Source organism: Alteromonas sp. G4i13, assembly GCF_054960505.1.
Genome location: NZ_JBHNYX010000031.1, coordinates 1 through 57671, shown reverse-complemented (window position 1 = coordinate 57671; position 57671 = coordinate 1). Strand labels below are relative to the sequence as shown.

Sequence of the window (57671 nt, the reverse complement as noted above, 5' to 3'; positions counted from 1 at the left end):
ACTGCACGCTGTGTATCGCGCTCGTCTCTTGCCTTGATATCGGTTAAAAGGCGCGCAATATTAACATCCATGCCCTTTGCTTTCAACTGGCTATAGCGGCGTTCTGCACGGGCTTCTGCGCTTGCTGTAAGGAAAATCTTTACAGGCGCTTCGGGAAATACCACTGTACCCATGTCGCGACCGTCGGCAACAAGACCAGGATCTTGTTGGAAAGCACGCTGTCTGCGAAGTAGTGCTTCGCGAACCCGGGGTAATGCTGCAACTTTTGATGCCACAGCGCCAACTTCTTCAGTGCGAATATCGTCAGTAACGTCTTCGCCTTCTAAGATAATGCGAGTGGTATCGCCATTCGTCTCGAAACTAACATCAAGACCGGTTGCTAGAGGAACAACACATTCTTCATCATCACACGGAAGGTCGTGGTGAAGTGCAGCAACTGCTAATACGCGGTAAATTGCACCGCTATCTAGAAAGTGCCACCCTAATTTTTTTGCCAGCAAGCTACTTAACGTACCTTTGCCTGCACCACTAGGACCGTCAACCGTGACTACGGGTGTGGAATGCATACCTGCTCCATCGTTTAAATTACTAAAAATCGAGCGCAATTATACGCTTTAGTGAGAGATAAGCAATGCCGCCTCTTAGTGACGGCATTGTACATTAGGATAAATCTGATTCAGATCAACGAAGCAACTAAAGAGTTAACCTACGTAGCCCTTCATTAACCTGTGACTTATTTATACAAGGCTTTTACGCGCTATATAAAGTTTTAAAGCGGGTAAAATAGTCGGGGAAGGTTTTACGTGTACAACCCGGGTCGTTAATTGTTACCGGGGTATCGCTTAATGCAACTAGAGAAAAGCACATTGCAATACGGTGGTCGTTATACGTGTCTATCTCAGCATGTTTTAGCGAGTCAGTCGGCCATACTTTAATATAGTCATACCCTTCTTCCACTTTCGCGCCCAACTTTTGAAGCTCGGTGGCCATAGCCGCAAGACGGTCTGTTTCCTTAACACGCCAGTTATAAATATTAGTCATGGTAGTTGGACCTTCAGCAAACAATGCCGTAGTCGCGATGGTCATGGCCGCATCTGGAATATGGTTCATATCCATGTTCACGCCTTTAAGCGGCGCACCCGTTATTTCAACATACTCATCGTTCCAAACCACCGTTGCACCCATGGCCTCAAGCACATCAGCAAAACGAATGTCACCTTGAATGCTGTTTTGGCCAATTCCGGTTACGCGTACCGTTCCACCTTTAATGGCACCGGCTGCAAGGAAGTAAGATGCTGACGATGCATCGCCTTCAACCATAAATTTACCCGGCGCAATGTACATGGCGTCACCAGAAACCGTAAATGTTTGGTAGTTGTCGTTTTCAACAGTAACGCCAAACTTTTCCATGGTATCTAGCGTGATATCAATATAAGGCTTAGAGACCAACTCACCTTTTATACGAATAGTCACATCACCTGAAAATAATGGTGCAGCCATTAAAAGCGCAGTCAAGAATTGGCTAGATACACTGCCGTCCACCGACATTTCACCGCCGTTTAAAGTCTTACCTTTAATTTGTAGCGGTGGGTAACCTTCATTTTTAAGGTAAGTTACTTCAGCATCGGCTTCGCGTAGCGCATCGACTAAGTCGCCAATTGGACGCTCTTCCATGCGCGGTTCACCGGTAAGTACCGTATCAACGTTACTTGCAGCAAGTGCAGCGCACAAAGGACGCATTGCTGTACCCGCATTACCCAAGAAAAGCTCAAGTGGCTCTGCTACGTTGAATGCGCCTCCGTTACCTTGTACAACGCATTGCGTTTTGTCTTCGCTCAAGCGATAGTTAATGCCTAACTTAGTAAGTGCATTGAGCATATGCTCAATATCTTCGCTATCAAGCAAGTTAGTTAATTCAGTTTCACCTTCAGCTAACGCGGCTAGCAGTAGTGCGCGGTTAGACAGACTTTTTGAGCCAGGTACATTGACCTCTCCCGATACTTTTGCAATCGGGTCTAATGTTAACTGCTCCATTTTATCCATTCACTCTTTCAAATTCGCGCATAAATTCAACTAGCGCAACAATGCCCTCTACTGGCATTGCATTATAAATACTGGCACGCATGCCCCCTACTGAACGATGCCCTTTAAGAGCAAGTAACCCTGCTTCTTGTGACTGTTTAAGGAACAATCCGTCAAGTTCAGCATTGGCTAAATGAAACGGCACGTTCATTTTTGAACGGTTGTCAGGGTGAACTTTACTTGAATAGAAGTCAGAGCTGTCGATAGCTGAATACAATAACGCCGCTTTTTCAGCATTGCGTTTAGCCATAGCGTCAACGCCGCCCATATCTTTAAGCCATTCAAATACAAGCCCCGCTAAGTACCAAGAGAACGTTGGCGGTGTGTTGTACATAGAGTCAGACTTTGCCGCTAATGCATAATCGAAGATAGACGGCGTTTCTTTACGTGCTTTGCCAACCAGGTCTTCGCGAACAATAACAACTGATAAGCCGCTTGGGCCGATATTCTTTTGTGCCCCAGCGTATATAACGCCATGCTTTGCTACATCTAACGGCTGTGACAATATAGTCGAAGACATATCAGAAACCAGCGGAACCTTGCCCGACTCTGGTAGCCAATCAAAAGCGATTCCGTCAACGGTTTCATTTGGACAGAAATGGTAATACGCGGCAGATTGATCAATATCGCTCAACTGAGGCTGCGCAACGTAGTGACAGCCGTCTTTTTCAGACACTTCACCCACCACTTTGGCGTGGTTGTATTTGTTTGCTTCGTCAACGGCACCTTTAGACCAAGAACCGCTGACTAAGTGAAGACTGGTATCGTTAGCGTTTGATAAGTTGAGCGGTACAGCGGCAAATTGCCCACGCCCACCACCGTGCGTGAACAGCACATGATAGTTGGAAGGAATGGACAATAAATCTCGCAAATCTTGCTCAGCTTTTGCCGCTATTTCAATGAAGTCTTTACCACGATGGCTTACTTCCATTACAGAGCAGCCTAAATCGCGCCAATTTGTAAATTCTGATTGTGCTTTTTCCATAACTTCTTTTGGAAGCATGGCCGGGCCAGCACTAAAATTAAAAACCTCTTTCATCGCGTTTTTCAACACCTGTAGATAATTACCGTTTAACTCGCTTTGTTTTGAACGTTTTGCGGGTTTATTAGGTAAACAAGCGGCTTAAGCCGCTTGTTTGAAAGAACACTGATAATGCGCAAGTATGAATACCTGCGCCCTATCCCTACTCTTCTGTCGTTGAGCCGTCACCGTCTTCTGCGGTGTTCTCTTGCTCTTGAACAGCAGTTTCTGCTTGTTCTGGCGCATCGTCTGAAATGATTAGGTTACCGTCTTCGTCGAATTCTTGTAACTCTTCCACTTCTTCAATGCGTTGTAACCCTACAACGTGCTCACCTTCTACGGTGCGTATTAAGCGAACGCCTTGTGTGTTACGGCCTACTACTGACACTTCGCCTACACGGGTACGAACCAGTGTGCCTTGGTCACTAATAAGCATAATTTCATTGGTTTCGTCTACTTGAACCGCGCCAACCACTTTACCATTACGCTCAGACACCTTAATTGATACAACACCTTGTGTCGCACGGCTCTTCGCAGGGTAATCTTCAAGCGGAGTACGCTTACCGAAACCATTCTCTGTTGCTGTCAGGATTGGGCCGTCGCCTTTAGGAACAATAAGTGATACCACTTTTTGACCATCTTGCAGACGAATACCGCGAACACCTGTGGCTGTTCTTCCCATAGGACGAAGTGCCAGAAGCTCTTCCCCCGTCTCTGGGTCACGCTTAACTTCACCGGTTTCGCTGTCGCGAAGCTTCTCGTTGAAGCGAACCACTTTACCTGCATCAGAGAACAACATTATGTCGTCATCACCGTGAGTGATATCAACACCAATCAGCTCATCACCTTCGTTCAGGTTAACGGCGATAATACCGCTTGAACGTGGGCGAGAATATAGGCTCAGGTCAGTCTTTTTAACCGTACCGTTTGCCGTCGCCATCAGTACAAACTTGCCTTCTTCAAACTCTTTAATAGGAAGAATAGCAGTAATACGTTCGTTCTCTTCAAGCGGTAGGATGTTAACAATTGGGCGTCCGCGCGCGTTACGGCTAGCAAACGGCAACTGATATACTTTCAACCAGTACAAGCGACCACGGGTTGAGAAGCAAAGTATGTGATCGTGGGTATTAGCTACCAATAATCTTTCGATGAAATCTTCCTCTTTCATCTTGGTTGCTGATTTACCACGGCCACCACGACGCTGTGCTTCGTAGTCTGTAAGTTTTTGATATTTCACATAACCTTCGCGAGAAAGCGTTACTACAACATCTTCTTGCTCTATAAGATCTTCAATATCAATATCGTGACTTGCTGCCGTAATTTCAGTACGACGCTCATCACCAAATTCATCACGTACTTTTTCAAGTTCTTCTTGAATCACTTCCATCAGACGCTCTGGGCTGTTTAGGATGTGAAGAAGTTCTGCGATGATCTCTAGAAGTTGCTTATACTCTTCTAGAATTTTCTCGTGCTCAAGACCTGTTAGCTTGTGTAAGCGAAGGTCAAGAATAGCTTGCGCTTGCTGTTCTGTCAGGTAGTACTTGCCGTCGCGAATACCAAATTCTGGCATTAGCCAATCAGGGCGTGCAGCGTCATCGCCTGCGCGCTCAAGCATTTGCGCTACATCACCTAAGTCCCAACCTTGTGCTACAAGCGATTTCTTGGCGTCTGCTGGGCTTTGTGACGCTTTAATCAACTCGATAATTGGGTCGATATTCGCAAGCGCGATTGCCAAACCTTCAAGAATGTGAGCGCGGTCACGGGCTTTACGTAATTCAAAAACAGTACGACGTGTTACTACTTCGCGGCGGTGAAGAATAAAGCATTCTAGCGTTTCTTTAAGGTTGAATACCTTAGGCTGACCGTTATCAAGCGCAACCATGTTAATACCGAATACCGTTTGAAGCTGGGTATTCGCATATAAATGATTAAGTAGGACTTCGGCAGATTCGTTGCGTTTAACTTCGATAACAATGCGCATACCGTCTTTATCAGACTCGTCTCGCAATGCAGAAACGCCTTCGATGCGCTTTTCTTTTACCAGTTCAGCAATCTTTTCAATAAGACGCGCTTTGTTAACCTGGTAAGGGATCTCGTTAACAACAATGGTTTCTTTACCGTTGCTGTCAGTTTCAATTTCCGCCTTAGCACGAAGATAAATTTTACCGCGACCTGTGCGATACGCATCTTCAATTCCCTTGCGTCCGCTGATCATCGCAGCCGTTGGGAAATCTGGACCTGGGATGTGTGTCATCAAGTCGTCGATGGTAATAGACGGGTCTTGGATTAATGCTACGCAGCCGTTGATTACTTCGGTGAGGTTATGTGGCGGAATATTCGTCGCCATACCAACCGCAATACCCGATGAGCCGTTAACAAGAAGGTTAGGCACCTTCGTTGGTAATACTTCAGGAATATGCTCTGTACCATCGTAGTTAGGTACGAAATCTACGGTCTCTTTATCTAAATCGGCAAGTAACTCGTGCGCAATTTTAGCCATGCGAACTTCGGTATAACGCATCGCAGCAGCAGAGTCGCCGTCTACCGATCCGAAGTTACCTTGACCGTCTACTAGCATATAGCGAAGTGAGAACGGTTGGGCCATACGAACAATAGTGTCGTAAACTGCAGAGTCACCGTGAGGGTGATATTTACCAATTACGTCACCTACCACACGGGCAGATTTTTTGTATGGCTTGTTAAAGTCGTTTTTCAGTTCGTTCATTGCGAACAGCACACGACGGTGCACTGGCTTCAAGCCATCTCTTACGTCAGGCAAGGCTCGCCCGACAATAACGCTCATCGCGTAATCAAGGTAAGAGTTCTTTAACTCTTCCTCAATATTAACGGGGAGGATTTCTTTAGCGTTATCAGACATAAACTGCTTAATCCCTTTATCTTGGTTTGTTCTGCGTTATCCAGCACTTCGCTTCACATCATTGTGAAAACAAGGCGTGGGAGCGCACTGTTATTATTATGTGGGTCATAATCGTGCTTCGAGTGTACCACTTGATGACAGAATTATGTAGCGCTTAATTACGCTTATTAATCAACTAAAAGGCAAGCGATTATTTTTCGTTCGACCCTTCTTATAATTTGTCTATTTCTGTTTAAAAACAGTGAAACACAACCGTAATTTACGATATCTTAAAAAGAGATAGATTAAGGATTGTTTTACTCATGACGAACGTCGATCAACAAGAAATCAATAAGTTCTCTGAACTCGCTTCACGCTGGTGGGATCCAGAAGGCGAATTTAAGCCATTGCACCTTATTAACCCACTTCGCTTAGACTTCATTAATCAACACAGTGAAGGCCTGTTTGACAAAAAAGTCGTCGATATTGGCTGTGGTGGCGGTATTTTAGCAGAATCTATGGCGCGTGCAGGCGCGACGGTAACAGGTTTAGATATGGCAGAAGCCTCGTTAGAAGTAGCGAAGCTGCACGGTTTAGAATCAGGTGTAAAAGTTGACTACGTATGTTCAACTGCCGAAGCATTCGCAGAAGCAAATGCAGGACAGTTCGACGTGGTAACCTGTATGGAAATGTTAGAGCATGTACCCGACCCTGCTTCTGTTGTACTGGCCTGTGCTAAGTTGGTTAAGCCTGGTGGCCATGTTTTCTTTTCTACGCTTAACCGAAACCTAAAGTCGTATCTGATGGGGATCGTAGGAGCGGAATATATCCTTAAACTGGTTCCAAAAGGCACCCACGATCACAGTAAGTTCATCAAACCATCTGAACTTATGGCGATGACCGATCATGCTGGTTTGCTGCCTCGAGATATGACAGGTCTACACATGGACCCAATTTCTCAAGGCTTTTATCTCTCTGCGAATAATGTCGACGTTAACTACTTACTATATACAGTAGCGCAAAATTAATTTAACACTATATATTGGGTTGCGGCGATATTTTAAACACCATATATCGTGTTTATATAAAAACTATTTTCTAAGAATAAATTAATTTTTATGTCGAAGAAATAATTAAAAATGCTTGCAATCCAGATATTTTACGCTTGTAGAACGCTAAAAAGTTAGTTGTTACTAACATAAATTTCATGCCAGATTGAGTGCTTGAAATACCACCAGATATTGGGTTGCATTAAGACTAAAACCTCACTATCTTGTGTTTAATTCAGCACGTGATCCCAATGCAGATTTTCTGGGATCGCACAGATCGCTAACGAGATTATGGTAATGCCATATGAAGTGTGTGACATCAACCTCGCTGAAAATATAAATGCAGTGAAAAAATTAAATGAGCAGTCTCTACTTTGTACTTTCAGTATTGGTTTAGGCCGCTTTCGTGTATGTTGTTATCTGGCGTGAGCCAATGGTGATAATGTCACTCACACTCAATAAATTAAAAATGAAAATGGGCATTACATAGCCCACGCATCAAGCGCTAACAGACAAACGGCCAGTAACATGAACAACAACTTATTAGTCACCAAACGCAACGGTGAAAAAGAGTCCATCGACTTAGAGAAAATCCACAAAGTCGTGACATGGGCAGCCAAAGGACTTAAAAACGTTTCAGTTTCACAAGTTGAAATCAAGGCACAAATTCAGTTTTATGACGGTATCAATACTAGCGAGATCCATGAAACCCTGATCAAATCAGCGGCAGATCTTATTTCTACCGATGCGCCAGATTATCAATACCTGGCTGCGCGCTTGGCCATTTTCCACCTTCGCAAAAAAGCCTATGGTCAATTTGAGCCGCCTGCCCTACTTGAGCATGTGGGTAAGATGGTTGATATGGGCAAATACGATAAGCACTTGCTCGAAGACTACACGCCTGAAGAATTTGCTGAAATGGACTCGTATATCGACCATTGGCGAGACATGAATTTCAGCTACGCTGCAGTTAAACAGCTTGAAGGTAAGTATCTGGTTCAAAACCGTGTTACTGGTGAAATTTACGAAAGTGCACAGTTCCTTTATATCTTAGTGGCTGCATGCCTTTTCGCAAATTACGATAAAGCGACGCGTATGGACTACATCCGCCGCTTCTATGATGCCGCTTCAACATTCAAGCTGTCATTGCCTACACCTATCATGGCTGGCGTACGTACGCCTACTCGCCAGTTTAGCTCATGTGTACTTATCGAAACCGGCGATAGCTTAGACTCAATCAATGCAACGGCAAGTGCCATTGTTAAATACGTAAGCCAGCGCGCTGGTATCGGTGTAAATGCAGGCCGTATACGCGCACTAGGTAGCCCTATTCGCGGCGGTGAAGCATTCCATACGGGTTGTATTCCGTTCTACAAATACTTCCAAACAGCCGTTAAAAGCTGTTCACAAGGTGGTGTTCGTGGTGGCGCTGCTACGCTGTTCTACCCTATCTGGCATATGGAAGTTGAATCACTGTTAGTGCTTAAGAACAACCGTGGTGTTGAAGAAAACCGTGTACGTCACCTAGATTACGGCGTTCAGTTCAACAAACTAATGTACCAGCGCATGATGAAAGACGGCTATATCTCTCTATTTAGCCCGTCTGACGTTCCAGGTCTTTACGATGCCTTCTTCGCTGACCAAGAGAAGTTTGAAGAGCTATACGTTAAATACGAAAACGACGACAGCATCCGTAAGAAGCAAATTAAAGCGATGGAGCTATTCAGCTTGTTCATGCAAGAGCGTGCAAGCACAGGTCGTATTTACCTACAAAACGTTGACCACTGTAATACGCACAGCCCGTTTAACCCAGAAGTCGCGCCAGTTCGTCAGAGCAACCTGTGCCTTGAAATTGCGCTACCTACTAAGCCGCTTCAGCACGTTAATGATGAGAATGGTGAAATTGCACTATGTACGCTTTCAGCGTTTAACTTAGGTGCGATTAAGTCACTGGACGAGTTTGAAGAGCTGTCTGACCTTGCAGTACGTGCGCTAGATAACCTGCTTGACTACCAGGACTACCCAGTTCCTGCTGCATATAACGCAACGATGGGACGTCGTACGCTGGGTGTTGGTGTTATCAACTTTGCATACTACCTTGCTAAAAATGGCGTTAAATATTCTGATCACAGCGCGAACGGTCTAGTTCACCGCACGTTCGAAGCAATGCAGTATTACCTATTAAAAGCGTCGAACAATCTTGCTAAAGAAAAAGGTGCGTGTCCTAAGTTTAACGAAACCACCTATTCTCAAGGCATCATGCCAATTGATAGCTACAAGAAAGATCTTGATAGCGTATGTAATGAACCACTTCATTACGACTGGGATGCACTTCGTGAAGAAATCAAAACTCACGGTTTGCGTAACTCTACGCTGTCAGCATTAATGCCGTCAGAGACGTCTTCTCAGATTTCAAACGCGACAAACGGCATTGAGCCACCGCGTGGTTTTATCAGCATTAAGTCGAGCAAAGATGGTGTTCTTAAGCAAGTTGTACCTGAGTACGAAACGCTAAGAGACCAATACGAGCTACTTTGGGATATTCCTTCAAACGATGGTTACCTACAACTTGTTGGTATCATGCAGAAGTTTATCGACCAAACTATTTCAGCGAATACCAACTACGATCCAAGCCGTTACGAAGGTAACAAGGTACCAATGAAGCTTCTTCTTAAGGACCTTCTTACTACGTATAAACTGGGTGTTAAAACACTTTACTATCATAACACTCGCGACGGCGCGTCAGACACATCTGCTCTCGATGCTAAAGCGAGCGAGCCTATGCCACGTCAAGAAGAAGTGGTTGTAGAGGAAGATGATGATTGTGCAGGTGGTGCGTGTAAGATTTAGAACACGCCCCCTGTTTAAATGGCAAATGCATAAAAGGAGTTAACTGCATTTGCCATTAACGTTTCGCAGCAAGAACACAAACAATAATACGCGTTAATCATTAAGTTTTTAGTTAGGCCATCATGAAATACACTACGTTTAATCAGCAAAGTACTAATCCATTGATCGAGCCGATGTTTTTCGGTAACCCCGTAAACGTTGCACGCTACGACCAGCAAAAGCATGCCATATTCGAAAAGCTTATTGAGAAGCAAATTAGCTTTTTTTGGCGCCCTGAAGAAGTTGACGTTTCTCGCGACCGTGTTGATTTCCAAAAATTGACCGACCCAGAAAAGCACATCTTTATTTCAAACCTTAAGTACCAAACCCTGTTAGATTCGGTGCAAGGCCGTAGCCCGAACATCGCGTTCTTGCCTATTATTTCATTACCAGAGTTAGAAACTTGGGTTGAAACATGGTCTTTCTTCGAGACTATTCACTCACGTTCGTATACTCATATTTTGAGAAACTTGTTCTCAGACCCAAGCGAAATATTCGAAGATATCGTAGTGAATGACGAAATTAAGCGACGTGCTGCTGATATTTCTAAATATTACGATGATCTCATTTTCGCCACTCAGCTTTGGCAGACACAGGGTGAAGGCGTACATACAGTGAATGGTGTTGCACACACTATCAACATGTATGAGCTTAAGAAGAAGCTTTACCTATGCATGAACTCGGTGAACGCACTGGAAGCAATCCGTTTCTACGTGTCTTTTGCCTGCACATTCGCTTTCGCTGAGCGGAAGCTGATGGAAGGTAATTCTAAGATTATTCGTTTGATTGCCCGTGACGAGAATCTGCACTTATCTTCAACACAGCATATCCTTAATTTGTGGGCTAAGGGTAAAGATGACCCTGAAATGGCGCAAATTGCAGAAGAGTGTAAAGAAGAAGCGCGCGCTATCTTCATGAACGCTGTTGAGCAAGAAAAGCAGTGGGCTGACTACTTGTTCCAAAACGGCTCAATGATTGGTTTGAATAAAGAAATTCTTTGCCAGTACGTTGAGTACATTGCGAATCAACGTATGTCTGCTATTGGTCTAGACACCCCGTTCGAGATAAGCAGTAATCCACTTCCATGGATGAATAACTATTTGAATTCAGACAACGTGCAAGTGGCACCTCAAGAGTCTGAAATCAGCTCTTATCTTGTTGGTCAAATCGACTCTGCCGTGAGCGAAGACGACTTTGCTGATTTTGAGCTGTAAAACTACAGCTTAATGAGCAGCAACGATAAATCACTCCGCATCGACGTTGTCGATGTGGGGGCGATTATTTCCCCTTCTGATTCCACTATCTTAAACGCCCTTGAAGCAGCGGACGTTCATATTCACTACCATTGTCGTGAAGGCTTTTGTGGTGCATGCCGCACAAAGCTAATTGAAGGCGAAGTTGAGTACACCACAGATCCCCTCGCCTTCATTGACGACGATGAAATTCTTCCTTGTTGTTGCGTGGCTAAATGCCCGCTAAAAATAAAAGTACCGCTGTAAAATCTTCATTCATCGTTCTCACTATCACTCTCACAGTGTTTCTGCGCGTTAGAGTAATCCACTTCAATAGTTTTACGTAGCAACTTAACACTAATCAAACGTAAGGATAATGTTATGAGTGAAGTTTCTGGAAAAGTTGTCATCATTACAGGTGCAAGTAGCGGGCTTGGAGAAGCAACGGCGAAAATGCTTGCGGATAAAGGTGCTAAATTAGTGTTGGGCGCCCGCCGTGAAGACCGTCTTAAAAAACTTGTAGATGAAATTGAATCTTCAGGTGGCCAAGCTACTTATCAAACGGTAGATGTCACGAAAAAGGATGAAGTCAAGGCGCTTGCGAAAGCGGCCATAGATGCCTATGGGCGTATTGACGTGCTCGTCAACAATGCTGGTCTTATGCCACTCGCTCCGCTTGACGAGATGAAAGTTGACGAGTGGGATCAGATGATAGATGTAAACATAAAAGGCGTTATGTATGGAGTAGCAGCTGTATTAGGACAAATGCGAGAGCAAAAAAGCGGGCATATTATCAATCTTTCCTCTGTGGCAGGTCATGTTGTGTTCCCTGGAGCAACGGTTTATTGCGCAACTAAATTCGCTGTTAAAGCAATAAGTGAAGGCATTCGCAGGGAGTCAAATGGTGAAATTCGCTCTACCAACATCTCACCTGGTGCAGTGGCGACAGAACTTACTGACCACATTTCTCACAAAGACTCAAAGCAAATGGCAGATGATATGTATGACGATGCTATCGATGCAGATGCTATTGCACGTGCAGTAACGTTTGCCATAGAGCAGCCTGGCGACGTAGACATAAACGAAATGATCATCAGACCTACCCGTCAGGAACTCTAATACAGCTCGTTTCTAACGTAATGGTATTGATTGGCCATCTAATGATTAAGCCTGCAAATGCAGGCTTAATTTATTTCTGAATTTAAAGTACTTTTTCGATGGCATACAATTCTTCATCAATGACCTGTAAGCGAGATGCAACAACGGCTCTCGCGTCGTTTACGCCTTTATTATAAAACGATGCGCCCATTTCTTTACTAATGAAGTCCAGAAGAAATTCTCCGTCAAATTGACCAAGTTCCACGCTTAATTCATCATCAAAATATCGTTGCAGTTTAGAGACTAGCGCGTCTTTTTCCTCACGGGTAAATGCAATATCACTCATTGTCATCCTTCATTTGTCACTTATAAAATGTCACGTTCTTTGTGTTAGACTCAACTATCGTTTTTCTTGCTCGTTAGCAATTATAAACGTTTTAACGTTAACACGCCGCACGCCTAATTTTAGATTTTTTTAGCATGTAGACTCGGCCTGGTATGATTTTCGTATACACCTTGTAGGCTTCTCTATTTTTAATTGCTGATTGTCTAAAAACAGTTATTTTAATGCAGAGTCTACGTGCCCTTTTGTTCAAAGCACTAGCGCAATAGTTTGCGTAGATAATTACATCAAAATGGGGCATCGCTTTCACGTAATTTGCGAGGTTAACAATGAAAGTTCTACCTATTATCGGAATAACAACCGTACTAGCAGCAAATAGTTTACCTGCTTGCGCCAACCCTAACCCTCATAAAGATAAATCACTCCCTCCGGGTATAGAGAAGAAGTATGAACGAACAGGTGAATTACCGCCGGGTTGGGAAAAAAAGCTAGCCGTTGGAAATCGTTTAGATCGTGATATTTACAGCCATGCCCGCATCATTGTGCCTTTGGGAGAAGACGGGTTAGTAACAGTTCGCATTGAAAACAAAGTGGTACGCCTTATTCAAGCCACAAGGGAAATTGTAGAGATTTTAGATTAAGCCTGCTCATATCTGAAAGAGAGCTTCTGATATGGAGCTCTTAGCTCACTTTTACTTATGGCTTACTATCAACATTTGAAAATTGACTTGCCCTCACTCGACAGTAGTATCTGGAATCAACCATAGTTTTTTAGTTGGGTAGCCATCATGTTATCCCTGCAACACATCACGCAGGATATACTAGAGCCAGTTATTCTTTGTTGTACATCAAGACTCAACAATCCCCAACTTAATGACTTGTTTAACACTTCTATAATAATGGCGGCGTTTCATTTTCTATGATGAAAGTACAAACGCCCCCAATTGCAATAAAGAAATCAGGAACAAAAAATGGCAGCTAACGCACTGTTTAAACCTTACTCAAAGGGCAACTTATCGTTAACCAACCGAATTGTTATGGCCCCCATGACTCGTCAATTTTCGCCTAACGGCGTACCTACCAACGATGTAGCTGGTTACTATAAACGCCGAGCTCAAGGTGGCACAGGTTTGATTATCACCGAGGGCACTACAGTAAACGATAAAGTAGCTACGATGGATGCAAATATCCCTCAATTCCATGGCGATGAAGCGCTAGCCGGTTGGAAAAATGTGGTAGATGAAGTTCACAGTGTCGGTGGGAAAATTATGCCTCAACTATGGCACGTGGGTATGGCGAGGGTAGCGGAAAAAGCGCCTTATCCTGAACTTCCAAGTGCAGGGCCTTCAGGTTTATTCAAACCAGGAAAACAGGGCGCTGAACCTATGACCGTTGAACACATTGAATCCGTGATTACTGCCTTTGCACAAGCAGCAGCAGATGCCAAAACTATTGGTATGGATGGAATTGAGATTCACGGTGCTCATGGTTATCTAATCGACCAGTTCTTCTGGGAAGGCACAAACCAGCGAACTGACAGTTGGGGCGGTAACATGGAAAATCGTGGACGATTTGCGGTTGAAATAATTAAAGCCATACGTGATGCAACCGGTCCCGATTTTCCGATCGTACTGCGCTATTCGCAGTGGAAACAACAAGATTACACCGCTCGTTTAGCGCACACGCCCCAAGAACTAGAACAGTTTCTTCTGCCGCTAAGTGAAGCTGGAGTAGATGTTTTTCATTGTTCTCAGCGCCGCTATTGGGAAAACGAATTTGAAGGCAGTGATTTAAACCTTGCAGGCTGGACGAAAAAATTAACTGGCAAGCCCACCATAACGGTAGGGTCAGTTGGGCTCAATGACGACTTCTTCGGCGCATTCAAAGGGCAAGATTCCAGCACTCGCTCAGTCGATGATTTACTTGAACGTTTAGACGCTGGCGAATTTGATCTGGTTGCTGTAGGAAGAGCGCTACTACAAGATCCGAACTGGGCAAACAAAATAAAAGAAAACCGCACCAACGAACTAGAGCAATACTCTGGTAAAGCGTTAGCAACGCTGTCTTAAGCCCTATTAAATTAAGCACTAGCGCGGCAAAGTTGCGCTAGTGCCTCTCCCAAAAGGACTCAAAGTCTGATTTGCTGAGCGGTTTTGCAATGAAATAACCCTGCGCATAATCACAGCCCATGCTTTTTAGAATATCGTATTGTTCTTGTGTCTCGACACCTTCCGCTACTACCTTTATTCCGAGTTTATTCGCCATCACAATAATGGCTTCGCACAGCACCTTATCATTGCTAACGTCAGTCATCGACTTCACAAAGCTCCTGTCAATCTTGATAAAGTCTGTAGGAAAGCGCTTTAAATAAGAAATAGAGCTGTAACCTGTACCAAAATCATCCAACGCGATATCAACGCCTGCTTGCCTAAACTGGAAAAGCTTCTTGGACACCATCTCATTGGCTTCCATTAATAAGTTTTCCGTGACTTCAAGAAGTATAGAACGCGCAGAGATCTTCTGGTCTAAAAGCAGGTTTAACCATTGGGTTATATTAGATTCTAAATTGAAGTAGTGGCTAGGTGAAGTATTAATACTCACCTGCAGCTCTTGACGGTTTTGGGCTTTCCATTGTTTGATATTGGCACAGACTTCATTAAATACCCAATTACTGATATCAATGATGAGTCCAGATTCTTCAGCAAGTGGAATAAATTCATCAGGTGTAATTCTCCCCTTCGTGGGATGCTGCCATCGAAGTAACGCTTCAGCTTTCATCACTTTCTGGCTACTGAAACATGCAATTGGCTGGTACTCAATAAACAGTTCTCTGTTCTTAACTGCATAACGCAAATCATTCAACAAGGTCATTCTCTTGATTGCTGCAGTTTGCATGTCGTGGGTATAATACTGATAGTTGTTTTTACCGAGATCTTTAGCACCGTACATCGCTTGGTCGGCATTCTTTAACAGGCCTTTGACATCTTTTGCGTCGTCCGGGTATAAGGTGACACCTAGGCTCGCGCTCGTATGCACACGTTCCAGCTCTAAACTATAAGGTTTTACGATCTCGCCAAGTAGCTTTTGTACGACCAGTTCTATAGAACTTAGGCCTTTAATGCCGTTTAGGATAATGACAAATTCGTCACCGCCTAATCGGGAAACGGTGTCATCTGAACGCAAACACTGCTTTATTCTTCTGGCGCACTCAATTAAAAGCTTATCACCTATATCGTGACCAAGCGTGTCATTAATATCTTTGAAATTATCAAGGTCCAAGAATATCACCGCTACCTTATCGCTCTCTCTATCGGCAGCCTTAATGGCTAACTGTAAGTGATCCAACATAAGGTTTCGGTTAGGAAGTCCTGTCAAAGAATCAAAGTTGGCTTGCTTCCATATAAGTTGATTCGCCAGCTCTCTTTCAATAGCGATGCTAGCGATATGCGCGAACTGTTCGATTAAGCGCATTTCGTCCGCTGTCGGTACTGCTCTTTCTCTATGATAAATTGCAAAAGTACCAATAGCGTCACCATTAGCTCCTTGTATTGGCTGTGACCAACAAGAGCATACACCAGCGCGCAATGCTAAATCTTTCCAATCGGTCCAAAACGGGTGCGTACTGATATCTTCAACAATGGTCGGTAAGTTCGTCGCGGCTGTATTTCCACATGATCCCCTGCCTACACCAAACTCAACGCCATCGATAGCGTCGTTATAAAAGTCGGGTAAAGAAGGCGCAGCACCCTTTTTCAGCTTGCCATCTTCTAATAGCAGGATACTGCAAATTTGATCTGTGTATTCGGCCTCTATAGCATTCACAATGTCGTGGAGCACGGTATGCAATGACTCTGCATTTACCACTTTCTCTAAAATAGCGCTCCTCACACGGGTGATTTTTTGTGTTTGAGCTAGCTTAAATTGGTACTCTTCCAACTGAGTTGAGAGATCATTGAATTCTTGTCGCTGTAGTTCCGACTCTACAAGCTTTGCAAGCTGCTCTAATTGCTGTATTTGAACGCAATTGAATATTTTTGGATTATTATCCGACACACATAGCGTTCCCACCGCAAACCCCTCTATCATCAGCCTAACACCCGCGTAAAAACGAATGTGAGGATGACCAACCACAAAAGGATTGCTTTTGAAGCGAGGGTCCTCTTGAGTATCTGGAACGACTAAGGTTTTGTCCTGCGCTATAGCATGGGCACAAAAGGCGACATCCCTTTCTGTTTCAGTCATATCGAGATTAATAGCCGACTTAAACCACTGCCTACTGTCATCGACAAATGTGACCGATGCGAATCTACAATCAAAAATGCTACTTGCTAGTCGAGTAATACGGTCAAAGCGCTCTTCTGGTGGGGTATCGAGCACTCTCAGTTTGTTGAGTGCGGCTAGCCTCTCATGTTCATTTACAATAGTCGGGGGTGTGCGCACAACTCACTCCTAAATCCAACACGGTCGAATTGCGCACATTGTGCAACACGCTTTCAATAGCGTGGTTAAGCCAGTTGGACATTATTTCTGCCGCTCTCTTTGGCTTTATATAATGCGTCATCGGCTTCCGATAGTGCTGACTCAATAGTGTCATGATGTTCTTTTACATAAGATACACCCGCACTAACAGTGATATCAATAAACTTCCCGTTCACATCTAGAGGGTTTTTACTTATTCGATCTCTTAACTTTTCAGCTAACTTGAAGGCGCCTGCGCGGTCGGTATCAGGCAATAAAAGTACGAATTCCTCGCCGCCAATGCGCGCTACGCAATCTGCATTACGCGAAGACATTTTTAAAATTTTTGCTACGTGTTTAATCGCTTTATCACCCATGTCGTGGCCGTGAGTGTCGTTGATACGTTTAAAAAAATCGATATCGATCATCACCACTGACAGCGATCGCTTGTAGCGGTGACTAGCCGCTATTGCTTGTTGGGAAACAATCTGAAATGCCCGTCGATTTAGTAAACCAGATAGGTAATCAAAATTAGCGTCTCGCTGGAGCTTAGTGGCAAAACGACTTACCTTTGCCACCATTGGACGAAATATGAAAAACGCCTCGACTAATATGGTGAGAATAATGATGCCCAACACTACGTTTTGTGCATTTCTAAGGTCGTTTACTTTTTCCAAACTCTCTTTTTCATATTGCCCAACAATGTTGTGTAACGGTGTTAGCAGGTCGCTTTCTGCGAGTTGTAAAAACATCAAACTTCCGTTAGAAAACTGGACAGCGCCAACATTACCATTTTCTGAAAGTGCGGCCCTTATCTCGCCTTCAAATAACTTTATTTTCTTATCTACATCAGAGGGAGGCATAAAATAGAGGTTATACAGTTCTTCAGAAAGTGGGCTGGGTTGACCTTTTGATAATGCTTCAAAATGTGGTGCTAGCAGAAACTGATGGTTTTGCTTCATTTTCTCAATCGCAGCTATAGAGAGTCTTTTTGATTTTTGAGCGCCAGTTTGCAAGTAATCGACCGCAAACATACTGGCTCTTTGCGAAAGCATGCGTTGCTGACCACTTACGTTAACAATTTTGCCAGTATTGTTCTGCTCTGAAATGACTTCATCTAACATGAAGTGAACAACCAGAGACAGTACCGCAATCACTGAAAGCGAAATAACATAAGTTAGCGTTAACAATCTGCCTGGATTTCTTATCGTTATTGGATCTTCTGTGTTCATTACTGCATTCCCATTATTTGGTGATCTACTACGTTAGCACTGTTGGAAAATTCAAATATTGCTCTTTAGTCTAGAAATATGCGTTAACGCTCCCCCATTAAACTCTATAGAACTATTTCGCCACGGCGGAAAATAACGCTTTTGCTGTTTTAAACGTAGCGTATAAAACGCTATTTTTTTATAACCAAGTAGATGCCACCCAACGTAGCTATTGAAGCAACCAGGATCTGCATTGTGAGTGGCTCACCAAGCGCTATCCAGCCCATCAGCGATGCTATGACAGGCACACTCAGTTGCACTGTCGCGGCGGTGGTCGATTTGATAAGGGGAAGCGCGCTGTACCAAATAGCGTATCCGCAACCCGATGCAAACACCCCTGATGCAAGCGCGTAATAAACACCCTCGCTATCTAAGACAAAATTATCTGCGCCCACGAAGCAAACCACACCAACCAAAGGAACACAGAAAAACGCGGCATAGACGAAATTACCCGATGTAGATAAAAGGGCTGAGCTACTTTTTTTACCCAAAAGAGAATAGACGCCCCAAGCCATACCCGCCAAAACCATAACTGCGCCTGCTAAAAGAGGCGGTGCTGCCGCGCTAGGCAACAGTAAGATAACAAGGCCTAAAAGTGCCAACACAAACCCCAACCACTGCCATTTTTTAAATCGCTCGCCATTGAACAACCCTACGGAAATCATAGTGAGTTGCACGGCCCCAAATAATAAAAGTGCCCCCGTTCCCGTGGACATAGAAATATAGGCATATGAAAAGCAGATAGCGTAAACGAACAACGAAATGCCACCGAGTACGCTGGCGTTGGTTTTTAGGCCATGAAAAAGGCCTTGAGAAGGCACGCTCTCACTTTTGCGACGTTGGAAATAAGAAGACAAAAGTAACAACGCTATCGCCCCGCTCGCTAAGCGTAAGATAGTAAAACTAGCTGGATCTATATCGGTGTTAGCAAGAGCCATGCGGCAAAGTAGCGAATTAGCAGCAAATGCAATCATGGCAATAGCGACCAATACAAAGGTTTTCAACAAACCGAATCTCCCTAGTTTTAAACGCAAAAATGCTCAGCAGTACACTAACTTATCCCGTAATGCATCGAAAAGTAAATGCTTAAACGCAAGAGACAATATTTTACAACGACGTAGACAGGTCAAACTGACTAAAACGAAAAAGAGGACCGAAAGGTCCTCTTTAAATTAGTTATTACTTGATGAGAGTTTTAAAGCGATAAGCCTAAGCGCTCAGCCACTTCAATATAGGTCTCGACAACAGAGCCCAAACCTTGTCTAAAGCGGTCTTTGTCCATCTTTTTACGGGTTTCTTTATCCCACAAGCGACAGCCATCTGGTGTAAACTCATCACCTAGTACGATATTGCCATCTTTGTCGACACCAAACTCTAGTTTATAGTCTACAAGCAACATACCCGCGTCATCAAAGAGTGCTTTCAAAACACTGTTAACCTTGAAGGTCAATGCTTTCATTTCAGCAATTTGCGCTTCGGTTGCCCAACCAAATGATAAAATATGGTAGTCATTTACCATTGGGTCGTGAAGTGCATCATTCTTTAAGAAAAACTCGAAAATAGGTGGGTTAAGCTCTTTGCCCTCTTCCACACCCAGTCTGCGAACTAAAGAGCCAGCAGACAAGTTTCTCACCACACACTCAACAGGGATCATGTCGAGCTTCTTAACCAAAGACTCAGTGTCAGAAACCAGCGCCTCAACTTGCGTTGCAATGCCTGCTTCTTCAAGCTTTGTCATAATAAAGTGATTAAACTTGTTGTTTACTTCACCTTTGCGTTCTAGCTGTTCAATCTTCTCACCATCAAACGCCGAAGTGTCGTTTCTAAAGTGAAGAATAAGTTTATCGCTATCATCAGTGTAATAAACAGTTTTTGCTTTACCGCGGTAAAGCTCGTCGCGTTTTTCCATTCTCAGTCTCAGTTATATATCAAGGTTATCTTCTGACATGACCTCAGCAAATGCACTGTAAAGGTCGGAAACCTGATTTGCTTCAAACGGTACACTTTCATTATTCATGAAGGTAACTGACGTGCGATCTGCACCCGCTCTTGCAACTTTCAAACGATAGTCACCTTTCTTTAGCAACTCTTTATCGCTTGAGAATAAACCATCCCACCAACTACCTTGATCACCATTGTAAGTGACAAATAATAGGCCGTTTGATTTATCTAAATCTTTAACGTCAAAACCAAGCTTACGCAGTACTAACAGCATTCTTGGCCACGCTACATCATACTTAGCTTCTACGATATACGCCGCATCACCATCGGCATTAAAGCCCATCTCGGTATTGATACCCTGACGGATACGAGCAATTCTTCGTGTCTCTGCTAGCTGAATTTGGTACTCATAGTGACCAACAACTTGGTTCAACACCTCAACTTCTTCGCGACGTTCTTCCATTGAAGAGACTTCTGCAACCACGTCGTTGCCCAATGTTTGCATATAGTCCTTTAATTCAACAGTAAGCGCAGCACTACGGCCGTGAGGTTTAACGTCTAAGCTGAATTCAAAACGTCGACCGATTTCGCTTTCTTCATCTATAAAGCTATACCAAGGACCTTCGACTTCTCTAGTTATCACCATCCAGTCAGTAACCAGCACTTTCTCTTCTGGACTAAAGCTATCTACACCAATACCTTGTTCATCTAAGAAACTTAAAAGCGAGTTCCAAATTGCTTGGCTTAGCGGCTGACTATCGTCAACCTGGTCAAACCAAATGGTTGCTGAACTCTTACCTTCCTCAATGTGAGAACCCGTAACTAACGGTAAAACTAATGCTGGCGAGCGAACCATCAACGACTTGCCCACCAAATTTGAATCGGCCTCTTGACCTAACTCAGGTAATACAAAATCACGAGAAAAAGCAGGTGCATCTAAGTCAGAAGGTACTTTTAGCGATTCTTGTTCTTTAGTTTTTAAGTATTCGTAGCTGCCAGACGCGGTCTTTCTATCTATTTGGCTTGAACAACCTGCAAGTGCAACCATCGCTACTGAACTTGCTATAGCCAGCGTTCTTTTCATCTGTGTTCCTTATTAACCAGAAATCAATGCGTATTTTTTTAGTAGTTCTTCGATACGTTTTTGGCTTGATAGTTCCGGTAAAACCATAGGTAATCGCATAACTGCGCTTTCCATCATGCCCATTTTATACAATGCCCACTTCGGCATTACTGGATTTGGTTCAATAAATAGCTCGCTATGAAGCAACTTAATGGTTTCATCGATATCGCGACATTTATCAAAATTATTTTCTAGCGCAGCTTCACACATTTGTGCGATTGCTTTAGGCACTATGTTAGCCGTTACGGAGATAACGCCATGACCGCCTTCACACATAAACTCGCAGCTTGAACCGTCATCGCCGCTAAGTAAAACGAAGTCATCGGGAACCAATGGCTGAGTAGCCTTAAGGCGTGCAATATTGCCAGTCGCGTCTTTAAGACCAACGATATTTTTGTGCGTTGCTAATTTAGCCACCGTTTCAGGCAGCATGTCGGCTACGGTGCGGCCTGGCACATTATAAAGAATAACAGGTAAGTCACTAGCGTCTGCAATTGCATTAAAGTGCGCGACCATACCCGCCTGTTGAGGCTTATTGTAATAAGGTACAACACTTAAGAAACCGTCAATACCTGTAGAGCCTAATTGCTCTGTAAGAAAAATAGCCTCTGCCGTAGAGTTTGCGCCACTGCCGGCAATAACCGGAATCGCTCCCGATGCCATAGCAACGGTTTCTTTAACCACATTGATGTGTTCATCAAAAGGTAGCGTTGCTGACTCACCAGTAGTTCCAACCGACACTATACCGTGGGTGCCCTGCTCTACATGAAACTTCACAAGTTTCTCTAAAGACTTGTAATCAATATCGCCGTTTTCGAACATCGGCGTGACGAGTGCTACGTAACTACCAGTAAACATAATCTCTCCGAAAAATGTGAGCGCACATGGTAAATATGTCGGTGCTTAAACACAAGTAATAGCGCAAGTAAAATGACAAGAATTTGACAATATCTTATTCAAAGGCAAGAAAAAGGCGCTGACTTATAAAAAAACTCTGTGCTAACATCCCGACATTATTAACATTGAAGTGAAGTAGATGTCGAAACACCAACTTATCGTCACCATCTTGGGGACAGACAAAAGTGGCATTTTAAGCGAAATTGCAACGACGGTATCAGAAGCTCAGTGCAATATTCTAGATAGCAGGCAAGCCATTTACGGCAAAGAGTTCTCGTTGACCATGATCATAGAAGGAACGCAAAGCGCTATCACAAAAGCTGAATGTATTTTACCTTCGCTATTTCAGCGTCTTGACCTGCTTTCTATGATGAAGCGCACTAGCCATCACGAAAAGCAAAACCTTGCCCATCTTTTTAATGTCGAGTTTAGTGGCGAAGATGCAGCTGGCTTGATTAAAGCGGTGACCGGCTTTTTTGCCGAGCGTCATGCAATGATAAGTGCATTTAGACAACGCACATTTAAAGACAAGACATCGGGTAAAGACAACATGCGCTGCAAATTTGTTGTTTCTCTTCCCTCTAATGAAAATGTAGACGCACTAGAATCTGATCTAATGTCCCTGTTCACTTCGTTAAATGTGACAGGCAAAGTTGTAGACAAACAAAAAAAGGATCCCAATGAAAACGTTACAAGCTGGTGATAAAGCCCCACAATTCTCATTGCAGAACCAAAATGATGAAACCGTATCTTTAGCTGATTTCGCAGGTAAAAAAGTACTGGTTTATTTTTACCCTAAAGCGATGACGCCTGGTTGCACAGTACAAGCCCAGGGCTTACGCGACGTAAACGAAGAACTAACGGCGAAAAATGTGGTTGTGTTAGGAATTAGCCCAGATGCAGTTAAACGCCTGCCTAAATTCATCGAAAAAGAAAACCTAAACTTTACGTTGCTTTCTGATGAAGACCACGCCGTTGCCGACGCTTTTGGTGTGTGGGGACCTAAAAAGTTTATGGGTAAAGAGTATGATGGCATTCATCGCCAAACATTCCTCGTGGATGAAAACGGTGTTATTGAGCACGTTTTCAACAAGTTCAAAACAAAAGAACACCACACCGTAGTACTTGATTATCTAAACAGCTAAACCGGTATAGAATTTAAAAAGCCCCGATAACATTATGTTTTCGGGGCTTTTTTATACTTGTTCAATTCGTATCAGTGTTTACCTATAACGCCTATTTGAATCAGTACTCGTTTTGAATCTCGTACTGGATGGCGCTGACTGGTTCGCCAAATGGGAATAACTACTTTGCCTCTTCGGGTACAATAACGGGGTTACTAGACCACGCTGTAATTACCGCCTTCACGAGGGTAGCGAGAGGAATAGCGAAAAATACGCCCCAGAAACCCCAAAGACCTCCAAACACTAATACTGCAACGATTATATAAAGCGGATGCAAGCTAACCGCCTCCGAGAATAGCAGCGGTACCAACAAGTTACCGTCTAACGCCTGAATAATGCCGTACGCTATCATTAAATACCAAAATTCTGGTGAAATACCCCACTGAAACATAGCGACAACGGCCACGGGTATAGTAACCACTGCTGCACCGATGTACGGAATAAGTACTGAAAATCCCACCAATACGCCAAGCAAAATAGCATAACGTAAGTCCATCAATACAAACGTTACGCAGCTCACCGCGCCCACAATTATAATCTCGATCACTTTGCCGCGAATATAGTTGGCAATTTGAGAGTTCATTTCGTGACCAACTTGCGTAATTAAGCGTCGCTCCTTAGGCAGCAAGCGAGATATGCTGTCTAAAAAGAAAAGCTTATCTTTTAGCATGAAAAACACCATAAGCGGTACGAGGATCACGTAAACGAGCAACGCAGCTAAGTTGGCGATATTACTAAACGAAGCAGAAATAAGGGTTTCGCCCACCTCAACCAATTTGTCATTTAAACCTTCCATCATTTGATGGATTTGATATACCTGAACGTAATCTGGATATTTGTCCGGAAGCGTTAATATCCATTCTTGTGCTTTCTGCCATATTAGCGGCGTTTCTTGAATCAAGTTAACGCTTTGCTTGGATATAATTGGAACAAGGCCAATTAAGGTCAATATGGTTATAGTGATAAAGCCGAGCATTACAACGACGCAGGCGAGCGTTCTACTTACGCCGACATTTACCAAGCGACAGACTGGCCAATCGAGTAAATACGCAATCACTGCTGCAACCAACACAGGCATAATTAGCCCGCCCCACAATAGCAACACTGCCGTGGTCAAAAGGATCAAGATAAGCAACATTGCTGCATCAGGATCAGAAAATTTGCGTCGGTACCAACGACCAAAAACGCTAATCATATAAACGCCTAGAAATTACTAAGAATAGGACACGCATCATAGTTGATAGCGCTAGCACTTAGCAATAAGTAGCACTTAAGAATCTTTCAAAATCAAACTGGTATGATGTTTTTACAGTATAAGCATTAATGTGTAGAGTGGTTGTTACAACAGTAAAAGAATAAACTGGATGCGTTTGTGTCGCATTGGTATAACTGACGTGTCATAAACGAGATGGCATAGGCGATATTGCCTTGTGTCTTCGAAAATGATGCATATAAGAAAAAAATAAAATTTGAAACTGTTTAGCAACTTAGCGCTCTAAGGATTAAGCAGTATTAACCGTATACAATGATTGTAGGTTCATGAGAAAAAAGTTTTCAGCATCTTTGGTTGCCCTTTCCTTCGTGCTCACATCGAGCCTCACGGCTGTTGCACAAGATGCCAATTACAGCAATAAAAATGCGTTACCTGAAATAGGTGTTGTTGCGTCAGACGCCATATCGCTTGATAAAGAGATGATAGTAGGCGATGCCGTAATGCGGCAAATGCGCGGTCAAAGTCCTGTAATCTCAGATCCGGTGCTGGATGAATATCTACAGGATGTAGGCAACCGATTGGTTGTCCATGCTGACAACGCCAAGTTTCCTTTTGAATTTTTCTGGGTAAATAATGATGCCATTAACGCGTTTGCGTTTTTTGGCGGTCACATTGGTGTTCACACAGGTTTAATGCGTCGTGCTGAAAATGAAAGTGAACTGGCTTCGGTGCTAGCGCACGAAATTTCTCACGTAACTCAACGCCACATAGCACGACGTATGCAGGCGCAGCAGCGCTCATCTCCCCTAGCCTTGGCGTCACTTATCGGCGGGGTGCTAATTGCAATGGCCAACCCAGAAGCGGGTATTGCGGCCATGCAGGCGGGAACCGCAGCCTCTGCACAATTGCAAATCGACTATACCCGTTCGAATGAACAAGAAGCCGATAGAATTGGTATCGCAATGCTTGCTCGTGCGGGCTTCGATCCGAGTGCGGCTGCTTCATTCTTTTCTACCATGGCGGAAGAGTACCGCATGGTTTCTCGTCCACCCGCAAGGCTGCTTACTCACCCTTTAACCGAAACCCGTATTGCTGACGCGAGAAATCGCGCTGGTGACTACCCTAGACGCTACTTACCCATTAACAAGCAATTCGAGTTGGCAAAAGCACGTATAAAGGCACGCTACTCGTTTAAAGCTGGTTACGCTGTAGAATATTTCGAAGCGGCCGTGGCACAAGACGTACAGCGCAGTAAAGAAGCGTCATTATATGGTTTAGCGCTTGCTTATATGCGCGCCGAAAAAATCGAAAAAGCCAAAGACATTATGGATGAGTTAATAGCAAAAGATAGAGGAAACCTCTTTTATCTCGACGCTATGACAGATATCTATATTTCGCAAGGTGAGCCTTTAAAAGCCGTTGAAATGCTAAGACCTCACGTTACGCATAACCCTAGAAATCAAGTATTGGCACTAAACCAGGCCAATGCTTACATAAGCGCAAACAAATATGAAGAAGCGGTGTCTCTACTTAAGGATTTCCTGCTGGTTAAAAAAGATTATCAACTGGCACATCAGTTGATGAGTGAGGCGTATCAAAAGTCGAAACGTTTCTCGCAAATGCATCAGAGCAAAGCGGAAGTATATGCATTGTATGGAGCTTATAACCGCGCGGTTGACGAACTTCAATATGCGTATAATTTCGCAGGCGATGATCACCTTGAAAAACAAAGAATCAGAGCGAGAATAAAACAATTTCGCGACCAAGAAGAGCGTTTACAACGACTCTAGACCATCGCACTTCCCTGCTATTCGTCAGCGCCTTTCAATTCAGCTAGGCGCTGACGCAGATGCGCTGCCGTAATTTCTCCCATTATCGTATCCTTTATTTTCCCATCAGGTCCAAGAATAAACGTTGCTGGTAAATAAGGGGGTTTTTGCATGGGCAGTTTAGTGTCTGGCGAACTTATAATAACAGGCAAATCAATATCAAACTTCTCAGCCATGGCTTTGAGTTCAGGCTTCGTTTTAAGGTCGTAGTTAATAGCAAAAAGACGGGTATCGTCAGGTAGCGACTGATTAAATGTGACGAGCTCAGGCATTTCTCGTAGACATGGTGCACACCATGGCGCAAAGTAATTTACCACAACCCACTTCCCCTCAAGATCTTGCCAAAGGTAAGCCGTTCCATCTAATGTTTCAAAGTCATGTTGAAGACGCTGATACGTATATGCACCGGCAAACGCAACAAGCGCTAACAGCACTAGAAAGAGTATAGGCTTTATTTTTCCTGCATTGCTTTTTGGCTGTGACAACAACATATAACCTTCTAACTTTGACTATTTTTTCATAGTGCCAGATTCTTACTTCGCGCACTAACATAAATTCAACCACGCTTTTTAAGCACCGTTTTCCAGAAACGATGCTGTAAACAAAGAATAGTACGAATTTATTACCCGTTATCGGTAAACTGCTTGATATTCTATGGCAAAAACGCAATAGTTCGCGCCAATTCATATAATCATGAACAAGAGTATTTATGACAGACATTACCATTATTCACAATCCTCGCTGTTCAAAGAGCAGACAAACCCTAGCACTACTTGAAGAGCAAGGTGTAGCGCCTGTTATTGTTGAGTACCTAAAGCACCCTCTTGACGCAAAAGAACTGAAAGAGATATTTAAAAAACTTAACCTTGGATCGGTTAGAGATATGATGCGTACTAAAGAAGCAGAATATAAAGATGCTAACTTAGGTGATAGCGCACTGTCTGATAATGCGCTTTTTGAAGCTATGGCTCACACGCCTAAGTTGATAGAGCGTCCCATTGTTATAAATGGCGAGAAAGCCAGAATTGGTCGTCCGCCAGAATCTGTATTGGAAATTGTATAGTGCAACCTGTTCTCGTACTTTATTACAGCCGCAACGGCAGCACAAAGCGATTAGCTGATGCCATCGCCCAAGGAGTATCGTCATTAGATGTTCCTGTGATAGTACGTACAGTCAAGAGTATCAGCGATGCAGCTAATGACGCGGCATCTACTGTTGTACCCGAGGTTTCCCTTCAGGAACTCGAACAGTGCAGTGCCCTGGCGTTAGGTAGTCCTACGCGTTTCGGCAATATGGCAGCGCCAGTAAAACATTTTTTGGATTCTACAAGCAGTCAATGGTTAAAAGGCGCGTTGATTGATAAGCCTGCGTGCGTGTTTACATCTTCTTCTTCCATGCACGGCGGCCAGGAATCCACATTACTTTCCATGATGGTTCCGCTTATCCATCACGGCATGGTCATTTGCGGTTTACCTTACAGTGAGCCTGCGCTACACAACACCACAATGGGTGGCACCCCTTACGGTGTAACACACGTCGCTCATCACAGTTTAAGTGCACCAGAGCAATTGAGTGCAGATGAAAAAGCGCTATGCATTGCTCAGGGTAAGCGACTTGCAATGTTCGCTAAAAAACTAGCTGACAACGCCTAACAGTTACGTTATTTGGCGCATAAAACGTAGACCTTATAAAGAACATTAAAAACAAATTGTTTCGGAGACATTACCATGGCACCAGATACGCGTTTTTATCGCTATCTCGCACTTATAAGCCACACCGGGTTAATCGTATGGATAACACTGTGGCAATTTACATTTACTAAAGAGCATACTTACTCTCCTTTGTTTATTGCCTTATTTTATATTTTACCTTTACTGTTACCTTACTGGGGTATATTAAAAGGCAAGCCATATACTCACGCGTGGGCCAATTTTGTCGTTTTGTTTTACCTTATTCACGGATGCACTGTGGCATACGCTGTACCTGATGAACGTTGGTATGCAGTGGTAGAGATTATTCTATGCACGGGTATGTTTGTCGGCTGTAGTGCGTTTGCTAGAAAACGTGGTCGTGAATTGGGTTTGGGCCTTAAAAAGCTTAAAGAAGAGATGCAAGAAGAAAAAGCACGCTTTGAGCAAGGTCAACAATGATCATGTAATACACAGCGAAAACACATGCTGCCAAGGGGTTAATATGACACGCCATTTGCCTGAACTTACATTAGTAATCGCATCATTATCGTTACTTGCAGCATGTGGAGGCTCTGGTTCAGGCGATAGTTCAGCCCCAAGCACTCCTTCCATTCCTCCAACCATTAGCATTTCAGGCCCTACAAACGCCGTTGTAGGCGATGCGGTCGACTTTGCTGTCGCCTCGCCTACTGGCCACGCTATTGTAGATATCGATTGGCAAGTCTCAGGTGTATCACAGCAGCCTCTCAGTGCTCACACGCAGGCTATAGGCTTTGATGTTACCTCTTCAGGTAGCTTCGATATCGCCGTAAACGTTAGCTTAGAAAATGGCACAACGCTTACAGACACCATAACGTTACAAACGAACGAAAGTACCGCGCCGATTGCCGCATTACGATTGGGTCATGAGGCATCCGAAGGCGGCAGAGTTTCTCTTCGCGTTGACACCGTTAACTCGCAAGGGTTAACAATCTCAAATATCACGTGGCAACAAACGTCTGGGCCAATCGTCAATAACTTCAACTTTGATGATGGTGATTATTCTCATTCGATATATTTTCAAGCGCCTCGAGTCAGCAACGACACAATCATTGAAATAGAAAGTACCGTTACACTCTCAAATGGCGAGGTGTTAACCGATAGCGCGCAAGTTCTAGTGAAAAACATCGACATTAACAATAGCGGCTTTTTTGTAGATGACGAGACAAGTATTCCCGAAACGGTAAGCGCGCATATGCAGCCCTATAGAGTCGACAGCCCTTACGCGTCGGCACTTGTTGATTGTGTTTATAACAATCAGGTTTCAAACAGCTGTACGTTCTCTCAGCTACCACTGATTGGCCAAGTCACCGAAAGCCCCACTATCGATGATATTTTAGATAGAACATACGTCTCGCATCCGTGGATGGGCGATGCATTTAGAACGTATTTAGAAACTTCAGCAACCTGTGATGACATGCTTAAGTTACTACGCGCAACTAACGCGATTGTGATTTCTTACGATATCCGCCCGTCATTTTATTGGGTTGCCACTGGTGCCATTTACTTAGATGCCAACAACTTTTGGCGCACACCACAAGAGCGAGACACGCTAAATACTCGCCCAGATTATAGAAGTGGTTTTGGTAGTGAGCTCGATTTTACGACGTCATGGCGCTACGTGAAAAACGGGGCCTATTATTTTCCTAATATCAGCACAGCGAACGTAGCAGATAGACTTCCACGTGATGTGAGCGACGTAGAAGCAGCATTAAGCTATTTGCTATACCACGAGCTAGCTCACGCCAATGACTTTTTCGACTACACCGAATGGCAACAACTCAGCAATAGCGCGAGCCCACTGTCGTCTTATGATGACAGCTCTCCCATTTCTACGGGGCTAACAACTTCATTGCCTCTTACGTCGTCACAACTCCATGCTTTGGCCGAAGTTCGATACGGCGGTGCAACCGCTTCAAGCGCGCAACGAAATTATACCGCGCTACAAGTGGCAAATTGGTTTGAGGATGATGGTGCGGTTGCTTTCTATTCTTACTTTACGGAACGAGAAGATCTCGCCATGTTATTCGAGCGCTTCATGATGCTTTACCGGCTTGAGGCAGAAGCGGATGTAGGCGTATTTACAAGAGAGACACTGGAAGACGGCAGTTTCATTCCCACTTGGGCTCAGAGAAACCGTGTTAATGATGATAACGTTACTATGCGCGTAGATTACGTATTAAGTAGAATTTTACCCGAACTCGATGTACCTGCTATTCAAGCGTCACTTCCAAGCTCTTATCTGCTTCCGAACGATATTACTTGGCGGGACTCTGCGTCTAGTACAAATCCAAACGTACAGTCTGCGAGCGATAAGTTAATGCTACAGAACGGCGGAAACAATTCGGTTACTTCCGATGGAACTCTAATGACGGTAGCAGAAGAATTTAGCACCACATCAAGCGCTCATAGTTTAAGAAAAGAACAATAAACGGCAACACAGCAGCGCTTTGACTAATTTAGGTTAAGCTCGCGCTTTGGCTAATTTAGGTTAAGCTCGCGCTTAACCATGCCCACCGATAAGCGTTTTTGTTCTTGGAGTGAGCGTGTGTCTAAACGGGCTAATAGTGACATGAGGCTTTTTAGGTCTCGTTCACTATGGTGCAAAAGAAACTGTAGTGCTTGGTTTGATAGCTTTAATCCACGTTCCGCTGCACGTAAGCGCACGGCTTCTTCACGACCATTGTCATCCAGTTGGTTTACGTGATAAATAACCCCCCACGCCAAGCGAGAACGCAAGTCAGGTAAAACAAAAGCCGGGTTAGATGGGCCTAGTTGACTAGAACAAAGTACCATGGTTTGTTTAGTCTCAATCACTCGGTTTAACAAATCGAACAACGCTTCTTCCCAACGTAAATCGCCCGCTATCGCGTGAATGTTGTCTAATGCGATTAACGAAAGATTCTCTAGGCCTTCAAAAATATCGAGCGACCACGCTTCGTAATTATTAAGATTTAAATAAAGGTGACTAACCGATTTTTCGGCTAGTTGATGACAAGTGGCAAACAATAAGTGACTTTTACCGATAGCGGTACTGCCTAGTAAAGTAAGCAAAGGCAGCTGAAGCGATGCTAAAGGCCCCAATTCAGGAGCCTCGCGCCAGTGTGGCAGCGCATCTGCAATCTGCTCAAGGACTGAAACTACTTCTTCGTTACCCGTATTGACAAAACTATCGAAGTTTTCGTCAACAGGTAGCGTGACAGGCAAAGGCAGCTGCATGCTAAATTAATTGCTCCAATAGAAACTGTGTCCTTTCACGGATTGTCCGTACGAATCGGTTACGGGACGTAATTTGCTTTCTAGTTTAATACTGTTAAGTAAATCGTCCACCGTTCCAATTAATGTAAGTGAGTACGTGGCAACAGAACCAGATTGCTCTACTAGTGTAGCGTTTTCAATCACACTTAAACTATTTAAATAGTCAGTAGCGCTGGCGTAACTTTTTACCGAGCCAATATTGGCAATCGATACCTTGATAACTTCTCGCTCAGACGCTTCGATTCCTACGATGGCATAAAGCGACGATAAATAATTTGAGTAGGCATCGATTAACTGATTGCCAAGAACTTCGGGCGAATCACCGTATATGCTGCCATAGCTAACCTTACCGCCACCAACGAACACCCAGTCTAGTGCATAGTCACCTTCATCGGCACGCTTCGCATAGTTGGCAAACTCGTTCATGGTGAACGGCATCGTTGTGCTCTCTTCCTGCGCCAGCTCCTTCGCCGAGGTTCCGTCAGCATTATTCAAGTTTTGGTTTGTAGCGTCATAACCGTCGTTTAACTGAGCATCAACACCTTTATTAATCGCACCGGACTCAACGTTATCTGAAAAGGTACGCTGTGCGTCCGTATTATCTACACGCGGATTTCGCTCATCGAAACTTTGTTCATCAGTTTGTGCTCTAAACTGTGCTTCTTCATCTAGTACGCTATCCAGAGACTCTACTGTGCCAGAAGGCACAACATTTTCCGGCAAATCAGGAATAGCACTCGCGTCGTTACGATAAACTCTGGCACCAATAATGTTGTCGACGCTATAGCGTGTAGATGCTTTGCGCAAAGGCTCAACAAATCGTCCCCACACATCATAGGTAGAAATATTTACATTGTCGGTAAGGTCCATTAAAGGCAAGCTTAATGGAACGCCTCGTTCTTTCGCCGTTTGTTTGAGCGTATGTTGTAATTCTGTATTGAGAGATTCGTCTAAGATGACGCGAGTTTCGTTTTCGTCTTCCTGCGCAAGCCACACTATCGTTTCAGGGCGTCTATCACCCCAGAGCGGAAGCATTTCACGCTGAAGAAGTTCATTGAGTTTTGCTTGATCGAACTCCGCAACGTAATACGTTCTGCCTTTGTCAAAAGCAAATCGATAGGAACGAAGCAGCGATTGAGGCGACGATAAGGCTGCTCTAACACCGGCATTATCGAGCACGCTTGTGCTGCCCGACATCTTCACAAAAACCTGCCTTAATGCTTTTTTAAGCGCGTTTTGTTGGGTGCGCTGAGTTTGATCTTCAACTTGAATCTGCGCTTCGTTGACCACAACGCGTTGAGCCGCATTTATAAAGGGGGCGTAAGTCAGCGCAGCAAGAAATGAAATGCCCAGAATGCCTTTCAAGCTAACTCTCGTTAAATTAGTTCCATTGGTGTTACGCTTTACTGCCGTTAACATTGACACTCCATACTCTCTTAAAATCAATTCCTTACCTATCGAATCGTCAGTTAATCTCGTTTACCTATATACGGTAAACTTGGACTAACCTTCGCGCAATTCACTCAACTTTTTAGAGCGAGACATTTTATCAAGCAAGATGTTCACCAAAAGATAGCCTTCTATTGTCTTTTATATTGGGTTTAATTTCACCCCTAAAATAAAAAAGATCAAAAAGCGCATAAAATAGCCTTCACAAATTGGACTTGTGACGACTTGCTGGTAGAATCCGCGGTTTTCTACCTCTTAGTTTCAGGGCCCAACCGTGAGCGAAAATAAAACCTCTTTAAGTTACAAAGATGCAGGCGTAGATATCGATGCAGGTAATCAACTTGTTGAACGCATTAAATCTGTTACCAAGAAAACCCATAGACCAGAAGTAAAAGGTAACCTGGGTGGTTTTGGTGCACTTTGTGAACTGCCTACTAAATATAAAAAGCCGCTACTTGTTTCAGGTACTGACGGCGTGGGTACAAAACTAAGAGTTGCTATGGATGCTAACCGTCATGACGGTGTTGGTATCGACTTAGTAGCAATGTGCGTAAACGACCTTATTGTTCAAGGTGCTGAGCCCCTGTTCTTTCTAGATTACTACGCAACTGGCAGGCTTGACGTTGATGTAGCCGCGTCGGTTGTTACCGGCATTGGCGCCGGCTGTGAGCAAGCAGGTTGTGCATTAATTGGTGGTGAAACAGCCGAAATGCCTGGAATGTATCACGATGGCGACTACGATATTGCAGGCTTCTGCGTAGGCGTGGTTGAAGCTGATAAGGTTATTGACGGCACTAACGTTAAACCAGGTCAAAAACTAATTGCACTTGGTTCATCGGGCCCTCACTCAAACGGTTACTCATTAGTTAGGAAGATCATTGAAGTTAGTGGTGCAGATGTAAACGCCGACCTAAACGGCAAGCCTATCATCGACCAACTTCTTGAGCCTACTCGCATCTATGTTAAATCGGTATTGGCATTACTTGAAGAAGTACAAGTAAGCGCTATTTCTCACATCACGGGCGGTGGTTTTTGGGAGAACATCCCTCGCGTATTACCTGAAGATGCGAAAGTGGTTATTGACGAAAGCACCTGGGAATGGCCTGCAGTCTTCTCTTGGTTACAAGAAAACGGTAACGTGACTCGCCACGAAATGTACCGCACGTTTAACTGTGGTGTTGGCCTTGTAATCGTTGTTGACGAAAGCGATACCGATGCTGCACTGAACATTCTTAAACAACACGGTGAAAATGCTTGGGTTATTGGTGATATCGCAGCAAAAGATGGCGAAGAGCAAGTAGAGATCAACGCGTGAGTAACAGTGTAACCAAACTATGCGTACTTATTTCAGGTAATGGCAGCAATTTACAAGCCATTATCGATGAAATAAAAGCAGGTCGTCTGAATGCGGAAATCAGCGGCGTGATCAGTAATCGCCCTACTGCTTATGGTCTGGAACGCGCTAAAGAAGCCGGGATCAATGCGGTTTGCTTAGATCATACAGGCTTCGATTCACGAGAGTCTTATGACGGGGCGCTCAAAGCACAAATTGAGGCTTTTGGCGCAGACTGTGTTGTTCTTGCGGGCTTTATGCGTATCTTAACACCGGAGTTCGTCGACAGCTTTGCTGGAAAATTAGTGAACATTCATCCATCTTTGTTGCCGAAGTACAAAGGTTTGAATACGCATCAGCGAGCTATCGACAATGGAGACAAGGAGCACGGCGTTAGCGTGCACTTTGTTACACCTGAGCTCGACGGCGGCCCTGTTATCATTCAAAGCCGCGTACCTGTGTTTGAAGACGACACAGCAAGCGACCTGGCCGAGCGTGTTCAAGAACAAGAACGTCGTATCTATCCGCTTGTGCTATCTTGGTTTAGTGCAGGCCGATTATCGATGCGAAACAATAAGGCAGTTTTAGATGAGCAAGAATTACCAGAATCTGGTTATGCAAGCGACTAAGCCTTTTGCTTTAGGCGCACTGTTAGCAGCATCGCTTTCAGTGGCCGCGCAAGCAAACCCTAGTACAGAAAATACGGATAGTGCAGAGCTACCGCTTCAGCCCTACAAGGCAACCTATACCGCATACAAATGGGGTGACGACGTAGGCGAAGCGAATATTGAGCTCTCGAAATTAGGTGACCAACAGTATTCTCTAATTTACACGTCAAAAGTGTCTAAGTTTTTCTTGTCTGACAAACGCAGTGAACATTCTATTTTTACTGTTAATGATAATACCGTCGTACCTTCTGAGTACTACTATAATCGTTCTGGCACAGGACCTGATAAAGAGCTTAAGGTAACGTTTAGTCATCAGGGACAAGGCAAAATTGCAGTCGAGAATGGCGAAACATTTGATTGGAACGGTGAATTTGATAACCAAATTTATCGTATTGACCTTGCAAAACAGTTAGCGGAAGGTAAGACATCGCTAGAATACCACTTCGTGAATTATCGTGGCGAACTTCGTCACTACGGCGTTCAAGTGGTGGATGAAGAGGTATTGTCTTTACCTTTCGGTAAAATTGAAACTGTAAAAGTTAAGCTTATTCGCGACTCAAATAAGCGTGAGACGTTTGCTTGGTTTGCGCCATCACTTAACTACACGTTAGTTCGTCTGCAACAGTTCAAAGAAGGCGATGAACAGGGCGATATCAAACTGAAATCGTTTGAGACGCAGTAAAGCGTAAAGATAAACCGTTTTTTGTCTCAACAACTTTTTCACAATTGTTGAATAAAGCACGTTATGAACTAGCATTCAGACGTGCTTTTTTTATTTAGACTGTTGCTGTCTTATCCTCACGTAACCTCTTCTCGTTTCGCAACACAATTCACATTCTAAATCAGTATTTATAAGCAACGACTATACTTATAGAGCGGATAACGCACTACCCTATTATTTATGTCGTTGTTAATAGAATATTCATGTAAAAATCTTGATCTTTGCCCTATTAAATAATAGGTTTACAGCATGCTGGTCTGACCTCGATCTGTGACTGCTTTTCATAAAGCAACTCACCACGCTCGAGTTAAGACTAGCGTAACGTTTAACGCCTTTCAGGAGTGAAGTATGGCAGATTTTATATGGTTTTTACTGGTCGTTCTGACACTAGCGGTAGCTAGTTATCAGCGAACCAGCTTGGTAACAGCGGTTGCCATGGGCGCAGGTGTTATGATTTTAGGCACCCTTTTCGGTGACATCGGCCTGCTTGGTTGGGTAGTGTTCCTTGCTTTAACGCTGCCGTTCAAGCTTGCAAATATCAGACAGCAGCACATCTCTAAGAAGCTGCTAGCCTTCTACCGCAAAGTTATGCCTGAAATGTCGAGCACTGAGCAAGAAGCTATCGACGCAGGTACGGTATGGTGGGACGGTGATATTTTCAGCGGCAAGCCAGACTGGGATAAATTACATCGCATTCCGAAAGGTCGACTCACTGCTGAAGAGCAAGCATTCTTAGACGGTCCTTGTGACAAAGTGTGCTCAATGGTCGATGAATGGCAAATAAACCATAAAGATGCTGATCTTTCACCTGAAATTTGGCAGTTCCTGAAGGAACACAAATTCTTCGCGATGATCATCAAGAAAGAGTATGGCGGTCTAGAGTTTTCGGCATATGCCCAGTCTCGCGTTCTTCAAAAACTTGCAGGCGTAAGCGCGGTGCTATCAAGCACAGTCGGTGTACCAAACTCATTGGGCCCGGGCGAATTACTTCAGCACTATGGTACAAAAGAGCAACAAGATCATTATCTTCCCCGTCTTGCTGCCGGTGAAGAAATCCCTTGTTTTGCATTAACCGGCCCAGAAGCTGGCTCTGATGCAGGTGCGATCCCTGATGTTGGCGTTGTATGTAAAGGCGAGTGGAATGGCGAAGAAGTGTTGGGTATGCGCCTAACGTTTAACAAACGCTACATCACCCTTGCGCCTGTTGCTACGGTTATTGGTCTTGCCTTTAAACTTCAAGATCCTGAAGGTCTTCTAGGTGATAACAAAGAGCCGGGCATAACATGTGCCCTTATTCCTCGCGACACTAAAGGTTTAGAGATTGGTCGCCGTCACTTCCCACTCAATACGCCATTCCAAAATGGCCCTATTAAGGGTGAAGATATTTTCGTTCCAATCGATTACATCATTGGTGGTCCGAAAATGGCAGGTCGCGGCTGGCGCATGCTGGTTGAATGTTTGTCGGTAGGTCGCTGTATTACCCTTCCTTCATCTGCTGCTGGTGGTGCTAAATCAGTATCTCTTGCAACGGGTGCATATGCACGTATTCGTCGCCAGTTCCGTATGCCTGTAGGTCATATGGAAGGTGTTGAAGAAATGCTTGCGCGCATTGGTGGTAATGCATATTTGATGGATGGCGTAACACGCTTCTCAACGGTGGGTGTAGACCTTGGTGAGAAACCTTCTGTTATCTCGGCTATCTGTAAGTACCACTTAACCGAGAAGATGCGTCAAATCATTAATGATTCGATGGATGTTCACGGCGGTAAAGGCGTTATGCTTGGGCCAAACAATTACCTTGGTCGCGGCTATCAAGGTGTACCAGTATCAATTACGGTTGAAGGCGCAAACATTCTAACCCGTAACATGATGATCTTTGGTCAAGGTGCAATGCGTTGTCACCCTTACGTGCTTAAGGAAATAGAAGCTGCGTCTATCGAAGACAAGAAAGAAGCGTTGAAAGCGTTTGATAAAGCGGTATTCGGTCATATTGGCTTTGCGGTAGCTAATACTGTTCGCAGTATTTGGTTCTCGTTAACCAATGGCGCATTCAGCAGCGCACCGTTCACTGACGAAACGGCGCGTTACTACAAGCTACTTCAAGGCTACAGTGCAAACTTAGCACTACTAACCGATGTCTCTATGGGTGTGCTTGGTGGTGATCTTAAGCGTCGCGAGCGTTTATCAGCGCGTTTAGGTGACATCCTAAGTGGCCTTTACATGGGTAGTACAACGCTTAAACGCTTCGACGAAGAAGGTCGTCTAAAAGAAGATTTACCGCTTTTACATTGGGCAATGCAAACTACATTGCACGATATCGAGACAGCAATTGATGACTTCTTGGCTAACTTCCCTAACCGCGCAATCGCTGCAGCGCTTCGCGTTATGGTGATTCCGTTTGGCCGACGTATTGGTAAGCCTTCAGACAAGACAGAACATGCTATTGCACAAATGCTTCAAACGCCTTCAACTGCACGTAGCCGTTTAGGTTATGGTCAGTACCTCACCCGTGAGGAAGGAAGCTTGTTTGGCGATCTTGAGCAAACTCTTGATGATGTACTAGCAAGTGAGCCTATCTTCGAACGTATTTGTAAGCACAAAAAAGCTAAACTACCGTTTACCCGTTTAGATGTGCTTGCTGACGAAGCGCTAGCAGAAGGAATTATTAACGAAGAAGAAGCGAATCTACTTCGTAAGACTGAAGCTGGAAGACTTCGCACTATCAACGTCGATGATTTCGACCACGAAGAATTAGTAGCGAAGGTTAATTCCAACACCACTGCTAAGAAACGAGGTGGCAAAGCTGCTTAATTTCATACCCAAACAAAAGGGCCGCTCTCGCGGCCTTTTTCGTCAACGATTCATTCTATTAACATCACTCACCTACGTATTTTCTAGCCTTTGCTTGGCCGATCAAACAACCTGCGGAAATACCGAACAGGCGAGAGAACTCTCTTTATTAATTGCTAACGACAAAGGTCAACAACGTTCGGTACTAAAATGTAATCCTACGCTTGTTATGCTGGCTGAAACAAAAGCGAAAGACATGGCTGAGAGAGGCTTGGTGTCTCACTTTTTGGGCGGCAGTCCGAACACTCGCATTCGCAATGCTGGTTTAACGTTACCAGAATATTATGGCGATGCGATGAGCAATCAAGTGGAGGCCCTTGCTGGTGGTTATATAACAGCTGATGACGTGTGGTACGCACTTAAAACATCGACTTCACACCGTCAACACTTGTTAGCAGAGTTACCTTTTTATCAAGAACAAGATCAAATAGGTATTGCCTTTTACAAAGATTACTCAACGCCTCACGTTGAATACTGGGCTATATACTTGACCAAACTGATTGACACAGAAACGTCTAACAATGACTTAAAGGATGACACAACAACTACGCTTCTAATAAAGCGTCAAAAGAAGTTTGACCATGTCCCTGATAAAGGCCTTGGGATCGTCACGGAAAGTGGTGAAATTATTTTACAGCCAAAAAAACCGGATGAATAATCCGGTTTTTTATTAGCGCTAGATAAATACTTAGTTTAACTAAGTTGGAGTTTATCCATCAACAATACGGCTTGCGTACGCGTGTTGATCTCTAGCTTGCGAAGAATGGCACTAATGTGTGCTTTAATGGTTGCTTCCGTAACGTTCATCTCGTGAGCGATTTGCTTGTTCATTAAGCCTGCGCGTAAGTAAGAAAGCACTTGAATCTGTTTAGGTGTAAGTTCACGGAAGCGCTGAAGTAGAACTTTAAGCTCATCGTCAACTTTCTCTAGTTCTTCTTCCATACCTTCTGGAAGCCACTTTTTGCCACCAATAATGTCTACAATAGCCTGAGCAATTTCTCGTGTTTGGGACACTTTGGGGATAAAGCCCTGAGCACCTAGGCTCATTACTTGAGCGACAACCTCAACAGTATCGCTGCCCGAAACAACACCAATAGGGATATTCGGGTATTGTTCACGCAGCGTGATAAGGCCGTTAAAATATTCACCGCCAGGCATATTAAGGTCAAGAAGGATCAGCTCAACACCGTCGAATTCGTTTAGCTTCGCCATCGCATCATCTAAGCTTCCTGCTTGAATTATCTGTGCGTTTTCAAAGTAAGGTTCCAACGCGCCGCTCAAAGCTTCGCGAAACAATGGGTGATCGTCTGCTACTAGAATTCTTGTCATTAGCGTTACTGCTTCCTTATTGTATTATGAGTATAGATTAATACTTTAGATCATTAACGAAAAGCCCTAAACCAGAAAAATCACGCAAAATATAACAAATTTGGTGTTTTCCATTGGCATTTACGTATCAAACGGTAAAATTGCGCCCCAAATTAGTTAATTGAAGACCCACTGTGAAGAAACACGACAATATATACGCAAAGGCACTCAATAAAGTAGATGACTTTAAATTTGACGAGTCTGTCGTTGATGTGTTTCCCGATATGATTCAGCGCTCAGTGCCTGGATACGAAACCATTGTTCACACCATAGGCGAATTGGCTAAAATTGCCGTTACGCCCAATACCGTCGTTTATGATCTTGGCTGTAGCTTAGGTGCTGCAAGTTTATCTGTGGCAAGAGCTTTACCTAACGATACATGTGAAATTATTGGTGTGGATGCTTCAGAAGCAATGGTAGAGCGCTGCAAACGCGTCGTACAGACCTTCACACTGCCAAACCCAATTGTTATTCAGCATGGGTTTGCACAAAGTGTAGAAATTAAGAATGCCTCTTTGGTTGTGATGAATTTCACTTTGCAATTTATCCCACCCGCTGACCGCGAAGCGTTATTAAAGCGCATTTATGATGGGTTAAACCCCGGCGGTATGTTGGTGCTATCAGAAAAAATACGCCACCCTACCCTTACTGGCAATGAGCTGCTGGTAGATTTACATCATCAATTTAAGCGCGACAACGGTTATAGTGAACTAGAAGTGAGCCAAAAGCGCGCCGCGTTAGAAAAAGTTATGCTAACCGATACATTTAACGAGCATGATACTCGCTTGAGAAAAGTCGGGTTTACCGATGTTGTGATGTGGTACAAATGTTATAACTTCACGTCTATGGTTGCCATTAAAGGCTAAACAAATCTCGCTACGTCCGTCTTTTCGCAACGTCAACACATATTAAGAACAGTATGAGCAAATTAGAACAAACTTGGTTTACCGATTGCTACAAATCGTTAATAGACAGCCCGCTATCACATTGGCTTCAAACGCTGCCGGCACAAATGGACACCTGGCAGCGAACTGCTAAACACGGTGAGTTTGATAAATGGTGCCGTTTACTTTCGAAGCTGCCGACTACGTCGCCGAGTTGTGTTGATTTAGCCTCAAGCGTTTCCATTGGCACCGAAAATGACGTAGATGAATATGTCCAAAAACAAATTGAAGGAATACTAAAGCAATTTATGCCCTGGAGAAAAGGGCCATTTAATCTTCATGGAATTCATATTGATACAGAGTGGCGTTCGGACTGGAAATGGGATCGCGTAGCACCTCATATTAGTTCGCTGAAAGACCGAAACGTTTTAGACGTAGGTTGTGGTAGTGGTTATCACATGTGGCGCATGCTGGGTGAAGGTGCCAATAACGTAATAGGTATAGATCCTACCCAACTGTTTCTTATTCAGTTTCACGCCATTAAACAATTTATTAGTAAAAGTAGTGCGCCTTCCGAGAATATCCATTTTCTACCGATGGGCATTGAAGACATGCAGCCACTGAGTGCTTTCGACACTGTGTTTTCTATGGGTGTACTTTACCACCGTAAAGACCCAATGGCGTTTCTGCAGCAACTTAAAGACCAGCTAAGAAAAGGTGGCGAACTGGTTCTTGAAACCCTTGTTGTGGATGGTGATGAAAATACAGTATTGATGGCGGGTGAACGCTATGCACAAATGCGAAATGTGTGGTTCTTACCGAGCACTGCAGCCCTATCTGTTTGGTTAGGCCGCTTAGGCTTTGAAAATATTCGCGTTGTAGATATCAACCACACAACCCTAGATGAGCAGCGCGCAACGCCTTGGATGGAAACGCAATCTTTGAAAGATTTTCTCGATCCGGAAGATATTACTCGCACTATCGAAGGTTACCCTGCACCACAAAGGGCCGTTATTGTCGCTAACAAGAAGTAAGTCGTAAGACCACGCCTCTGTTACCCTATTGGCACAAATGTTGTTATCTTAATCAAGAAGAACGTGCGAATTCTGCATTGATTAAGGTGACAACATGGATATACATGGCTTTCTAACGACGCATCAATTGCCAAGTACCTATGCAGAAACTGCACAAAAATGGTTCACCCCATTATGTGAGCAACTGCTTAAGCACCAAGACGGTGCAACACAACCATTTATCGTGGGCATAAATGGCAGTCAGGGTTCAGGTAAATCAACTCTGACCAGTTTTATCGAGTCCTTCCTTACCTCGGTCCACAACAAAAAAGTGGTATCACTCTCAATTGACGATTTTTACTACGACCAGTCGCAGCGAAATGCGCTAGCAATAAAAGTTCACCCGCTTCTAGCAACTCGTGGTGTACCGGGTACTCATGACATTCCTCTAGCGTTAAATACGTTTCGCAGTTTAGAAAAAGGCACGCGTACATCGCTGCCCCGCTTTAACAAAGCTACAGATAACCCGTTCCCCAAAGAACAGTGGCCTGTAATCGAATCTTCACCCGATTTCATCATACTTGAAGGATGGTGTGTGGGCGCTATTGCGCAAACATCTAGCGAACTTAAACGGCCAGTAAACCACCTTGAAGAAGTAGAGGACCCATTGGGCATTTGGCGCTCTTTTGTAAACACTGAACTAGCAGGCGATTATCAGACGTTGTTCGACAAAATAGACTACCGCATTATGCTGAAAGCACCGAGTTTCGACTGTGTGTATCAATGGCGGTTAGAACAAGAACATAAACTCGCCCAAAAAGCGTTAAAAGATAGCGATGGAGTGATGTCTGATGAAGAAGTGGCAAACTTTGTGCAACACTACCAACGCATCACTGAACACGCATTAAGTCACTTGCCTGAAAAGTGCGACACCGTGTTTTATCTAGATGAAACAAGAACGATAACTAAACAGGACGTAAAACGATGACGAAAACGCTTGTTTTCACCGATATGGACGGCACGCTGTTAGACCACCATACCTACTCTTTCGAGGCGGCGAAACCGGCTTTAACGGCATTAGAAAAAAAGGACATTCCCGTTATTCCCACTACCAGCAAAACCTTTGCTGAATTACAACCGCTGCGCGAGAGTATTGGTTTAGACGGGCCTTTTATTATTGAAAATGGCGCCGCTATTTTCATCCCTCATGGCTTTTTCAAACAAAAACCCAGCGGTACGGTTTGGATAGATGGCTACTGGTGTAAGGCGTTTATCTCAAACAAAAATTACTGGATTAAGCTACTTGAAAAAATAGGTAGCGAATTTGACGGCAAGTATAAACAATTCTCAAAAATGTCGATTCAAGAAATTCAGGAATGTACTGGGCTTGACGAAAGGTCAGCGTCACTTGCTGCCAAACGCCAGTTTGGCGAGCCGGTTTTGTGGCTTGGCACTGACGAAGAAAAACAACGCTTTTTAAAGGTAGTAAAAGATCGCGGTGCTTTCCCTCTAGAAGGCGGCCGCTTCATTCATATTTCAGGTAATTGCGATAAAGGCCAGGCTCTCAAGTGGCTGGCCAATGAATATCAAAAGCAACATACCACCAAAGTTAACACTATTGCCCTTGGCGATGGTAAGAACGACGTTGCAATGCTTGAAGCGGCGCACGTCCCCATTCGCATTTTATCCCCGGTAAATCCTCCACCAGCAGTAAAAAAAGAAGAGGTCTATACCAGCACCCTAACCGGCCCTGAAGGCTGGAACGAAATGCTTACTCAATTGCTATCCCTATGATCAGGAGGACACATGGCTGATTTTTATCAAAATGGTGTGGTTACTACGTTACATAACTTAGCTCGTCGTCCTACCGAAGAGCTTGAAGCAGAGCTTCTACAGTTTTCACAGAAGCGCCCTATGGCACTTATTTTACCGTCGCTCTTTTCTGAATTAGAAGGCGACGCACTTCCACATATCGTCAACGAATTAACAGACGTGCCCTACTTATCAGAAATTGTCATCGGTCTGGACCGAGCCAATGAAGAGCAGTACAAACACGCACTAAAATTCTTCGGCAAACTTCCTCAGCATCACAGAGTGCTATGGAACGACGGTCCTCGCCTTAAAGCACTTGATGAAGAGCTTCAGGCTCAAGGCTTGGCGCCAAAGGAGTTAGGTAAAGGCCGAAACGTTTGGTACTGCATGGGCTACGTACTAGCATCGAATCGAGCAGAATCTGTTGCACTACACGATTGCGATATTGTTACCTATAACAAAGATTTGCTCGCAAAGCTTATCTACCCTGTAGCCAACCCAATGTTTAACTACGAGTTTTGTAAGGGTTACTATGCGCGTGTGGCTAACGGCAAAATTAATGGCCGTGTTTCTCGACTTCTTGTTACGCCATTACTTCGTGCATTAAAACGCATAATGGGTGACAACGAATACTTGGAGTTTATGGACAGCTTCCGCTATCCATTAGCGGGTGAGTTTTCGTTTAGACGCGACGTACTAAACGATATTCGCATTCCAAGTGACTGGGGCTTAGAAATTGGTGTGCTGTCTGAAATGCACCGCAACTATTCGCACAACCGCCTGTGTCAGGCAGATATATGTGATATTTACGACCATAAACATCAGGATTTATCGCTTAATAACGACCAAGGTGGTTTATCTAAAATGTCTATCGACATTACCAAAGCCATTTTCAGAAAACTTGCCACGCAAGGCTATACGTTTAGCAACGAAATGTTCCGTTCAATTAAAGCCACCTATTTCCGTATTGCGCTAGACTTTATAGAAACCTACCACAATGACGCCGTAATGAATGGCTTGAACTTAGACATTCACAGCGAAGAGAAAGCAGTAGAAATGTTTGCCAGTAACATTATGAAAGCGGGGCAAAACTTTTTAGAAAACCCTATGGAAACGCCGTTTATACCAAGCTGGAACCGCGTGACCAGCGCGGTACCCGATATTTTAGAACGACTATTAGAAGCGGTTGAAGCCGATACTGCAGAATATATGGAGTAAGTAATATGGCATGGGACCATCTCCATGACAAAGTAAAACACCATTTAGAAAGCATTTATGCCGATGTATCGCTGGACGTCTCGTATGAGACGCTAGCGACTGAGTTAATGAACACTATAGGCATTCAGCAGCAAACGGATATTGCTTCACCTCAGTCTCATCACAATTATTGGGATGAAGATGACATTATCATGATTACCTACGGTGATAGTGTCATTGACGAAGGGGAGCGTCCGCTGGTTACGTTAAATAAGTTTTTGCACCGCTACTGCAAGAACACCGTTAATAATGTTCACATCCTGCCCTTCTTTCCGTACAGCTCAGACGATGGGTTTTCGGTTATCGACTACTCTACGGTGAATGAAGCACTAGGGTCATGGGACGATATTGAAGTCATTGCTGAGGATTATGGCTTGATGACCGACCTAGTTATCAATCACTGCTCTGCAAGAAGCGTGTGGTTTGATAACTTTGTGAAGGGTGAAGGACCAGGATCTGACTTTTTCTTCACAGCAGATCCATCCGATGACCTCTCCATGGTAACTCGCCCTCGTGTGTCGCCTTTGCTGCGAGAAACGGAAACCGCCAGCGGTACAAAGCATGTATGGTGCACATTTAGTCACGACCAAGTTGACTTTGACTTTGGAAACCCCAAGGTGTTGTTAGCGTTTATCGATATCATCAAGCTGTATATTGATAAAGGCGCTAAAATCTTTCGCTTAGACGCAGTGGCATTTCTTTGGAAAATTGTAGGTACAAACTGCATTAATCTATTCCAAACCCACGAAGTCATACGTTTGATCCGAACGCTGATTGAACATGTGGATCCTTCCATCATAATCATTACCGAAACCAATATTCCCAACAGGGAAAACCTAACGTACTTTGGTAATGCTAACGAAGCCCATGCTATCTACAACTTTTCGCTTCCGCCGTTACTTGTAAATACATTAGTAACGGGTGATTGTACGTATTTGAAAAGCTGGATGATGAGTATGCCACCGGCGCAAAACGGCACAGCCTACTTTAACTTTATCGCTTCGCACGATGGTATTGGCTTGCGTCCGGCGGAAGGCCTACTGTCAGATGAAGAAATTTCAGAGCTTGTGCATACAATGCAGCACTTTGGCGGCAAGGTGTCGTGGCGCGCTTCTGATCACGGTCAGCAAAAGCCTTACGAGATAAACATCACCCTGTTCGACGCGCTGCAAGGAACCACCAAGGGCCCTGATAAGTATCAAGTGGACCGATTTATTTGTGCTCACGCCATAATGTTAGGTATGGAAGGTATACCAGGAATTTACATTCACAGTTTACTTGGCACATCCAACGATTACGAAAAAGTCGCTAATACAGGACAAAATCGTTCAATCAACAGAAAACGTTGGGACTTTAATGAATTAGAGGCTCTGTTAGACTCGCCCTTTTCACAGCATCATAAAGTACTCACTCGAATCTCGCAGCTTATACGTATACGTAAAGCGCAGCCTGCATTTCACCCCAATGCAACGCAATTTACATTGCAGCTTGGTAATCAATTATTTGGCTACTGGCGACAAAGTCTCGATAGAAAGCAAAGTATTTTCTGTATTAGTAATATTTCAGACGAAGAACAAACAATTTTGTTGTCTGACATAAACCTTATTGGCACAGATAATTGGATTGATCTCATCACCCGTGACGAGATAGCCCTTTCTAGTGGTTTCTTACAAATGAAGCCTTATCAAGTACTTTGGATCAGCAACCAAGATTTTGAATAAATCTTTGAGCTTATAACGCCAGTCGACCAATAAATCTACCGCGGTAAGGATACTGCGGTGTTATGCTTGTCACACGAGTTAGCAAATCAAAATTTTGTAATGCAAGAAATTAATACCTTTTTTTTCGATTTAGACGGAACCTTGGTAGATTCTGTTCCTGATTTGGCAACAGCGTTAAACCAAACATTAAACGACTACCAATTACCAACGTATAACGAGCAGACAATTAGACACTGGGTTGGAAATGGTGCTCGTGTTCTGGTGGAACGCGGATTGAGCGGCAACGCAAAGATCAGACACCATTACACATCAAACGAGATTGATGCCGCTTTAGAAAAATTTCTTTTCTATTACCGAACGCTAGATACTAAGAGTACAGTGCTGTACGACGGCGTGTTCTCAACACTTCACGCGCTAAAAGAACAAGGGTTCACGCTAGCATTAATCACTAATAAACCTTCGGAATTTATTGAGCCTATCCTTTCATCGTTCTCAATATTCTCGTTGTTTTCGCTTACCATTGGCGGTGATAGTTTACCGGAAAAAAAGCCTTCTTCCCTTCCCCTTCTGCACGCCTGTGAAAAGCTTGGTGTTTCGCCCTCACAGTGTGTAATGGTTGGAGATTCTAAAAATGACATTGTTGCCGCAAAAGCCGCGAACATAAAAAGTATAGGGCTTACCTACGGGTATAACTATGGTGAGAACATCGCAAAATATAAACCTAACTGGGTTTTCGACGACTTTGAAGAGATATTAACGTTCGCTTCTTAATTCATCTGACATAGCCGTTGATGAAACTTCAATTGCGTCGTTTACGCATACTTTCTTTTATTTCACGCTTTAACCTTTGGTATAAGGCCGCTTTTTCTGTAATATCCGCGTGTTAAATCATTTCATGGAGTTGTTGGTATGTCATCTAAATGGCTTTCACTAGAAGAAGCCCTCACTAAAGCATTAGACGCTGCAAAAGCGATAAACGACGTTGAGCAAGTGAGCATTTTTGACGCCAACAACCGCATCTTGGCCCAAGATGTAACTGCCCACGTTGATGTCCCGCCATGGGATAATTCAGCAATGGATGGCTATGCCGTAAATGCGGAAGATCTCAAACACAGTGATAAACTCAAAGTACAGGGTGTAATTACAGCTGGCATGAGTGCTGATGAGCCGCTTGAAAAAGGTAAAGCATTTAAAATAATGACGGGGGCCCCGGTGCCTGCCAATGCTAACGCCGTTGTAATGGTAGAGAATACCGAAAGTCATGATGGCGAGGTTTTGATCAATAAAATTCCATCGGCGCAAGAGAATATACGTAAAAAGGCCAATGATATCGCCAGTGGCGATACACTAATAAGCAAGGGCACGCGCCTTCACGCCGAACACCTTATGCTGCTGTCCTCCCAAGGAAACAGTAAGGTGGCAGTATTCAGAAAACTTCGCGTTGGTGTAGTCGCGACTGGTTCTGAACTTGCTGCACCTGGCGAACCCTGTAAATCGACACAAATTTTCGAGTCTAATCGCGTTGGTGTAAGTAGTATCTTAAGCAATGAAAATGTAGAGCTTATTGATTTCGGCATTGTAGAAGACGACGAAGCTTCTTTGCGTAAACTCTTCATTGAGGCGAGCGAGCGTGTAGATGTAATGGTAAGTAGCGGTGGTGTATCTGTGGGCGATGCCGACTATGTAAAAGATATCATCGCTGAATTGGGCACTATCGACTTTTGGAAAGTCGCAGTTAAACCGGGTAAACCCTTTGCACTGGGCAAAATAAACAACACGTTGTTTTGCGGTTTGCCTGGCAACCCTGTGTCTTCATTTGTTACCGCAAAATTATTGGTTGTGCCTGTTATCAAAAAAATGCAAGGACAAGTACAACCACACGAGCCGTTCTTTGTTAACGCTAGCATTACGACACCTCTTAAGCGACGTGCAGGCCGCCGAGACTTTCAGCGTGCAACCATGGTAAGAAATAATCAAGGTGAATGGGAAGTCACACCATTTAAGTCACAAAGCTCTGGCGTTATGACTTCAATCACTTCTGCTAACTGCCTAATGGTAGTACATGAAGATATAAGTGAGTTAAAAGTTGGCGATACGGTTCCGGTTATACCGCTACATTTTTAACAAGTTCGTTGTTGAAACGCTACTTCGTTAAGGCTTTTAAGCTCGTTTTTATTTTCTGCATTTTTATCGCCCTAGGCGACCCATATAGAGACACATTACCGTGAATAAGAAACGCTTTCTTTTAGAAGGAAGAGACATTTTAAAACTAGCATGGCCATTGTTGGTTGCGCAGATTACTCAAATGCTAATGGGCGTTAGCGATACTATTATGGCTGGGCGTTACAGTGCAACCGACATGGCTGCGGTAGCACTTGGATTTAGCATCACTGTGCCACTGCTTTGCTTTATACAGGGTATAGCGCTGGCACTTCCCCCAATCATTTCACGGCTGCAGGGAAACAAAAATTTAAGTGGTATTGCCGACGCAAGTCAGCAAGCTGGTTATCTGGTTTTCTTTGTGGGATTAGCGGTAGCAGGCTTAATTCCGTTTACTGAAAGCATAGTCGCGCTGTTCCCTATGGCGCCCGAGCTATTTAGCATTACCGTAGACTACGTACTGTATGTGCTGTTCGCTATGCCTGGATTTGCACTTTACCAATGGCTTAGAAACTATTGTGAAGGCTTGGGTAAAACCAAACCCACTATGATTATTACGGTTATCGGGCTGATGGCGAACATTGTAGGGAACTACCTGTTTATCTATGGTGTAGGCCCATTACCAGCTATGGGCGGTGCGGGTTGTGGTATTGCAACGGCCATTGTGATTTACACTATGCTTATAGCAACCGTTATCTATGTTCGTTTTGCCCCTGCCCTGCAAAAGTACAATTTGTTCGGACAATTGTATAAACCTAACATGGTAACCATAAATCGCACCTTCAAAATGGGCTTGCCCATTGCTATGACTATCCTATTTGAAGTGACGCTGTTTTCACTGGTTGCATTGTTATTAGCCCCTTTTGGTGCCACAACGGTAGCGGCCCACCAAGTCGCACTGAACTTCTCGGCCCTGATGTTCATGTTTCCTATGAGTATTGGTATGGCAGCAGCAATTCGCATTGGCTATCGCATAGGGCAAAATAACCCACGACAGGCAAAAATTGCAGCTCGAACCGCTATTCTGATCGGTTTTTTCACCGCTGCGTGTACGGCTAGCTTCACCCTGCTAGCAAAGGGATTCATCATTGGCCTGTACACCAGCGACGAAGCCGTATATACCTTGGCAAATGCGCTATTGATTTACGCGGCGTTATTCCAATTGTCTGATGCGGTTCAGGTGATTTCGGCTAATGCATTACGCGGCTATAAAGACACAACAGCGATGTTTGTTATTACCTTTGTGTCCTACTGGTTAATAGGTCTACCTACAGGCGTTATTTTAGGTAGAACAAACTGGATAACGGCAGAACCAATGGCCGCAGCAGGGTTTTGGATTGGCTTCATTGTAGGATTGAGTGCCGCAGCTGTTATGCTAGGTGCACGCCTTCTTTACATCCAAAGGCCCAGTGCTGTGCATCGTATCGCGAATGCATAATACCTATCCGCATAGATCATTGCCCAGTCAGAAGCTTGCCAGACCTTCCCGAAGGGCGAGTTTAAAATGTTCAATTGAACCAAAGCAGTTACCCCCTGCTTTTTAGTTTGTCCCAGTCTTGTGGCGTGTCTATATCAAATTGTGCGTTAGGTATAGACACAGCCGTTACCCTACCTAGTTTCGCATACTTCTTAATAACCGGCTTAGCCCCCATATCGCCACTTAGCGCTAGCAGTTCACTAAATACCGCTTCAGGAAAGATAGCAGGTACGGTTAATCGACTATTGTTCTCTCCCTGCTTTTGCCATTCACTGCATACTATGTGATTAGGGTTCGCATAAGAAGAGTTGATAAGGCGAACGAAGTCTTGTGCATTAAGACTCGGCAAATCGGCCAACGTGAATAGCACGTGAGTAGGTCTTGTACACAAGCCCTTTGCTGTCGGGGATACTGATTTCGACAGTGATGAAAGGCTTAAAAGATGCGTGAGTCCAGTGCGAATACTTGATGCAAGGCCTTCATCCCAATTAGCGTTGTGAACGATACTGATGGGTAGTTCAGAAACCTTACATGGAGAGTGTTTTAGCTGCGTATTTACGGAATCATGCCATTTACCCGTAACAACAGTAATGGGTAATTCACTGGTTAACGCTAAGTCATTGCGCGCACTAACTACCTCCCCCACACTGTGTTGTATAAGAGAAAGCGCAGAAATTGGGTGTTCCGATAAAAGCTTATTACCCTTGTAGCGAGCGCTCTTTCCGCCCGCCAACACCACAAGTGCTACGGCATAATTTTCCGACTTCAATTCAATATCCGTTATATCAAAGAAATAAAACGTGACACGTCAAAGGGCTTAGCGGCTTCTGCTAAGCCCTTTAATAGCAGCCGTTAACCCTTCAAGCGTAAGCCCATACATTCTGTCTTCCATAATTTCACGAATAATTTTGATAGACGAATAATACGGCCAGTAATTCTCAGCTTGCGGATTAAGCCACACAGCGTTGTTAAAGTGGTTCAATAAGCGCTGCATCCACACACTGCCCGGCTCTTCATTCCAATGCTCTACACTGCCACCTGGATACGTTATTTCATACGGCCCCATGGTAGCGTCACCTACGAAAATAACCTTGTAGTCTTTTCCGTAGCGATGAATGATATCCCAAATAGGAATGCGTTCTTTATTGCGACGAAGGTTATCTTTCCACACCTCCTCATACACGCAGTTGTGGAAATAAAAGTACTCTAAGTATTTAAACTCGCTTTGCACCGCAGAGAAAAGCTCTTGAGTACTTTTTACGTGTGGGTCCATAGAGCCGCCCACATCAAAAAACATCAACACTTTTACCGCATTGTGACGTTCTGGTGACATGTGGATATCGAGTAAACCGCCTTTTTTAGCTGTCTCACCTATGGTTGTTGGCACATCTAGCTGCTCACTTGCGCCTGTGCGAGCAAACTTGCGTAGCTTCCTAAGGGCCACTTTTATGTTACGCGTACCCAGTTCTACATCAGAGCTTAGGTTTTTAAACTCGCGTTTATCCCATACTTTTACTGCCGAAAACTTTCTGTTTCCCTTTTGCCCTATTCGCACACCTTCTGGATTGTCGCCATAAGCGCCAAACGGGGATGTTCCGCCGGTGCCCACCCATTTATTTCCACCTTGGTGACGCTTTTCTTGTTCTTCTAAGCGCTTTTTCAACGTTTCCATCAGTTCTTCAAGGCCACCGGCTTTACGCAGCGCCTCACGCTCTTCAGGGCTTAAATTTTTTTCGATTTCCTTACGCAGCCATTCTTCAGGGATATCTTTACCGAATAGATCGACAGATTCGACACCTTCAAAATATTCAGCAAACGCCCTGTCGAACTTATCGTACTGCGTTTCGTCCTTCACCATTATGGTACGCGACAAACTGTAGAACGCTTCGATATCGGCATACACCACGTGCTTTTCAAGCGCACTAAGCAAATCCAGCAACTCGCGCAGCGTGGTTTTAACCTGATATTTTCGCAGTGTATAAAAAAACTGAATAAGCATTAGCGACGCGCCATAAAGACCAGTTTTTCAAACAAATGTATGTCTTGTTCGTTTTTAAGTAGTGCCCCGTAAAGTGGAGGAATAGTAGCTTTTCCGTCTTTTGAGTGAAGCGCTTCTGGTGGGATATCTTCAGCAACTAAAAGCTTCAACCAGTCGATAAGTTCAGAGGTAGAAGGCTTTTTCTTAAGCCCTGGTACATCTCGAATTTCAAAGAAAGCCTTTAACGCTTCATCAAGCAGCTTTTTCTTTAAATCTGGGAAATGTACGTTAACGATTTCTTGCATTTCCTCTGGATTCGGGAACTGAATGTAGTGGAAGAAACAACGGCGCAGGAAAGCATCTGGCAGCTCTTTTTCGTTGTTCGATGTAATAATAACAATCGGACGCTGCTTCGCGACTACACGTTCTTGTGTTTCATAAACGAAGAATTCCATCTTATCGAGCTCTAGCAGCAAGTCGTTGGGAAACTCAATATCAGCCTTATCAATTTCATCAATTAATAGTACCGGGCGCTTTTCTGCGCTAAAGGCTTCCCATAATTTACCTTTTACGATGTAGTTGCTTATATCGTGAACGCGATCATCACCAAGTTGAGAGTCGCGAAGGCGTGACACTGCGTCGTATTCGTACAAACCTTGCTGTGCTTTAGTGGTTGATTTAATGTGCCACTGAATTAGTTCGGTGCCTAAACTCTCGGCCAATTCTTCAGCAAGCATGGTTTTACCTGTGCCCGGCTCGCCTTTAATTAAAAGCGGACGCTCTAGCGTAATAGCTGCGTTAACCGCCAGCTGTAAGTCTTTGGTTGCGATATAATTAGACGTGCCACTAAAAGCCATTATTGTTGTACTCCGTATAATTTTTCGTCTTTGCAATTTTAACTATAATATCAAGGCCTTCTCATGATTGCCCATAGATATAACATATAGCTAAAAAGCACTTTGCATTTTACTGATTGGGACCAATGATATAGGGGTATGACGAAATCCCCTAATTCAGGCTGTGAATTATTAACTATCACACGCGTTGAATTATTAACTATTAAAAAGGTCGTACAGATCACGACAGACGGGGTTTCCTATAAAATAAGGAACGAGGTAAGGATTTATAATGAACGTATTTGACGACAATTCCCTATCTATTGGCCGCACGCCACTAGTTAAGCTAAATCGCGTAACATCAGGTAATGTATACGCAAAAATTGAATCGCGTAACCCAAGCTTCAGCGTTAAGTGCCGTATTGGCGCAAACATGATTTGGGATGCTGAAAAGCGCGGTGTCCTTACCGAAGGTAAAGAAATTGTAGAGCCGACCAGTGGTAACACAGGTATCGCTTTGGCGTTTGTTGCAGCGTCTCGCGGTTATAAGCTAACGCTAACCATGCCTAGCAGCATGAGCCTTGAGCGTCGCAAACTTCTAAAAGCTTTGGGCGCAAACCTTGTTCTTACTGAAGCGCCTAAGGGCATGAAAGGTGCCGTTGCCGCTGCACAAGAAATTGTGGCATCAGATCCAGACAAATACGTATTGCTTCAACAGTTCGACAACCCGGCTAACCCGGCTATTCACGAAAAAACCACTGGCCCTGAAATTTGGGAAGATACAGACGGTAAAGTAGATGCATTCGTAGCTGGTGTAGGTACGGGCGGTACTATCACGGGTGTAAGTCGCTACCTTAAAAATACGAAAGGTAAAGCGATCACTTCAATTGCTGTTGAGCCAACAGACTCTCCAGTAATTACCCAAGCGCTTGCGGGCGAAGAATTAACCCCTGGCCCACACAAAATTCAAGGTATTGGCGCAGGTTTCATTCCAGGTAACCTAGACCTAGACCTAATTGACGAAGTTGAGCAAGTTACCAACGAAGAATGTATGGACATGGCGCGCAAGTTAATGACCGACGAGGGTATTCTTGCAGGTATTTCTTCTGGTGCAGCCGTTGTTGCTGCTAAGCGTTTTGCTGAACGCCCAGAAAACAAAGACAAAGTGGTTGTAGTACTTCTAGCAAGCGGCACAGAACGTTACCTAAGTAGCCCTCTGTTTGCTGGTGCGTTCGACGAACAAGAAGAAGTTCAATAACCGCCAAAATGTTTCAATTATTTAAAAACGAGGCCTAGTGCCTCGTTTTTTTATGCCTACTCTTTTCTGTTTCTCATGAAGTTTTATGAACACAAACACCTGACTTTTCCACTCTATTACTTTGCTTTTGTGCACAATATTGTGAATAATCAAAGCATAGATTAGCGAAGCGGCGAGCGCATTGACTTCGTTGAGATATAAAACTATCAATAAGAAACGGACCTCTTTACATTAAGGTAATCCAAATGAAAACGCGTATGTGGTACGCCCTGTTCGGGCTTTTTACAGTGTTGATTTTATCCGCTTGCGGTAAAAAGGAAGAAGGCATCGGGCGGTACGGCATGCTTGATGAAAGTACCCCTGAGTACACCACCGTAGCGTTTCTCAAAAGTGTTTATGAAGATGACAACCTTGATACAGCAATTCGACTATCAAGCGAAAAACTGTCTCGTATATTAACGAGATACCACACTAACAGTAACGTTCAGCGCCACCTCTTAAACCTTAAATATGACACCGTCACCATCACTCCTCAAAGTGCAGGCCGAGTTGGCCGCAACGAGTTCGCAGAAAAATCGACAATCACCGTATTTTTAAGTGGAACATACAACGACGATAAAATTGAAGACTTGCGTAGCCTAGACTTGATTAAAGAAGACGGTGAATGGAAGGTTAATAAAATTCATCCAGATGCCTATTTATAACGTGTAGATAAACGTTGTTTTTATGGCCAGCAACGTAGCTTTTTACAAATGAAGAAAATAAAAAGGATGTTTTCCGGCTTTTATGCTTAAAAGCGTTTATTTTTTGTTTAATGGGTTGTTTTAGGGTAATTATATCAAAACGCTCATAAGTGATATACGGATAGTTTCCACCTTGCATAAAGGATTTTTTCTGTACATTAAATTGTTAGCTGCCCAATTAACAAAAAAGGATTTTTCATAATGGATGTTTCAGAATTGGAAATGTTAATCGATGGAATAAAAACAGAATTGCCATTTCCTCCTCCATTTCAATATAAGAAATTTGGTCACGCTCCTTTTCCTCAAATCTTCGACGAAGACGTCACCTGTTCTGCGCAACTAAATCAGGACACTTTTCTTAAGGAACTTTGCTCATATTCTATTGGCGACAGATCACCATTAGCGGTATGAAGTCGCTCTAAGTTGTAATAGCGCATATACGCAGTTACATCATTTCTCATATGTTCACGAGTTGGTTGTGGTATTTTCAATAGCCAATCATGTTTTAAGCTGCCGAAGAACCTTTCAACTACCGCATTATCCCAACAAGCACCAACATCACCCATGCTCGCTCTTATACCGAAATTGGCTAGCAATTTACGATAATGCTTACTGGTGTATTGTGAGCCTCTATCCGAGTGAAACACTAAGCCTTTAGGCGGTTGGCGCAAGTTATAAGCCTTCATCATAGCTTTGCTTACTAAGTCAGTCGTCATTCGTTTGTCGATATGCCAACCAACGATGCGGCGTGAATATAAGTCCATAACAATGGCTAAGTACATCCAGCCTTCACCTGTTCTTAAGTAAGTCACATCACCAGCCCAGACCTGATTTGGTGCAACAGGGTTAAAGTTCTGGTTCAACAGGTTATCAGCAACAGCATCACTGTGTTTGCGTTTGGTTGTCACCTTGTATGCCACTCGTTGAGTCACAACTAAGCCAAGTGTTGCCATTAACTTCTGAACGCCATAATCACTGACGTTAAAGCCCTCTCTGCGTAACTTCTTTCTAAGCTCCCGATAACCTAAGCTATTTCTGCTTTTCTCGAAGAAGTGCTTTGCCATTCGATATAAGTTCAGTTGCTCTGCTGTGATGATTTTGACTGGCCGTTTGAGCCAAGCGTAATAAGCACTACGGCTTACTTTCATCACTTTACAGAGCTTAACTACGGGAAATGCCGAAGATAACTGCTTAATCGTTTTAAACGTTACTTGGTTTCCTTTAGCAGGAGGGCGCTGGCCTTTTTTAAAATCTCTTTTTCCATCCTTAGCTCTTTATTTTCCTTACGTAGTTTTAGCAGCTCTGCTCGTTCATCCGCATTTAAACTGGCTCCAGATTGCTCAGCCTCGAATTTAGCTTTCCAGTGATAAAGTAACTTATCTGTGATACCTAAAGACGCTGCTGCTTTTGGTACGCTGTAGCCTTGCTCGGTTACCAATTTGACAGCTTCTTGTTTAAATTCAGCCGTGTAACTTCTGTTTGTTCGTTTTGTCATTTAACACCTCAATAATTGGATTATATTCCATTATTAAAGTGTCCTGTTTGATTAAAGCAGATCAACCTATTTGGGTGATTGGTCTGCATTATGCCTTTATCCATTAGAGGATCTTGAGTGGATTTTTGTTCGTCCGCGTTACTTAAAGAGAATAGGCAGACTAGTTCCAAAGCAAGTTATTTCTTGTGAGAGTGAATTTCTAAAACTATTAACCAAATTAGGAGTTTCATTCAAAAACGAATCAGGGAATGTCTATATTTATGCAAAAAGCAGCTAACAAAACACTGTAGTCACTCGCTGGCGCTCGTTGGGACACAAACACGCAGGCTCCCTTCGCTTCGCTCCGTATTATAGCCTGCGTATTTGTGCCCCTAAGTGGGGTGTTAGGCGTCATTTACTTACAGCATTAAAAAGTAGGTTCTGCCGTGACATTCCTACATCAAGGTTGTTTCGCTAGGTTGTCTTTACGGCTTGCTTTTTCGGTAGTTTCAATAGCTTTAGCAACGCGTTTTTTTTCAACACCGCAACGCCAACATTCTGCATCACCACTTTTCTAAACTCGCTTGTTTGTCCAGCAATGTCCTTAACATCTGGCATTTCGCACAAGGTTGTTTTATCTTAAATTCAATTATTTAAACACGCGGTCTATTTGGCTAGTGGTGGCAGCAAAGCTGCGTACTTTCAGTTGTACGCCTAACAAAACGCTGTTGGCACTCCCTCCGGTCGCTGGGACGCTAACACGTGGGCTGGCTCGCTTCGCTCGGATTTTAGCCCACGTGCTAGCGCCCCAAAGCTTAGCGTTAGGTGTCAGGGATGAAAACGATACTACTGTCATTTTTTATCATTGTATTGGTTGGGTGCACATCAGTCGCTAAACCTACTATTCACCTCCATTCAAACGGAGTTAGCGAAGCTAAGCTAACTAACCTGAGAATCAAATTAGAAAAAAGTGGATACACCGTAATAAGTGGCCATCAAGACTTCTCTCACTTCTTATTCACGCCACTCATAGTTGTTCCAAAAGATTCAAAGTTCAGCACTCCAGAACTTCAACAACAAATAACCAACACTTTAGGCTCTATCCCAATTGTCAAACGTGGTAACTTTAAAAACCATAAGTATTCGGGCGACCATATTGGTGTATATCTTCGGGGAAACAATGCCACCTAACA

At 43.8% G+C, this 57671-nt stretch carries 52 protein-coding genes (1 of these 52 running past the window's edge); 31 read left to right on the top strand and 21 right to left on the bottom strand.

Annotation, left to right across the window (positions count from 1 at the left end; all coding sequences use genetic code 11):
- The 4 genes from cmk to gyrA form a co-directional block, all read right to left on the bottom strand.
- Positions 1–566, bottom strand: the 5' portion of a protein-coding gene (cmk, locus tag ACFI6J_RS15105; RefSeq protein WP_014949643.1) for a (d)CMP kinase. 106 nt of this gene lie to the left of the window's left edge; 566 of the gene's 672 nt are visible here — the first part of the coding sequence; it begins with the start codon at positions 564–566; its stop codon lies beyond the left edge, outside the window.
- Positions 567–750: 184 nt separating this feature from the next.
- Positions 751–2034, bottom strand: coding sequence for a 3-phosphoshikimate 1-carboxyvinyltransferase (aroA, locus tag ACFI6J_RS15100; RefSeq protein ID WP_462558424.1), 1284 nt, complete (start codon positions 2032–2034; stop codon positions 751–753).
- Position 2035: 1 nt separating this feature from the next.
- The gene (gene serC / locus ACFI6J_RS15095; RefSeq protein ID WP_014949645.1) at positions 2036–3121 is read right to left on the bottom strand and encodes a 3-phosphoserine/phosphohydroxythreonine transaminase; all 1086 of its coding nucleotides are present in this window, start codon (positions 3119–3121) and stop codon (positions 2036–2038) included.
- Positions 3122–3266: 145 nt separating this feature from the next.
- Positions 3267–5981, bottom strand: a complete 2715-nt coding sequence (gyrA, locus tag ACFI6J_RS15090; RefSeq protein WP_458724051.1) for a DNA topoisomerase (ATP-hydrolyzing) subunit A — start codon at positions 5979–5981, stop codon at positions 3267–3269.
- Between the two features lie 302 nt (positions 5982–6283).
- On the opposite strand from gyrA, the gene ubiG reads away from it, so the two are divergent.
- From ubiG to ACFI6J_RS15065, 5 genes are all read left to right on the top strand, one after another.
- Positions 6284–6988 carry a bifunctional 2-polyprenyl-6-hydroxyphenol methylase/3-demethylubiquinol 3-O-methyltransferase UbiG gene (gene ubiG, locus ACFI6J_RS15085; protein ID WP_014949647.1) on the top strand — a complete coding sequence of 235 codons (705 nt, stop codon included), beginning with the start codon at positions 6284–6286 and terminating at the stop codon, positions 6986–6988.
- 549 nt (positions 6989–7537) lie between these two features.
- On the top strand, positions 7538–9859 hold the full coding sequence (gene nrdA, locus ACFI6J_RS15080; protein ID WP_014949648.1) for a class 1a ribonucleoside-diphosphate reductase subunit alpha: 2322 nt from the start codon (positions 7538–7540) through the stop codon (positions 9857–9859).
- Between the two features lie 122 nt (positions 9860–9981).
- Positions 9982–11112: a class Ia ribonucleoside-diphosphate reductase subunit beta gene (gene nrdB, locus ACFI6J_RS15075; protein WP_014949649.1), complete on the top strand. Its 1131-nt coding sequence runs from the start codon at positions 9982–9984 to the stop codon at positions 11110–11112.
- Between the two features lie 12 nt (positions 11113–11124).
- Positions 11125–11397, top strand: a complete 273-nt coding sequence (yfaE, locus tag ACFI6J_RS15070) for a class I ribonucleotide reductase maintenance protein YfaE (protein WP_014949650.1) — start codon at positions 11125–11127, stop codon at positions 11395–11397.
- Between the two features lie 114 nt (positions 11398–11511).
- Positions 11512–12249 carry an SDR family oxidoreductase gene (locus tag ACFI6J_RS15065; RefSeq protein ID WP_014949651.1) on the top strand — a complete coding sequence of 246 codons (738 nt, stop codon included), beginning with the start codon at positions 11512–11514 and terminating at the stop codon, positions 12247–12249.
- An 82-nt stretch (positions 12250–12331) separates the two neighbouring features.
- Here the strand turns inward: ACFI6J_RS15065 and ACFI6J_RS15060 are convergent, their stop codons facing one another.
- Positions 12332–12574, bottom strand: coding sequence for a DUF2164 domain-containing protein (locus ACFI6J_RS15060; RefSeq protein WP_014976673.1), 243 nt, complete (start codon positions 12572–12574; stop codon positions 12332–12334).
- A 326-nt stretch (positions 12575–12900) separates the two neighbouring features.
- Between ACFI6J_RS15060 and ACFI6J_RS15055 the strand changes: the two genes are divergently transcribed.
- Together ACFI6J_RS15055 and ACFI6J_RS15050 are read left to right on the top strand one after the other, a co-directional pair.
- Entirely contained in the window at positions 12901–13212 is a 312-nt protein-coding gene (locus ACFI6J_RS15055) for a hypothetical protein (protein ID WP_239219590.1), read from the top strand.
- A 330-nt stretch (positions 13213–13542) separates the two neighbouring features.
- Entirely contained in the window at positions 13543–14640 is a 1098-nt protein-coding gene (locus ACFI6J_RS15050) for an NADH:flavin oxidoreductase (protein ID WP_014949654.1), read from the top strand.
- Positions 14641–14677: 37 nt separating this feature from the next.
- Here ACFI6J_RS15050 and ACFI6J_RS15045 read toward each other — a convergent pair whose 3' ends face one another.
- The 6 genes from ACFI6J_RS15045 to dapA all read right to left on the bottom strand — a co-directional run bounded on the left by ACFI6J_RS15045 (position 14678) and on the right by dapA (position 22222).
- Entirely contained in the window at positions 14678–17011 is a 2334-nt protein-coding gene (locus tag ACFI6J_RS15045) for a sensor domain-containing phosphodiesterase (RefSeq protein ID WP_462586265.1), read from the bottom strand.
- 65 nt (positions 17012–17076) lie between these two features.
- Positions 17077–18261, bottom strand: coding sequence for a diguanylate cyclase (locus tag ACFI6J_RS15040; RefSeq protein WP_462586264.1), 1185 nt, complete (start codon positions 18259–18261; stop codon positions 17077–17079).
- A gap of 170 nt (positions 18262–18431) precedes the next feature.
- Entirely contained in the window at positions 18432–19307 is an 876-nt protein-coding gene (locus ACFI6J_RS15035; RefSeq protein WP_462586263.1) for a DMT family transporter, read from the bottom strand.
- 188 nt (positions 19308–19495) lie between these two features.
- Positions 19496–20209 carry a phosphoribosylaminoimidazolesuccinocarboxamide synthase gene (gene purC, locus ACFI6J_RS15030; RefSeq protein WP_014949658.1) on the bottom strand — a complete coding sequence of 238 codons (714 nt, stop codon included), beginning with the start codon at positions 20207–20209 and terminating at the stop codon, positions 19496–19498.
- Positions 20210–20221: 12 nt separating this feature from the next.
- Entirely contained in the window at positions 20222–21325 is a 1104-nt protein-coding gene (gene bamC / locus ACFI6J_RS15025) for an outer membrane protein assembly factor BamC (RefSeq protein ID WP_049588660.1), read from the bottom strand.
- Positions 21326–21337: 12 nt separating this feature from the next.
- A complete protein-coding gene (gene dapA / locus ACFI6J_RS15020; protein ID WP_014949660.1) occupies positions 21338–22222 on the bottom strand; it encodes a 4-hydroxy-tetrahydrodipicolinate synthase in 885 nt (294 codons plus the stop codon).
- 178 nt (positions 22223–22400) lie between these two features.
- On the opposite strand from dapA, the gene ACFI6J_RS15015 reads away from it, so the two are divergent.
- A complete protein-coding gene (locus ACFI6J_RS15015; RefSeq protein ID WP_014976680.1) occupies positions 22401–22964 on the top strand; it encodes a glycine cleavage system transcriptional repressor in 564 nt (187 codons plus the stop codon).
- Positions 22942–23406 (top strand): thioredoxin-dependent thiol peroxidase, encoded by a 465-nt coding sequence (gene bcp / locus ACFI6J_RS15010; protein WP_014949662.1) that lies wholly within the window; start codon positions 22942–22944, stop codon positions 23404–23406. The genes ACFI6J_RS15015 and bcp overlap by 23 nt, the downstream gene beginning before the upstream one ends.
- Positions 23407–23566: 160 nt before the next feature.
- Here bcp and ACFI6J_RS15005 read toward each other — a convergent pair whose 3' ends face one another.
- Entirely contained in the window at positions 23567–24640 is a 1074-nt protein-coding gene (locus ACFI6J_RS15005) for an AI-2E family transporter (protein ID WP_014949663.1), read from the bottom strand.
- A 344-nt stretch (positions 24641–24984) separates the two neighbouring features.
- On the opposite strand from ACFI6J_RS15005, the gene bepA reads away from it, so the two are divergent.
- Complete coding sequence (gene bepA, locus ACFI6J_RS15000) at positions 24985–26448, top strand: beta-barrel assembly-enhancing protease (protein WP_462574523.1); 1464 nt, start codon at positions 24985–24987, stop codon at positions 26446–26448.
- A 17-nt stretch (positions 26449–26465) separates the two neighbouring features.
- On the opposite strand, the gene ACFI6J_RS14995 is transcribed toward bepA, so the two are convergent.
- Positions 26466–26978 carry a TlpA family protein disulfide reductase gene (locus ACFI6J_RS14995; RefSeq protein WP_039227634.1) on the bottom strand — a complete coding sequence of 171 codons (513 nt, stop codon included), beginning with the start codon at positions 26976–26978 and terminating at the stop codon, positions 26466–26468.
- 218 nt (positions 26979–27196) lie between these two features.
- Between ACFI6J_RS14995 and arsC the strand changes: the two genes are divergently transcribed.
- The 4 genes from arsC (at position 27197) to ACFI6J_RS14975 (ending at position 30649) form a co-directional block, all read left to right on the top strand.
- A complete protein-coding gene (arsC, locus tag ACFI6J_RS14990; protein WP_014949666.1) occupies positions 27197–27550 on the top strand; it encodes an arsenate reductase (glutaredoxin) in 354 nt (117 codons plus the stop codon).
- Positions 27550–28140 carry an NAD(P)H:quinone oxidoreductase gene (gene wrbA, locus ACFI6J_RS14985; RefSeq protein ID WP_039227633.1) on the top strand — a complete coding sequence of 197 codons (591 nt, stop codon included), beginning with the start codon at positions 27550–27552 and terminating at the stop codon, positions 28138–28140. Before arsC ends, wrbA begins: the two co-directional genes overlap by 1 nt.
- A 75-nt stretch (positions 28141–28215) precedes the next feature.
- Positions 28216–28638: a DUF2069 domain-containing protein gene (locus tag ACFI6J_RS14980; RefSeq protein ID WP_039220793.1), complete on the top strand. Its 423-nt coding sequence runs from the start codon at positions 28216–28218 to the stop codon at positions 28636–28638.
- A gap of 43 nt (positions 28639–28681) precedes the next feature.
- Positions 28682–30649 carry a hypothetical protein gene (locus ACFI6J_RS14975; protein WP_462574522.1) on the top strand — a complete coding sequence of 656 codons (1968 nt, stop codon included), beginning with the start codon at positions 28682–28684 and terminating at the stop codon, positions 30647–30649.
- Positions 30650–30699: 50 nt separating this feature from the next.
- Here the strand turns inward: ACFI6J_RS14975 and hda are convergent, their stop codons facing one another.
- Together hda and ACFI6J_RS14965 are read right to left on the bottom strand one after the other, a co-directional pair.
- Positions 30700–31437 (bottom strand): DnaA regulatory inactivator Hda, encoded by a 738-nt coding sequence (gene hda, locus ACFI6J_RS14970; protein WP_462586262.1) that lies wholly within the window; start codon positions 31435–31437, stop codon positions 30700–30702.
- A gap of 6 nt (positions 31438–31443) precedes the next feature.
- On the bottom strand, positions 31444–32895 hold the full coding sequence (locus tag ACFI6J_RS14965; protein WP_462574521.1) for a DUF2066 domain-containing protein: 1452 nt from the start codon (positions 32893–32895) through the stop codon (positions 31444–31446).
- Between the two features lie 304 nt (positions 32896–33199).
- Between ACFI6J_RS14965 and purM the strand changes: the two genes are divergently transcribed.
- From purM to ACFI6J_RS14940, 5 genes are all read left to right on the top strand, one after another.
- Entirely contained in the window at positions 33200–34240 is a 1041-nt protein-coding gene (gene purM / locus ACFI6J_RS14960) for a phosphoribosylformylglycinamidine cyclo-ligase (protein ID WP_462574520.1), read from the top strand.
- Complete coding sequence (gene purN / locus ACFI6J_RS14955; protein ID WP_014979424.1) at positions 34237–34887, top strand: phosphoribosylglycinamide formyltransferase; 651 nt, start codon at positions 34237–34239, stop codon at positions 34885–34887. The genes purM and purN overlap by 4 nt, the downstream gene beginning before the upstream one ends.
- Entirely contained in the window at positions 34847–35608 is a 762-nt protein-coding gene (locus ACFI6J_RS14950; protein WP_231506486.1) for a DUF3108 domain-containing protein, read from the top strand. Before purN ends, ACFI6J_RS14950 begins: the two co-directional genes overlap by 41 nt.
- Before the next feature lie 387 nt (positions 35609–35995).
- Entirely contained in the window at positions 35996–38458 is a 2463-nt protein-coding gene (gene fadE, locus ACFI6J_RS14945; protein WP_462586261.1) for an acyl-CoA dehydrogenase FadE, read from the top strand.
- Entirely contained in the window at positions 38442–39155 is a 714-nt protein-coding gene (locus tag ACFI6J_RS14940; protein ID WP_039227628.1) for a CAP domain-containing protein, read from the top strand. The genes fadE and ACFI6J_RS14940 overlap by 17 nt, the downstream gene beginning before the upstream one ends.
- Before the next feature lie 35 nt (positions 39156–39190).
- Here the strand turns inward: ACFI6J_RS14940 and ACFI6J_RS14935 are convergent, their stop codons facing one another.
- Positions 39191–39826, bottom strand: a complete 636-nt coding sequence (locus tag ACFI6J_RS14935) for a response regulator transcription factor (protein WP_014976692.1) — start codon at positions 39824–39826, stop codon at positions 39191–39193.
- A gap of 173 nt (positions 39827–39999) precedes the next feature.
- On the opposite strand from ACFI6J_RS14935, the gene cmoA reads away from it, so the two are divergent.
- The 9 genes from cmoA (at position 40000) to ACFI6J_RS14890 (ending at position 50150) form a co-directional block, all read left to right on the top strand.
- Entirely contained in the window at positions 40000–40731 is a 732-nt protein-coding gene (cmoA, locus tag ACFI6J_RS14930; RefSeq protein WP_014976693.1) for a carboxy-S-adenosyl-L-methionine synthase CmoA, read from the top strand.
- 53 nt (positions 40732–40784) lie between these two features.
- A complete protein-coding gene (cmoB, locus tag ACFI6J_RS14925) occupies positions 40785–41783 on the top strand; it encodes a tRNA 5-methoxyuridine(34)/uridine 5-oxyacetic acid(34) synthase CmoB (protein ID WP_462586260.1) in 999 nt (332 codons plus the stop codon).
- Between the two features lie 94 nt (positions 41784–41877).
- On the top strand, positions 41878–42750 hold the full coding sequence (locus tag ACFI6J_RS14920; RefSeq protein ID WP_014976694.1) for a kinase: 873 nt from the start codon (positions 41878–41880) through the stop codon (positions 42748–42750).
- Entirely contained in the window at positions 42747–43556 is an 810-nt protein-coding gene (locus ACFI6J_RS14915) for an HAD-IIB family hydrolase (protein ID WP_014949681.1), read from the top strand. The genes ACFI6J_RS14920 and ACFI6J_RS14915 overlap by 4 nt, the downstream gene beginning before the upstream one ends.
- A 12-nt stretch (positions 43557–43568) precedes the next feature.
- Positions 43569–44792, top strand: coding sequence for a glycosyltransferase family protein (locus ACFI6J_RS14910; protein WP_014949682.1), 1224 nt, complete (start codon positions 43569–43571; stop codon positions 44790–44792).
- 5 nt (positions 44793–44797) lie between these two features.
- Positions 44798–46552 (top strand): sugar phosphorylase, encoded by a 1755-nt coding sequence (locus ACFI6J_RS14905; protein WP_014976695.1) that lies wholly within the window; start codon positions 44798–44800, stop codon positions 46550–46552.
- Between the two features lie 99 nt (positions 46553–46651).
- Positions 46652–47323: a phosphoglycolate phosphatase gene (locus tag ACFI6J_RS14900; RefSeq protein WP_170826507.1), complete on the top strand. Its 672-nt coding sequence runs from the start codon at positions 46652–46654 to the stop codon at positions 47321–47323.
- A 138-nt stretch (positions 47324–47461) separates the two neighbouring features.
- Positions 47462–48676 carry a molybdopterin molybdotransferase MoeA gene (moeA, locus tag ACFI6J_RS14895; protein WP_156086479.1) on the top strand — a complete coding sequence of 405 codons (1215 nt, stop codon included), beginning with the start codon at positions 47462–47464 and terminating at the stop codon, positions 48674–48676.
- A gap of 100 nt (positions 48677–48776) precedes the next feature.
- Positions 48777–50150, top strand: a complete 1374-nt coding sequence (locus tag ACFI6J_RS14890) for an MATE family efflux transporter (RefSeq protein WP_014949686.1) — start codon at positions 48777–48779, stop codon at positions 50148–50150.
- A gap of 88 nt (positions 50151–50238) precedes the next feature.
- On the opposite strand, the gene ACFI6J_RS14885 is transcribed toward ACFI6J_RS14890, so the two are convergent.
- The 3 genes from ACFI6J_RS14885 to ACFI6J_RS14875 are packed head-to-tail and all read right to left on the bottom strand — an operon-like array spanning position 50239 to position 53024.
- A complete protein-coding gene (locus ACFI6J_RS14885) occupies positions 50239–50958 on the bottom strand; it encodes a nucleotidyltransferase family protein (RefSeq protein ID WP_014976697.1) in 720 nt (239 codons plus the stop codon).
- A gap of 48 nt (positions 50959–51006) precedes the next feature.
- Positions 51007–52188 carry a vWA domain-containing protein gene (locus tag ACFI6J_RS14880; protein WP_014976698.1) on the bottom strand — a complete coding sequence of 394 codons (1182 nt, stop codon included), beginning with the start codon at positions 52186–52188 and terminating at the stop codon, positions 51007–51009.
- Positions 52188–53024, bottom strand: coding sequence for an AAA family ATPase (locus ACFI6J_RS14875; RefSeq protein ID WP_014976699.1), 837 nt, complete (start codon positions 53022–53024; stop codon positions 52188–52190). Before ACFI6J_RS14875 ends, ACFI6J_RS14880 begins: the two co-directional genes overlap by 1 nt.
- A 271-nt stretch (positions 53025–53295) precedes the next feature.
- On the opposite strand from ACFI6J_RS14875, the gene cysK reads away from it, so the two are divergent.
- Together cysK and ACFI6J_RS14865 are read left to right on the top strand one after the other, a co-directional pair.
- Positions 53296–54261 carry a cysteine synthase A gene (gene cysK, locus ACFI6J_RS14870; protein WP_014949690.1) on the top strand — a complete coding sequence of 322 codons (966 nt, stop codon included), beginning with the start codon at positions 53296–53298 and terminating at the stop codon, positions 54259–54261.
- Between the two features lie 245 nt (positions 54262–54506).
- A complete protein-coding gene (locus tag ACFI6J_RS14865) occupies positions 54507–54965 on the top strand; it encodes a nuclear transport factor 2 family protein (RefSeq protein WP_014949692.1) in 459 nt (152 codons plus the stop codon).
- 383 nt (positions 54966–55348) lie between these two features.
- Here ACFI6J_RS14865 and ACFI6J_RS14860 read toward each other — a convergent pair.
- A protein-coding gene (locus tag ACFI6J_RS14860) for an IS3 family transposase (protein WP_085929704.1) occupies positions 55349–56499 on the bottom strand; the annotation gives its coding sequence in 2 pieces (ribosomal slippage) (positions 55349–56223 and positions 56223–56499; 1152 coding nt in all).
- Between the two features lie 70 nt (positions 56500–56569).
- Here ACFI6J_RS14860 and ACFI6J_RS14855 point away from each other — a divergent pair.
- Positions 56570–56776, top strand: coding sequence for a DUF6678 family protein (locus ACFI6J_RS14855; RefSeq protein WP_462586259.1), 207 nt, complete (start codon positions 56570–56572; stop codon positions 56774–56776).
- A 351-nt stretch (positions 56777–57127) separates the two neighbouring features.
- On the opposite strand, the gene ACFI6J_RS14850 is transcribed toward ACFI6J_RS14855, so the two are convergent.
- On the bottom strand, positions 57128–57334 hold the full coding sequence (locus ACFI6J_RS14850; RefSeq protein WP_197044412.1) for a hypothetical protein: 207 nt from the start codon (positions 57332–57334) through the stop codon (positions 57128–57130).
- Positions 57335–57671: the final 337 nt, after the last annotated feature.

Coding starts and splice junctions, on each gene's coding strand:
- aroA (WP_462558424.1), bottom strand. CDS start 2,034: ATGGAGCAGTTAACATTAGACCCGATTGCAAAAGTATCGGGAGAGGTC.
- serC (WP_014949645.1), bottom strand. CDS start 3,121: ATGAAAGAGGTTTTTAATTTTAGTGCTGGCCCGGCCATGCTTCCAAAA.
- gyrA (WP_458724051.1), bottom strand. CDS start 5,981: ATGTCTGATAACGCTAAAGAAATCCTCCCCGTTAATATTGAGGAAGAG.
- ubiG (WP_014949647.1), top strand. CDS start 6,284: ATGACGAACGTCGATCAACAAGAAATCAATAAGTTCTCTGAACTCGCT.
- nrdA (WP_014949648.1), top strand. CDS start 7,538: ATGAACAACAACTTATTAGTCACCAAACGCAACGGTGAAAAAGAGTCC.
- nrdB (WP_014949649.1), top strand. CDS start 9,982: ATGAAATACACTACGTTTAATCAGCAAAGTACTAATCCATTGATCGAG.
- yfaE (WP_014949650.1), top strand. CDS start 11,125: ATGAGCAGCAACGATAAATCACTCCGCATCGACGTTGTCGATGTGGGG.
- ACFI6J_RS15065 (WP_014949651.1), top strand. CDS start 11,512: ATGAGTGAAGTTTCTGGAAAAGTTGTCATCATTACAGGTGCAAGTAGC.
- ACFI6J_RS15060 (WP_014976673.1), bottom strand. CDS start 12,574: ATGAGTGATATTGCATTTACCCGTGAGGAAAAAGACGCGCTAGTCTCT.
- ACFI6J_RS15055 (WP_239219590.1), top strand. CDS start 12,901: ATGAAAGTTCTACCTATTATCGGAATAACAACCGTACTAGCAGCAAAT.
- ACFI6J_RS15050 (WP_014949654.1), top strand. CDS start 13,543: ATGGCAGCTAACGCACTGTTTAAACCTTACTCAAAGGGCAACTTATCG.
- ACFI6J_RS15040 (WP_462586264.1), bottom strand. CDS start 18,261: ATGAACACAGAAGATCCAATAACGATAAGAAATCCAGGCAGATTGTTA.
- purC (WP_014949658.1), bottom strand. CDS start 20,209: ATGGAAAAACGCGACGAGCTTTACCGCGGTAAAGCAAAAACTGTTTAT.
- bamC (WP_049588660.1), bottom strand. CDS start 21,325: ATGAAAAGAACGCTGGCTATAGCAAGTTCAGTAGCGATGGTTGCACTT.
- dapA (WP_014949660.1), bottom strand. CDS start 22,222: ATGTTTACTGGTAGTTACGTAGCACTCGTCACGCCGATGTTCGAAAAC.
- ACFI6J_RS15015 (WP_014976680.1), top strand. CDS start 22,401: ATGTCGAAACACCAACTTATCGTCACCATCTTGGGGACAGACAAAAGT.
- bcp (WP_014949662.1), top strand. CDS start 22,942: ATGAAAACGTTACAAGCTGGTGATAAAGCCCCACAATTCTCATTGCAG.
- ACFI6J_RS15005 (WP_014949663.1), bottom strand. CDS start 24,640: ATGATTAGCGTTTTTGGTCGTTGGTACCGACGCAAATTTTCTGATCCT.
- bepA (WP_462574523.1), top strand. CDS start 24,985: ATGAGAAAAAAGTTTTCAGCATCTTTGGTTGCCCTTTCCTTCGTGCTC.
- ACFI6J_RS14995 (WP_039227634.1), bottom strand. CDS start 26,978: ATGTTGTTGTCACAGCCAAAAAGCAATGCAGGAAAAATAAAGCCTATA.
- arsC (WP_014949666.1), top strand. CDS start 27,197: ATGACAGACATTACCATTATTCACAATCCTCGCTGTTCAAAGAGCAGA.
- ACFI6J_RS14980 (WP_039220793.1), top strand. CDS start 28,216: ATGGCACCAGATACGCGTTTTTATCGCTATCTCGCACTTATAAGCCAC.
- ACFI6J_RS14975 (WP_462574522.1), top strand. CDS start 28,682: ATGACACGCCATTTGCCTGAACTTACATTAGTAATCGCATCATTATCG.
- hda (WP_462586262.1), bottom strand. CDS start 31,437: ATGCAGCTGCCTTTGCCTGTCACGCTACCTGTTGACGAAAACTTCGAT.
- ACFI6J_RS14965 (WP_462574521.1), bottom strand. CDS start 32,895: ATGTTAACGGCAGTAAAGCGTAACACCAATGGAACTAATTTAACGAGA.
- ACFI6J_RS14950 (WP_231506486.1), top strand. CDS start 34,847: ATGAGCAAGAATTACCAGAATCTGGTTATGCAAGCGACTAAGCCTTTT.
- fadE (WP_462586261.1), top strand. CDS start 35,996: ATGGCAGATTTTATATGGTTTTTACTGGTCGTTCTGACACTAGCGGTA.
- ACFI6J_RS14935 (WP_014976692.1), bottom strand. CDS start 39,826: ATGACAAGAATTCTAGTAGCAGACGATCACCCATTGTTTCGCGAAGCT.
- cmoB (WP_462586260.1), top strand. CDS start 40,785: ATGAGCAAATTAGAACAAACTTGGTTTACCGATTGCTACAAATCGTTA.
- ACFI6J_RS14920 (WP_014976694.1), top strand. CDS start 41,878: ATGGATATACATGGCTTTCTAACGACGCATCAATTGCCAAGTACCTAT.
- ACFI6J_RS14915 (WP_014949681.1), top strand. CDS start 42,747: ATGACGAAAACGCTTGTTTTCACCGATATGGACGGCACGCTGTTAGAC.
- ACFI6J_RS14910 (WP_014949682.1), top strand. CDS start 43,569: ATGGCTGATTTTTATCAAAATGGTGTGGTTACTACGTTACATAACTTA.
- ACFI6J_RS14905 (WP_014976695.1), top strand. CDS start 44,798: ATGGCATGGGACCATCTCCATGACAAAGTAAAACACCATTTAGAAAGC.
- ACFI6J_RS14900 (WP_170826507.1), top strand. CDS start 46,652: ATGCAAGAAATTAATACCTTTTTTTTCGATTTAGACGGAACCTTGGTA.
- moeA (WP_156086479.1), top strand. CDS start 47,462: ATGTCATCTAAATGGCTTTCACTAGAAGAAGCCCTCACTAAAGCATTA.
- ACFI6J_RS14880 (WP_014976698.1), bottom strand. CDS start 52,188: ATGCTTATTCAGTTTTTTTATACACTGCGAAAATATCAGGTTAAAACC.
- ACFI6J_RS14875 (WP_014976699.1), bottom strand. CDS start 53,024: ATGGCTTTTAGTGGCACGTCTAATTATATCGCAACCAAAGACTTACAG.
- cysK (WP_014949690.1), top strand. CDS start 53,296: ATGAACGTATTTGACGACAATTCCCTATCTATTGGCCGCACGCCACTA.
- ACFI6J_RS14865 (WP_014949692.1), top strand. CDS start 54,507: ATGAAAACGCGTATGTGGTACGCCCTGTTCGGGCTTTTTACAGTGTTG.
- ACFI6J_RS14850 (WP_197044412.1), bottom strand. CDS start 57,334: ATGACAGTAGTATCGTTTTCATCCCTGACACCTAACGCTAAGCTTTGG.